The sequence below is a fragment of the Shewanella sp. 10N.286.51.B2 genome (assembly GCF_041469265.1).
Lineage (GTDB): Bacteria > Pseudomonadota > Gammaproteobacteria > Enterobacterales > Shewanellaceae > Shewanella.
In genome coordinates this window covers 1-56508 of sequence record NZ_JBFRKH010000014.1, presented here as the reverse complement: position 1 = coordinate 56508, position 56508 = coordinate 1, and the positions used below count along the sequence as shown (strand labels likewise).

Annotated in this window: 41 protein-coding genes and 2 pseudogenes; 24 read left to right on the top strand and 19 right to left on the bottom strand. The window is 43.9% G+C overall.

Annotated features, from left to right (window positions below; all coding sequences use genetic code 11):
• Nucleotides 1–14: 14 nt before the first annotated feature.
• The 6 genes from panB to sfsA all read right to left on the bottom strand — a co-directional run bounded on the left by panB (nucleotide 15) and on the right by sfsA (nucleotide 5260).
• Entirely contained in the window at nucleotides 15–809 is a 795-nt protein-coding gene (gene panB, locus AB4140_RS03760; protein WP_102435750.1) for a 3-methyl-2-oxobutanoate hydroxymethyltransferase, read from the bottom strand.
• A 66-nt stretch (nucleotides 810–875) separates the two neighbouring features.
• Nucleotides 876–1406 (bottom strand): 2-amino-4-hydroxy-6-hydroxymethyldihydropteridine diphosphokinase, encoded by a 531-nt coding sequence (gene folK / locus AB4140_RS03755; RefSeq protein ID WP_371999851.1) that lies wholly within the window; start codon nucleotides 1404–1406, stop codon nucleotides 876–878.
• Nucleotides 1407–1408: 2 nt separating this feature from the next.
• Nucleotides 1409–2746, bottom strand: a complete 1338-nt coding sequence (locus AB4140_RS03750) for a polynucleotide adenylyltransferase PcnB (protein ID WP_371999906.1) — start codon at nucleotides 2744–2746, stop codon at nucleotides 1409–1411.
• A gap of 167 nt (nucleotides 2747–2913) precedes the next feature.
• Nucleotides 2914–3792: a tRNA glutamyl-Q(34) synthetase GluQRS gene (gluQRS, locus tag AB4140_RS03745; protein WP_371999850.1), complete on the bottom strand. Its 879-nt coding sequence runs from the start codon at nucleotides 3790–3792 to the stop codon at nucleotides 2914–2916.
• Between the two features lie 201 nt (nucleotides 3793–3993).
• Nucleotides 3994–4437 carry an RNA polymerase-binding protein DksA gene (gene dksA / locus AB4140_RS03740; protein WP_102435720.1) on the bottom strand — a complete coding sequence of 148 codons (444 nt, stop codon included), beginning with the start codon at nucleotides 4435–4437 and terminating at the stop codon, nucleotides 3994–3996.
• A gap of 118 nt (nucleotides 4438–4555) precedes the next feature.
• On the bottom strand, nucleotides 4556–5260 hold the full coding sequence (sfsA, locus tag AB4140_RS03735) for a DNA/RNA nuclease SfsA (protein ID WP_371999847.1): 705 nt from the start codon (nucleotides 5258–5260) through the stop codon (nucleotides 4556–4558).
• A 143-nt stretch (nucleotides 5261–5403) separates the two neighbouring features.
• On the opposite strand from sfsA, the gene pepB reads away from it, so the two are divergent.
• A complete protein-coding gene (gene pepB / locus AB4140_RS03730; RefSeq protein ID WP_371999845.1) occupies nucleotides 5404–6678 on the top strand; it encodes an aminopeptidase PepB in 1275 nt (424 codons plus the stop codon).
• 68 nt (nucleotides 6679–6746) lie between these two features.
• Here the strand turns inward: pepB and thpR are convergent, their stop codons facing one another.
• On the bottom strand, nucleotides 6747–7298 hold the full coding sequence (gene thpR, locus AB4140_RS03725) for an RNA 2',3'-cyclic phosphodiesterase (protein ID WP_157937388.1): 552 nt from the start codon (nucleotides 7296–7298) through the stop codon (nucleotides 6747–6749).
• Between the two features lie 199 nt (nucleotides 7299–7497).
• On the opposite strand from thpR, the gene AB4140_RS03720 reads away from it, so the two are divergent.
• From AB4140_RS03720 to mrcB, 3 genes are all read left to right on the top strand, one after another.
• Complete coding sequence (locus AB4140_RS03720) at nucleotides 7498–9738, top strand: EAL domain-containing protein (RefSeq protein ID WP_371999843.1); 2241 nt, start codon at nucleotides 7498–7500, stop codon at nucleotides 9736–9738.
• 159 nt (nucleotides 9739–9897) lie between these two features.
• A complete protein-coding gene (gene hrpB / locus AB4140_RS03715) occupies nucleotides 9898–12507 on the top strand; it encodes an ATP-dependent helicase HrpB (RefSeq protein WP_371999841.1) in 2610 nt (869 codons plus the stop codon).
• A gap of 227 nt (nucleotides 12508–12734) precedes the next feature.
• Nucleotides 12735–14978: a penicillin-binding protein 1B gene (gene mrcB, locus AB4140_RS03710; RefSeq protein WP_371999904.1), complete on the top strand. Its 2244-nt coding sequence runs from the start codon at nucleotides 12735–12737 to the stop codon at nucleotides 14976–14978.
• A 164-nt stretch (nucleotides 14979–15142) separates the two neighbouring features.
• Here mrcB and AB4140_RS03705 read toward each other — a convergent pair whose 3' ends face one another.
• Nucleotides 15143–17332, bottom strand: a complete 2190-nt coding sequence (locus tag AB4140_RS03705; protein ID WP_303413357.1) for a TonB-dependent receptor domain-containing protein — start codon at nucleotides 17330–17332, stop codon at nucleotides 15143–15145.
• Nucleotides 17333–17644: 312 nt separating this feature from the next.
• On the opposite strand from AB4140_RS03705, the gene AB4140_RS03700 reads away from it, so the two are divergent.
• Together AB4140_RS03700 and AB4140_RS03695 are read left to right on the top strand one after the other, a co-directional pair.
• Nucleotides 17645–18343, top strand: a complete 699-nt coding sequence (locus AB4140_RS03700) for a DUF3581 domain-containing protein (RefSeq protein WP_102435732.1) — start codon at nucleotides 17645–17647, stop codon at nucleotides 18341–18343.
• A 130-nt stretch (nucleotides 18344–18473) separates the two neighbouring features.
• Nucleotides 18474–18860, top strand: a complete 387-nt coding sequence (locus AB4140_RS03695; RefSeq protein ID WP_076543163.1) for an RNA polymerase subunit sigma — start codon at nucleotides 18474–18476, stop codon at nucleotides 18858–18860.
• 90 nt (nucleotides 18861–18950) lie between these two features.
• On the opposite strand, the gene AB4140_RS03690 is transcribed toward AB4140_RS03695, so the two are convergent.
• The gene (locus AB4140_RS03690; protein ID WP_371999839.1) at nucleotides 18951–19667 is read right to left on the bottom strand and encodes an MliC family protein; all 717 of its coding nucleotides are present in this window, start codon (nucleotides 19665–19667) and stop codon (nucleotides 18951–18953) included.
• Nucleotides 19668–19779: 112 nt separating this feature from the next.
• Entirely contained in the window at nucleotides 19780–19965 is a 186-nt protein-coding gene (locus AB4140_RS03685) for a cytoplasmic protein (RefSeq protein WP_076543161.1), read from the bottom strand.
• A gap of 269 nt (nucleotides 19966–20234) precedes the next feature.
• On the opposite strand from AB4140_RS03685, the gene AB4140_RS03680 reads away from it, so the two are divergent.
• Nucleotides 20235–20678, top strand: a complete 444-nt coding sequence (locus tag AB4140_RS03680) for a MarR family winged helix-turn-helix transcriptional regulator (protein WP_102435736.1) — start codon at nucleotides 20235–20237, stop codon at nucleotides 20676–20678.
• Nucleotides 20679–20919: 241 nt separating this feature from the next.
• The gene (gene chrA / locus AB4140_RS03675; RefSeq protein WP_303501830.1) at nucleotides 20920–22071 is read left to right on the top strand and encodes a chromate efflux transporter; all 1152 of its coding nucleotides are present in this window, start codon (nucleotides 20920–20922) and stop codon (nucleotides 22069–22071) included.
• A 102-nt stretch (nucleotides 22072–22173) separates the two neighbouring features.
• Here the strand turns inward: chrA and fdhF are convergent, their stop codons facing one another.
• Nucleotides 22174–26406, bottom strand: a complete 4233-nt coding sequence (fdhF, locus tag AB4140_RS03670) for a formate dehydrogenase subunit alpha (RefSeq protein WP_371999836.1) — start codon at nucleotides 26404–26406, stop codon at nucleotides 22174–22176.
• Nucleotides 26407–27031: 625 nt separating this feature from the next.
• Here fdhF and prfB point away from each other — a divergent pair.
• Together prfB and lysS are read left to right on the top strand one after the other, a co-directional pair.
• A protein-coding gene (gene prfB, locus AB4140_RS03665; protein ID WP_198589352.1) for a peptide chain release factor 2 occupies nucleotides 27032–28130 on the top strand; the annotation gives its coding sequence in 2 pieces (ribosomal slippage) (nucleotides 27032–27106 and nucleotides 27108–28130; 1098 coding nt in all).
• 12 nt (nucleotides 28131–28142) lie between these two features.
• Complete coding sequence (lysS, locus tag AB4140_RS03660; RefSeq protein WP_102435746.1) at nucleotides 28143–29645, top strand: lysine--tRNA ligase; 1503 nt, start codon at nucleotides 28143–28145, stop codon at nucleotides 29643–29645.
• Between the two features lie 909 nt (nucleotides 29646–30554).
• Here the strand turns inward: lysS and AB4140_RS03655 are convergent.
• Complete coding sequence (locus AB4140_RS03655) at nucleotides 30555–31616, bottom strand: sorbosone dehydrogenase family protein (RefSeq protein ID WP_371999902.1); 1062 nt, start codon at nucleotides 31614–31616, stop codon at nucleotides 30555–30557.
• 346 nt (nucleotides 31617–31962) lie between these two features.
• Between AB4140_RS03655 and pyrC the strand changes: the two genes are divergently transcribed.
• The gene (pyrC, locus tag AB4140_RS03650) at nucleotides 31963–33000 is read left to right on the top strand and encodes a dihydroorotase (protein ID WP_102440253.1); all 1038 of its coding nucleotides are present in this window, start codon (nucleotides 31963–31965) and stop codon (nucleotides 32998–33000) included.
• A gap of 66 nt (nucleotides 33001–33066) precedes the next feature.
• Here pyrC and AB4140_RS03645 read toward each other — a convergent pair whose 3' ends face one another.
• The 3 genes from AB4140_RS03645 to rluF all read right to left on the bottom strand — a co-directional run bounded on the left by AB4140_RS03645 (nucleotide 33067) and on the right by rluF (nucleotide 39048).
• On the bottom strand, nucleotides 33067–34902 hold the full coding sequence (locus AB4140_RS03645; protein ID WP_303501820.1) for a hypothetical protein: 1836 nt from the start codon (nucleotides 34900–34902) through the stop codon (nucleotides 33067–33069).
• 403 nt (nucleotides 34903–35305) lie between these two features.
• Entirely contained in the window at nucleotides 35306–37537 is a 2232-nt protein-coding gene (locus AB4140_RS03640; RefSeq protein ID WP_303413374.1) for a putative Ig domain-containing protein, read from the bottom strand.
• Nucleotides 37538–38103: 566 nt separating this feature from the next.
• Complete coding sequence (gene rluF, locus AB4140_RS03635) at nucleotides 38104–39048, bottom strand: 23S rRNA pseudouridine(2604) synthase RluF (protein ID WP_371999833.1); 945 nt, start codon at nucleotides 39046–39048, stop codon at nucleotides 38104–38106.
• Nucleotides 39049–39194: 146 nt separating this feature from the next.
• On the opposite strand from rluF, the gene AB4140_RS03630 reads away from it, so the two are divergent.
• The gene (locus AB4140_RS03630) at nucleotides 39195–39665 is read left to right on the top strand and encodes a GNAT family N-acetyltransferase (protein WP_102475929.1); all 471 of its coding nucleotides are present in this window, start codon (nucleotides 39195–39197) and stop codon (nucleotides 39663–39665) included.
• Between the two features lie 196 nt (nucleotides 39666–39861).
• Complete coding sequence (locus AB4140_RS03625) at nucleotides 39862–40296, top strand: hypothetical protein (RefSeq protein ID WP_241901105.1); 435 nt, start codon at nucleotides 39862–39864, stop codon at nucleotides 40294–40296.
• 98 nt (nucleotides 40297–40394) lie between these two features.
• Here the strand turns inward: AB4140_RS03625 and AB4140_RS03620 are convergent, their stop codons facing one another.
• Nucleotides 40395–40937 (bottom strand): DUF4287 domain-containing protein, encoded by a 543-nt coding sequence (locus AB4140_RS03620; protein ID WP_102520656.1) that lies wholly within the window; start codon nucleotides 40935–40937, stop codon nucleotides 40395–40397.
• A 257-nt stretch (nucleotides 40938–41194) separates the two neighbouring features.
• Between AB4140_RS03620 and AB4140_RS03615 the strand changes: the two genes are divergently transcribed.
• On the top strand, nucleotides 41195–41338 hold the full coding sequence (locus AB4140_RS03615; RefSeq protein ID WP_157936457.1) for a hypothetical protein: 144 nt from the start codon (nucleotides 41195–41197) through the stop codon (nucleotides 41336–41338).
• 124 nt (nucleotides 41339–41462) lie between these two features.
• Nucleotides 41463–42472 (top strand): annotated as a pseudogene (locus AB4140_RS03610) (DUF4382 domain-containing protein).
• Between the two features lie 440 nt (nucleotides 42473–42912).
• On the opposite strand, the gene AB4140_RS03605 reads toward AB4140_RS03610, so the two are convergent.
• The 3 genes from AB4140_RS03605 to AB4140_RS03595 form a co-directional block, all read right to left on the bottom strand.
• Nucleotides 42913–43674 carry a hypothetical protein gene (locus AB4140_RS03605; RefSeq protein ID WP_371999830.1) on the bottom strand — a complete coding sequence of 254 codons (762 nt, stop codon included), beginning with the start codon at nucleotides 43672–43674 and terminating at the stop codon, nucleotides 42913–42915.
• A gap of 134 nt (nucleotides 43675–43808) precedes the next feature.
• Nucleotides 43809–45719: an alkaline phosphatase gene (locus AB4140_RS03600; RefSeq protein WP_102531093.1), complete on the bottom strand. Its 1911-nt coding sequence runs from the start codon at nucleotides 45717–45719 to the stop codon at nucleotides 43809–43811.
• Between the two features lie 12 nt (nucleotides 45720–45731).
• On the bottom strand, nucleotides 45732–47315 hold the full coding sequence (locus tag AB4140_RS03595; protein ID WP_371999828.1) for an alkaline phosphatase: 1584 nt from the start codon (nucleotides 47313–47315) through the stop codon (nucleotides 45732–45734).
• A gap of 278 nt (nucleotides 47316–47593) precedes the next feature.
• Between AB4140_RS03595 and AB4140_RS03590 the strand changes: the two genes are divergently transcribed.
• The 9 genes and pseudogenes from AB4140_RS03590 to AB4140_RS03550 form a co-directional block, all read left to right on the top strand.
• On the top strand, nucleotides 47594–48826 hold the full coding sequence (locus tag AB4140_RS03590; protein WP_371999826.1) for a DEAD/DEAH box helicase: 1233 nt from the start codon (nucleotides 47594–47596) through the stop codon (nucleotides 48824–48826).
• Nucleotides 48827–48873: 47 nt separating this feature from the next.
• Nucleotides 48874–49257, top strand: coding sequence for a VOC family protein (locus tag AB4140_RS03585; RefSeq protein ID WP_371999824.1), 384 nt, complete (start codon nucleotides 48874–48876; stop codon nucleotides 49255–49257).
• 128 nt (nucleotides 49258–49385) lie between these two features.
• Nucleotides 49386–50219, top strand: coding sequence for an ion transporter (locus tag AB4140_RS03580; protein WP_102520662.1), 834 nt, complete (start codon nucleotides 49386–49388; stop codon nucleotides 50217–50219).
• Nucleotides 50220–50383: 164 nt separating this feature from the next.
• A complete protein-coding gene (gene mpl / locus AB4140_RS03575; protein WP_371999822.1) occupies nucleotides 50384–51772 on the top strand; it encodes a UDP-N-acetylmuramate:L-alanyl-gamma-D-glutamyl-meso-diaminopimelate ligase in 1389 nt (462 codons plus the stop codon).
• Between the two features lie 88 nt (nucleotides 51773–51860).
• Complete coding sequence (locus AB4140_RS03570; protein WP_102475935.1) at nucleotides 51861–52532, top strand: flavin prenyltransferase UbiX; 672 nt, start codon at nucleotides 51861–51863, stop codon at nucleotides 52530–52532.
• Nucleotides 52533–52539: 7 nt separating this feature from the next.
• Nucleotides 52540–53070, top strand: a complete 531-nt coding sequence (gene hpt, locus AB4140_RS03565) for a hypoxanthine phosphoribosyltransferase (protein WP_102440266.1) — start codon at nucleotides 52540–52542, stop codon at nucleotides 53068–53070.
• A 162-nt stretch (nucleotides 53071–53232) separates the two neighbouring features.
• On the top strand, nucleotides 53233–54168 hold the full coding sequence (locus AB4140_RS03560) for an ABC transporter ATP-binding protein (RefSeq protein ID WP_102520663.1): 936 nt from the start codon (nucleotides 53233–53235) through the stop codon (nucleotides 54166–54168).
• Nucleotides 54168–54938, top strand: a complete 771-nt coding sequence (locus AB4140_RS03555) for an ABC transporter permease (protein ID WP_371999820.1) — start codon at nucleotides 54168–54170, stop codon at nucleotides 54936–54938. The genes AB4140_RS03560 and AB4140_RS03555 overlap by 1 nt, the downstream gene beginning before the upstream one ends.
• Nucleotides 54939–55774: 836 nt before the next feature.
• A pseudogene (locus AB4140_RS03550) lies at nucleotides 55775–56508 on the top strand (hypothetical protein); the annotation flags it as partial.

Sequence of the window (56508 nt, the reverse complement as noted above, 5' to 3'; positions counted from 1 at the left end):
TAATTGGTTCACTATTAATTAAATGAGTGTTCATCAGCAGGGAAACTGCCATTGGCAACTTCTTCGATATAGGCTCTTATTGCCGCACGTATTTCGCCAGTTTGCTTGAGGTAGTTTTTAGAAAACTTTGGAATGTAACCACTGGAGATCCCCAGTACATCATGCATGACCAAAATTTGGCCATCAGTATCAGGACCTGCACCAATACCAATTACCGGTATGGTAAGCGCTTCAGAGATTTTTTTCGCGAGTGCAGTTGGAATGCATTCAACTACTAATAATTGCGCGCCAGCGGCTTCTAAAGCTTTGGCATCATCAATCATACGTTGGGCTTTATCTTCTTCTCGGCCCTGAATTTTAAAGCCACCAAATACGTGTACTGATTGCGGAGTTAACCCAAGGTGAGCACAGACAGGAATACCGCGTTCAGTGAGCATTTTAACGCTTTCAAGTAGCCATTCACCACCTTCCATTTTTACCATGGTTGCACCTGCTTGCATTAGGGTGCTGGCATTGCGCATGGTTTGTTCCGGTGTGGCGTAACTCATAAAAGGCATATCTGCGATAAGTAGGGCGCGTTTACAACCGCGGCTGACGCTGGCGGTGTGATAAGCAATGTCATCAACGGTCACAGGTAAGGTGTCATTGTGGCCTTGGAGCACCATGCCTAAGGAGTCGCCAACAAGAAGCACATCGACACCTTCGCTATCAAATGCGCCGGCAAAGCTGGCATCATAAGCGGTAAGGGCGGTAAATTTTTTACCTTCTTGTTTGAATTTTATCAGGGTTGAGCTAGTGACTTTTGACATAATAAACTCTGCAAAGAAATCATATTCAAATAATGGAAATACACTCTGAGCTACCATTACAATGGGTTAAATTTGAATTAACTCAGCTCGCATTTCAGTGGTAATAAGGTGTTGTAATTTAGTGTTACATGGTAGCACTAAATCGGCAGCAATATCTGCCAGTGGTATTAGCACAAAACTGCGTTGTTTCATGCCGTAATGGGGGACTGTTAATCTCGGTAAATCAATCATTAGCTCGCCATATAATAAAATATCGAGATCTAATGTTCTTGGTCCCCAGCGTACATATCTCACTCTACCTTGCTCATTTTCAATGGCCTGAAGGGCATCAAGTAAGGCTATAGGACTCAGAGTCGTGCTAAAGCTAACCACTGCGTTGACATAGTCAGGTTGCTTTACCTCGCCCATTGGTCGTGAGCGATAATAATGAGAGACCTTTATATGATGATCTTGCCCTAAGCTTTTTATTGCAGTAACTGCATTATCTAGCTGCTGTTCAGGGTTTTCAAGGTTAGCGCCAAGGGCAACAAATACCCTTGTTGCCTTTTCAGCGGCTTTGGTCGCCCTAGTGTGAACCTTAAGTGGTTTATGACTCATTGTTATTCTTGAGTATTAGCAGGCTTTGGAGCTGACTTAGGCTTATTAGGGCGTCTACGTTTACGCTGCTGGGCGTTACGATTTCTGCTTGGGCCATTCTTGTTACCGCTTTTGGCGATATCAGTACGTTGTTGCTCATCGGCTTCAACAAATGACTGCCACCAATTGGCAATTTTACCAATATTGCCCGCTTCGGCTTCGCCGCGCAGTAATAATAAATCATAAGCAGCGCGGAATTTAGGGTGCTCTAATAATTTGAAGGCACGGGTGCCTTGGCTACGTTCTAGACGCAATTGTAGCTGCCAAATATCTTTTGCTGGAGTACTGAAGCGGCGTGGAATGCTAATGGTGCGACATTGCTGCTCCATCACATCACCCATAGCGGCAACATGAGCATCGTAATGACTTAAGCCACTTTCTAAGGCAATATCATCAGCACGTTGCTTGAGTGGATACCACAATAATGCCGCATAAAAGAAGGCGGGCGTTACCGGTTTATCTTGGCTGACGCGTAAGTCGGTACTGGCCATGACTGCCGTTAGCATTTTAGCGGTATTGCCACTGGGTTGCTCTTTGATTAACGCAGAAATTTGCGGAAATAGCGGCGCAAATAAACCAAAATCTTGCATCATGTTGTAGTTAGCTTCTGCTTTGCCAGCAAAAAATAACTTTAGCACTTCTTCGTACATACGCGCTGCAGGGATATCTTTTAATAATGGCGCTAATTCTTTTATTGGCGCAGCCGTTACCGGCTCAATGGTCATATCCAGTTTGGTAGCAAAGCGCACCGCACGTAACATCCGCACCGGATCTTCACGGTAACGAGTTTCAGGATCGCCAATCAGCTTGATGACTCTAGCATCGATATCATGAATACCACCGCCGTAGCTGTGGATAGAGTAGTCGCTAATGTCGTAATACAGGGCGTTAATAGTAAAGTCGCGACGTTCAGCGTCTTCATCTATTTCACCGTAGACATTGTCACGAAGTAGACGACCTTCAGCATTGGATTTGGAAATTTTGTCATCATTTTCATTGTGATGACCACGGAAGGTGGCGACTTCGATAACATCACGGCCAAAAACAATGTGTGCCAATCTAAATCTGCGGCCCACTAAGCGTGAGTTTCTAAAGAGCTTTTTAATTTCTTCAGGGGTCGCATTGGTGACCACATCAAAATCTTTCGGCTCCATACCTAATAGAATGTCACGAACACCACCGCCAACTAGGTACGCTTTATAGCCAGATTTACTGAGTCTATAGAGTACTTTTAACGCATTTTCACTTATTTGGCGTCGAGAAATAGTATGGGCATCTCTGGTGACAATGTCCAAACGCAGGCCGTCATCTTGGCTTTGTGGCTCAATGACAGGAGTGGTTTTATTGTCTTCAAACAGCTGTTTGCAGAATTGACTTATACGGCGAAAAATAATACACCTCGAACGACATTATTAAATGGTTAAAAATCTGGCGGCTATGATATACCAAATGTTACTGAATGAGTATATCACTGCTCAATCAGAATCTCAGATAGTTGTGGAATTTGGCTAATCGCAAATTGCTCTGCGGCCTGTTTTAGCATGACATCGACATCATCAATATCAACTTGTTGTTGCCCAAGAAAGCGCAATGCGGCATTGATGCTGGCTTGGGGACGTTTTCGATCAATGGCATTAGCATAATTTTGCTTTGATAATTTAAACCCTGGCTTGGTGCAGGCTAAAGGTAGATGCAGCCAATTGGGGGAGTTAAAGCCCAAAATATTATTCATGCTTATTTGGCGGCAGCTGGTTTCCAGTAGATCGCAGCCTCTGACTATTTCAGTGATCTGTTGAAAGGCATCATCTAACACCACAGCTAATTGATAGGCGTAAAGGCCATCACTGCGTTTGATGATAAAGTCTTCAGCCGCAAAGCTGTGCTTTACCGTGACACTTCCCATCACTAAATCAGTAAAATGTTCAACCTGGGCGCTATTTCTGATACGAACGGCGCCTTGGGTTAATCGAGGGCGTAGCTGACCACAGCGGCTGTCATAAACGCCGCCCATTTGTTGAATTCTTTTTCGAGTGCAATGGCAAAAATAGCTAAGATCTTCTTTTAAGAGCTGCTCAATATGCTGCTGATAGATATCAAGCCGATGGCTTTGAAATAGCTCAGTATCATCCCAATGCAGGCCATAAGCCTCTAAGGTGGTCAATATATCACTGCTTGCACCAGCCACTTCTCTTGGTGGATCTATATCTTCAATCCTGACGAGCCATTTACCCTGTTGCTGTTTTGCCCGCAGGTAACTGCCAAGGGCTGCAATAAGGGAGCCAAAATGTAACGGGCCAGATGGGGACGGAGCAAAGCGACCAATATAAGCGGATGAGTTCAGCGACATAGCTTTTGCCTCGATTTATTGGTGTCGACATAAAAGGTTACTGCTTTTATGCCATAGCCGATAAACAAGTTCTGTTAATCCTAAAAGTAAAAATCAAAAAATACAAAAGGCGAGAATAATCTCGCCTTTTGGTATCAATACTGCCCCGCCTCATAAATAGCAAGCTAGCAGTTTTGCTGTGTGACAAATGTATGGGCTATATTAGCCAGCCATTTGTCTTTCTTTTATTTCTGCAAGCGTCTTACAATCGATACATTGATCAGCTGTTGGACGTGCTTCTAAACGGCGAATACCGATTTCAACACCACATGAATCACAGAAACCGAAATCGTCTTCTTCAATTTTTTGTAGTGTTTTTTCAATTTTCTTGATCAGCTTACGTTCTCTGTCGCGTGCTCGAAGCTCTAAGCTAAATTCTTCTTCTTGAGCTGCACGGTCAACAGGATCTGGAAAATTAGCAGCTTCATCTTGCATATGGTTCAAGGTGCGATCAACTTCTTCGCGTAACTGATTACGCCAAGCGTCTAAGATGATCTTAAAATGAGAGCGTTGCTCTTCACCCATATACTCCTCGCCAGCTTTCTCCTGGTAAGGTTCTACACCTGCGATAGCGAGTACGCCAAGTTTTTTGGTGCCTTCAGGCATAACGCATCTCCTGTAATAATTAGTGATTTTATGTGCGTCTAAAATTTATGGCCGCTATCTATAGCAGAAACACCACAGCGTGGCAAATTATTTGATTAGTAAGTTATACTTTTTTGAACTAAACAATGACTTTGCACCTATGGGTTATCTTACTTGATAGCGCTGAAAGTTCGGTTTGATATGCTAGCACTTCAACACCACTGTTAACTGATTGTTTCAATAATTGAGCATATTGTGGGTCGATATGCGCTGCAGCTTGAACAAGGTTAATGCCATTGTGCTGTACTACAAACAGTAACACCGCTCTGTAACCTAGACTAGCCATATGTATTAACTCACGCAAATGCTTTTGTCCACGAGTGGTAACTGAGTCAGGAAAATAGCCTACTGTTTGCTCTAATAATGTACAGCTCTTTACTTCAACGTAACATGGTGGCTTGGTTTCATCACTGAGTAAGATGTCTATACGACTATTTTCTTCGCCATACTTAACTTCTCTTTTTAGTGTTTCATACCCGCCAAGCTCAGTGATCACCCCATTAATAATCGCTTCTTCAGCTAATGCATTAGCGCGGCCGGTATTTATACCTATTAAGTGGTTTTCTGGAGTAGCGCTGAGTTCCCAAGTGTTGGGGTACTTTCTTTTTGGGTTATCCGAAGTGGAGAACCAAACGGTTTCACCTGGAAATAAACAGTTTTTCATCGAACCGGTATTAGGGCAGTGAATGGTTATCTCACTGCCATCATCAAGTTGCACGTCGGCCAGAAAACGCTTGTAGCGCCTCAGTAAAGTGCCTTGTTGTAAGGGAGGGCTAAAGTCCATTAAAAAAGAATGCTCCTAAAATTATTTGTTAACAATTATTTTTACTAAATGCCCGAGAATTAGTCACGTTCATTTAAATATTTACAGTACAATTAGCTTATTGGCTACCTAAGTTACAACGCAAGCATAACAAGGAAATTACAATGGAAATAATGACCATTACCCTAACACAAGAAGCGCCACAGAGCCTTTGGGGTAAAGCAGATGTGAGCTTTCAAGGCCATCAAGCGTTGATCCATTTATCTGCAGCAGATGAATTACGTCAAGTACAAATGGCGGCTAGAAAAATTCGTAGTCAGGGTATTAGCAAGGTGCAGCTTGACGGTGAGTTATGGAGCCTTGATTCGCAATGGGCTTTTTCTCAAGGTTTTACCACGGCCAAAGGCCCATTTGAAGTACTCTGGTGTGGTGACGTGAGCACTCAAGCCACTTTATCTCATCGCTTTGAAGCGGCAAGTTTCGCGCGCAAATTAGTTAACGAAACCCCTGAAGAATTGTCTCCGGTTATTCTTGCCGAGCACGCAGCAAACTGGCTCAAAGACATTGGTGGCGACAAGGTCAGTTTTGATATTTTTGAAGGCCAAGAATTACTCGAAAAACAATGGATTGGTTTACATGCGGTTGGCCGTGGCAGTGAGCGTCCGCCAGCGATGCTAGTGCTTGATTTTAATCCACTCGCAGCCGATGCCAAAGTATCCACCGCTCTTGTGGGCAAGGGCATTACCTTTGACTCTGGCGGTTACAGCATTAAGCCTTCAGAAGGCATGCTGGATATGAAATGCGATATGGGCGGCGCGGCAACAGTGACAGCAGCGCTGGGTCTAGCCATGAAAGCCGGTCTGAATAAGCGGGTTAAATTGTTTCTGTGTTGCGCCGAAAACCTCATCAGTGGCCATGCTTACAAGTTAGGTGACATCTTAACTTATAAAAATGGCGTTACCGTTGAAGTGGTTAACACCGATGCTGAAGGGCGTTTAGTGTTAGCTGACGGGCTGCAAGCAGCATCAGATACTGGAGCAGAATTAATTATTGATGCGGCAACACTGACAGGTGCGGCGATTATGGCTGTGGGCAATAATTACAATGCGATATTTTCACCGCAAATGGAAACCTTGCAATTAGCACAACAAAAAGCGGCCACTGTTGCTGAAAATGTCTGGCCACTGCCATTGGATACTTGGCATAAAGATATGTGCCCTTCACCTTATGCAGATACCGCCAATAGCCGCGCAATGAAAGGCGGCGGTGCAGGCGGCGCGTCAAATGCAGCAGGCTTCTTATGGCGCTTTGTGAGCCCAGAAGTTAACTGGTTGCACATGGATTTAGCTGGTGCATATGCATCATCGGCTACGCCATTATGGAGCGCTGGCGCAACAGCTCATGGAGTATTGACCATCGCGGCAATGTTAGAGCGATAAAGCCTATAACTCTTCAGGTTTTAGCTATAGATTCGAGAAACGAAAGCTGCCTAGGCAGCTTTTTTTCGTTATGGCTGTAAAGGCCACTGTTGCAGTGGTTTATATATAAGCCCTTGAGTACTGCTAATGGATTCATAGAGGGTTAAATGGCGGGCTTTTGTGTTTATAGCTTCAGTGAGTGCAGGTAACTTATCTATAAGGGCTGCAGGCTCTGACACAGCTCTAAATAAGCTGATATGGGGTCTAAATTCATGCTGAGTTTGATAAAGGTTTAAGTGTGATGTCATTAATTTTAAGCTGTGGGCAATATGCGCCAACGCTTTTTCGGCATCACCCTGAATGCACAAGACTTTCGCTTTAGGCCAGTAAGCAAGTTGTTGCAGTGGTTGTTCAAAAGCGCTGAAATGCTGCTCGGTGATATACCGATCAATCTGCAGCATCTGATCAGAACTAATTTTGCCTAAAAATGCAGCGGTTAGATGTAAATTCTCCCGCTTAACGGCGCTAACCTGTATACTCAGATGCGGCATTAATTGCTGCTGATATTGGCTCAATTGAGTGCGGTTTGACTCTGATAATGCAATGGCAATAAAACAACGTTTATGGTGATTTTTAGTCATGGGTCTCCTTAACGCCATTGATCCTTATCTGTTGTTAGCATTATTTTTTATTATTATGACGTTTATCGTCAAAGACATGTTAGCTTAATCGACGGCAACAGTTTACGGTTAGGTAAATTAACAGCAAGACCAGTGAAGCTCCGTTTAGAGGGATACTGTATAATGACAGCAAAAATGCTGCGAATGAATGAGTCATTGAATGAGCAATAGTGAACTGAAATCAGTATGGGCTAGCCCGCAGTCTGCTGAATTAAATCACTACCTGTGCTGTGATAAGGTTATGGCTGAGATTGATGCATTGCAACTGCAATTAGGCGTCGATGAAATCGTGGTTTTACTATCCCAAACAACTGAAAGTCTAACCAGTGGTAAAGTTTACCATGTCAAGGCGTTGCAAGCTTATCAGCATCAAGATCAATTTCAACAGCATCTTCAGCGCCAACCTAATAACGCACTAATAGGCCAATCACTCGCTGCCTTGCCTGATTTATGTGAACAATTACTCGCACAAGATAGTGCTGATATCAATGCCACAACAAGTCTTTTGCAGCGTCAAATAACTGATTTTGTTCAGTCACGGTCCGAGGTGTTTTCACTCTCTTTGAGTGAAGCGGTGCAAATAGGCAATACCAGGTTGATTTTTTTACCACTAAAATATCAATTAAATTGGCAACTTGAGGCCTCGGATGGTGTCAATTGTCCTATGACAAAGCTTAACGAGGCTAGCCTAAAGCTGGCATCTGAAGCTGAGCTGGCTCGCGTATCGCAATTATTAACAAACAAAGAAGCCCAATACCTTGAGCTTTTTCAGCAACTGCCGGTAGCCTGTTCGCTCATTGATAAGGACAACTGTATTAGCAGTCAAAATCAAGTGGCTAGCCAAATTTTTCCGTCAATCAGTAATCAAAGTTTATATTCATTAATCAATGCAGATGACCACATATTGTTGGATGATTGCCTACACATTGTCAGAGATGGAGCACTGCATCAGTCATGGTGTGAAGTTCCACTGGTTAAAGCGGGTGTGACTCACTGGTATAAACTTAGCTTTTGCCGCGCATTAGACATAGAGCAGCAATTATTGATGATGATTGAAGATGTGTCAGAACGCTATCGTTTAGCCGATGAGCTGTCATTTCAATCCAACTATGATCCGCTCACAGGTCTGCCGAATCGGTTACAGTTTGAGGCAATGCTTGAAGAATTAATTGAGCATAAAGATCGCTTGCCTGTGTGTGTTGCCTTTATGGATCTTGATCAATTTCAAGTGGTTAATGATATCAGTGGTCATCAAGCTGGGGATGAATTGTTACGTCAGGTGTCTAAGCGTCTGAGCTACTTACTGCGTCATGGCGATGTCGTTGCCCGTTTAGGCGGCGATGAATTTGGCATTTTAATGTTCCAAGCGGATAAAGAGTCAGCCGAGCAAGTGGGCAACCGCATTTGCCAGCAATTATCCGAACATGAATTTATTTGGGGCGAAGTCAGCCATAATATTGGCGTTAGTATGGGTATGACTCAACTGGATGCGAAGTCAGAAGACATTTACCGCATTATGAGTCAGGCAGATGCGGCGTGTCGTATCGCCAAAGAAGATGGCCGTAATCGCTGGCATTTTTACAGTAAAAACGATCCCCAAGTACATCATTTATATAATCAAATGCTGGCCTCCGTTGATATCGTCTCGGCACTGGCGCTTAATCAGTTTGAATTATTTTATCAACTCATAGAACCGCTAAATTCTGACGAGCGTGGCATTCACATGGAAATCTTATTGCGCATGGTGCAAGAGGATGGCCGTTTTGTATCACCAGGGGTGTTTTTACCTGCAGCAGAGCGCTATAACCTAGCATCAAAAATTGATAGCTGGGTTATCGACAACCTTTTAAAGTGGGGCGCACGCAATAGCGAAATTTGGTCGCAATTATCAATGGTGTCGCTAAATTTGTCAGCGCTGTCATTATCCGATAGCAAGTTTATGGACTGGTTAGAAATACGCTTGATGGTTGAGCCTGAACTGGTGTCTAAGTTGTGTTTTGAAATCACCGAAACCGCCGCTATTAGTCAACTCGAACAGGCCACCACCTTGATTGAGCTATTAAAACCTTTAGGTTGCAAGCTGGCTTTGGACGATTTCGGATCGGGCTTTTCAAGTTTTGCTTATTTGAAATGCTTAGATGTGGACTATGTCAAAATTGACGGTCAGTTTGTGGTTAATGTCTGTGACGACCGCAGTGATAAAGCCATTGTCTCGGCTATTTGCCAGCTGGGTAAAGATATGGACTTTGAAGTGATAGGCGAATTTGTTGAAAGCGCTGACATTGGGCGGCAATTAAAACAGCTTGGTGTTAGCTATGGCCAAGGCTACGCGATTGGAAAACCTACCCGCTTGCAGGATTTATCCTCAGGGATCAGAACGCCGTGGTTAATCGATTTATAGGCGATTAGCTTTTTCGTTTCAGTCGTTAATTGTCAATGTGTGCATGCTTCGATTTGCATATGCTTTAATCTGCCCCCGCTTCGATCTGCATAGAGCCGTAGCATCAATAATCGTTTATGAGTAAACTGAAGCCAGATTTTCGCCGTTAAAGTATCTCCTTTGAGCTCATTACCTATTCAAGCCTTATTTGCGCCATTACAACAGGCGCTGGGCGATCATTCGCAAATTATCCTCGAAGCGCCCACGGGTGCCGGTAAATCCACCGCACTACCTCTGGCAATGCTGCAGTGGCCGCAAATTAGCGGCAAAATCCTCATGCTGGAACCAAGGCGGGTTGCTGCTCGCAGTGTGGCGCAATTTATTGCTAAATCCCTAGGGGAAAAAGTCGGTGAGCGAGTGGGCTATCGGGTCAGAGGTGAGAGCCGAGTCGGGGCTAATACCCGCTTAGAAATTGTCACAGAGGGTATTTTAACGCGGATGATCCAGCAAGACCCAGAGCTTGAAGGCATAGAGGTCATTATTTTCGATGAAATCCATGAGCGTCATTTACCCACAGATCTGGGTTTAGCGCTGGCGCTAGAAGTGCAAGACTCGCTGCGCGAAGATCTTAAAATTATTGCCATGTCGGCAACCCTATCGGGCTTACCCTTAAGCCAATTAATGCCTGACGCTGCCACATTAGTAAGCCAAGGTCGAAGCTTTGATGTTGAAACGCTTTACCGACCGGTAATGGGGCAAGTGCAGTGGCTAAGTCATTTAAGCCAAGTGGTTATCGACAGTGTCAGCAGTAGCAACACAGTCCCAAGCGACTACCAACATGGCTCGGTGTTGGTGTTTTTACCCGGCAAAGGGGAAATTAATCAACTGCAGCGATTATTAAGTCAGCGACTAGACCCAAATGAATTTTTACTGTGTCCCTTATACGGTGATTTATCTCCTGCTGAGCAAGATAAAGCCATTTCTCCCGCCCCTAGTGGCAAACGTAAAATCGTCATTGCCACTAATGTTGCTGAGTCGAGCTTAACCATCGATGGCATCACTATTGTGATAGACAGTGGGTATAAGCGTGAGGCAAGCTTTAACCCACGCACAGGTGTTAGTCGATTATCGTTAAGGCGTATAAGCCAAGCCTCGAGTATTCAGCGTGCAGGCCGTGCAGGGCGCTTACAAAAAGGCTGCTGCGTGAGATTGTGGGGCCAAGAAGAACAAAGTCGAATGATGGTGGCTGATGCGCCTGAAATCACCCAAAGCGAGCTGACGTCAATGGCGTTTGATTGTGCCTATTGGGGCGTGAGTGATATTGAGTCCTTACCGCTATTAACCAAGCCGCCAGCGATTCATCAACAGGTGGCGTGGCAATTACTCGCCAAGCTTGAGCTGGTGGATGAGCAACATAAAATCACCGCTCAAGGCCAAGCGGCCTATGAGCTAGGTTGTCACCCGCGTTTAGCGCACATGTTGCTGACTTCGCAAGCCCTTGCTAAATCCCAGCAACAGGCCGACTTAGTGTTACTGGCATGTTTACTTGCTGCGATACTCGAAGCACGAGGCTTACCTAAAAAAGGCGCTGATATCAGTCAGTACCTGGGTTTAGCGACCCAAGGACAAATGGCAACCCAAGTCAATAAATGGCAGCGGGCGCTATCTGCTAAAGGCGATATCAAGCAAGTGGCTCGCGACGCCGCCAGTCGTGATATTAGTTTATTATTGGCGCTGGCATACCCCGACAGAATTGCCAAAGCCCGCGGTAAACTAGGTTTTGCCCTCAGTAACGGCACAGGGGTTACTATTGATGCTGAAGATGCTATGGCTAATCAAGCTTGGTTAGTGGTGGCCGATTTTCAAGAAACCCAAGGCCGCAATGCAGGACGAGTCTATCTTGCTGCGGCAATCAACCCTGAGCACTTCCAGCAAGAGCTTAAATTTTTAACCCATGAGGTTAAAATTTGTCAGTGGGATGAAATCAAAGGGCGCTTTTTTGCTGAAAAGCAAACCCGAGTGGGTGAGGTTATTATACAGCGCGCTCAAGAAACTCAGGTAGATAATAAATTAATCCAGCAAGCGTTATTGAGTCACATCCGCGCGAAAGGCTTAACTGTGCTGGATTTGGGCGAAAGTTTTTTGCAATTACAATATCGACTGAAGTTAGCCCAGCAATTTGCGCCGCAACATGATTGGCCAAACCTTGATGATGCCAGCTTGCTAGCAAGCTTAGAGCGGTGGTTAGCGCCATATTTAGCTGAGGTGAATTCCATTGCCAAATTACAAAAACTTGATACCTTTGGCCATGTGAAAAATCTGCTGACATGGCAGCAACAGCAAACATTGAATGAATTGCTTCCCACTCATTGGCAAATGGCTACCGGCACCCGAGCACCGATTGAGTATCAAGTGGTCGCTGCTCAGGCCGTAGAAAGTGAAGCCGATGGCAGCGATAGTGATAAGCAAAGCATGGAAAATGATGCCGCCGACAGCAATAAGGCCGTCAGCGGTAGAGCGCTATTAAAAGTACGCCTGCAAGAGGCTTTAGGTTTATCACAAAGTCCGCTATTACTTCATGGTAAGCTCACTGTCACCATGGAATTATTGTCGCCAGCCCAGCGACCTATTGCTGTAACCGCAGATTTAGCCAGTTTTTGGCAAGGCCCATATATTGAAGTAAAAAAAGAAATGCGTGGCCGTTATCCCCGCCATTTATGGCCTGACGATCCGGTTAATACAACCGCCACTAAATTTACTAAAAAGAAGACGCCAGGCTTAAATTGCTAATGGCGATAAAGAATTAAAAAAAGATGACAGAAACGACAAAGATGATGGCTCCTCAAGCGCCTAAAAAAAATGTAGCGAAAAAGCCTGCAGAAAAGCAATCGGTTCCTAAAACAGCAGCGCCTAAAACGCCAGCGACCAAAACTGCTGCGACGAAAAAAAACGCCAGCAAAAAAGCGGCGACTAAAAAGCCTAGAGTAAAAAGGGTCGTTGCTAAAGCTAAGCCGTCAATGTGGAAAAAACTGTGGTCAATCGGCTGGAAACTCGGCTTGATTGGCATCGTGGTGGTGAGCTCTTACGGCATCTATTTAGATCAAATTATTGCCCGTAAATTTGAAGGGCAAAAATTTCACTTACCCGCACAAGTGTTTAGCCGTTCAATGGCCATTTATCCCGGCGCAGCCATAAACCATCCGCAGCTAATGGCGGAGCTAAAACTGCTTGGCTATCGTAAAGTGGCCAACCCTCGTCAAGTGGGCGAGTTTTCAGCATCCAGTAGTAAAATTGAGCTTTGGCGTCGACCATTTTTACACCCAGAAGGCGATCAAGCAGCTCAGCGGGTGATGATTTCATTTGACTCTCAAGGGGTCAACTCAGTGCAGCGCATGAGTGATAAGCGTCAATTAGCAGTATTTCATTTAGAGCCAGTATTGCTGGATCGCATTTTGGCTTCTGGCGCTGAAGACCGATTATTTGTGCCTACCACAGAAATGCCCCAAGCTATTGTCGATGCCCTGATTTTGGTCGAAGATCGCAGTTTTTATCAGCATCATGGGGTTAATCCATTTGCCATTCTCCGCGCCGCTATCGTCAATGTGACCGCCGGGCGCACAGTTCAAGGTGGTTCAACCTTAACTCAGCAATTAGCCAAAAACTTCTTTTTAACCAGTGAGCGCTCAATTGTGCGTAAAATCCGTGAAGCCTTAATGGCAATCATCATTGATTTTCGATACAGCAAAGAAGAGATACTCGAGGCTTATTTAAATGAAGTGTATATGGGGCAAGACAAGGCGCGTGGCGTTCATGGTATGGGCTTGGCGTCGCAGTTTTACTTCGGCCGTCCTATCGCGGAGCTAACAGTATCCCAACAAGCCTTTTTAATTGCCGCCATTAAAGGGCCATCATACTACAACCCTTGGCGCTCACCTGAGCGGGCGCAAAATCGCCGCGACTTGGTGCTGCGATTACTGATGGAAGATGATCGCTTAACCGTTGAGCAATACAAAGCGGCGGTAGAATCACCACTCGGGCTGCGTGATTTTAATAAATCAGTACATCAAAAACTGCCAGCTTTCTTTGCGGTGGTAAAACAAGAGTTACGAACGCGTTATGGTGATAGCTTACTGCAGCAATCAGGGGTCAAGGTATACACCACCTTAGATCCTATGGCTCAAGATGCCGCCGAAAAAGCAGTCGTTAGCACCATGAAGTCACTGGATGAACGCACTAAAAACGTGCAAGTAGGGATGGTGGTAACTGACAAATACACCGATGGCATTGCCGCCATGGTAGGGGATAGAGTGCCAAGCTTTGACGGCTTTAACCGCGCAGTGGAAATTCGCCGCCCGATTGGCTCGTTAGTGAAACCATTTGTGTATGCCACTGCATTGCAACAAGGCAGTAAATATAATTTGGCGACCCCAATAGCTGACAAACCGATCACCTTACAAAATGGTCAAGGTAAAACCTGGTCGCCACAAAATGTGGATCGAAAATTCCGTCAACAGGTGCCATTATTAGATGCATTTAAAAACTCAATGAATGTACCAACGGTGAATATTGGTATTGAATTAGGCGTTGATAATGTCGCTAAAACCATGGCTAATGCGGGTTGGTCCGATGCTATACCTCGCTATCCATCAATGTTGTTAGGGGCCATTAATGGCTCACCTTATATGGTGGCGCAGGCTTATCAAACCATTGCCAATAATGGCCGTTATCGACCATTAACATCAATAACTGCGGTGCTTGATACTAATAATCAACCATTGAAGGTAACGCGTGAAAGTGCCGTTCAAGGAATGGATCCTGCAACCGATTTCTTGGTGCAATATGCGATGAATCAAGTGGTCAAAACCGGCACTGCTAAACGCTTGGGTCAAGCATTCCCTAATGTAGCTCTAGCGGGTAAAACCGGCACCAGTAATGATAGTCGTGACTCTTGGTTTGCAGGCTTTGATGAGCGTAACGTGGCAGCTATTTGGGTTGGTCAAGACGATAACAGTAAAACGGGTTTATATGGCTCAAGCGGCGCAATGGCAGTGTACCAAGCATTTTTAAAGCAGCGTCCGCCGTTAGGTTTAAGAATGACGCCGGCAGATGGCATAACCCAAGGTTATTTTGATAAAGACACTGGCGTGGCAAAACAAGCCGATTGTGACAATGTGATGGCGCTGCCTGCCACACGTGACAGCTACAAGCCTGCTGCAAACTGTGGTGAGCCCTTGTCTTGGTGGCAAAAAATCATCAATTAACACTCAGCTGAGTCAGCTTTATAATCTTAATGATTAATTAGGCAGAATAAAAAATGGCTACTCGTTTGAGTAGCCATTTTTATTGTGTCGGTATTTAGCGAGCTTACCTTTGGCTTAAGTTTATATCGCTTAACTAAAGCTTAGCTAAATCTTAACCTAAGCGATTAAAACTTATAGTGATAACCGAGTGTTGCCGTTTGCGGCTTACCAGCAAAGATAGAACCATGAATGCGGGTGGTCATATAGGTTTCATCCAATAAGTTATCAACGGTTAAGTAGACTTCAGATGCATCATTAATGAAGTAACGAGCCGATAAATCCACAACGGTTTTATTGGCAATTAATTCTTCTGCAGGGATACCACCTTGATCGGCGACGGTGCGCATATCAGAGGTATAACGACCTGCAATAGTGACTTGCCATGCTTGTGCTTGAACGCCTGCAGATAAGAACAGTTGGTTATCAGGTAAATAAGGCAGTTCATCACCTTTTTCAACGTCGCCCCATGACTCAAAGTCAGAGATGAATGCGTTTTGGAATTCAGCATTGCTGAAGGTGTAAGCCATTTTTACCGGGAAACTAATCTCGCCTGTTTGATTAAATTCATAACCTAAACTTAGTTCAATGCCACTGACTTCAACTTCACCAGCATTGTATTGATTACCGATATTGTCATCATCACAACCTTGAGCCGCGGTGCAGTTACCATGCATATTGCTGTAATCACTGTAAAAGGCGATAGCTTCAGAGTTTAATGCACCAGTGTTGTAACGAACACCTGCTTCATAGTTCCAGCTTTTTTCTTCTTTACCGTCATCATTACCGGGGGCGCTAGGGGCAAAACCTTGCTGAATGCCTGCGAGCACAATTAAGTTATCGGTTATTTGGTAAGTTGCTGCAACTGAAGGTAAAACCACATCAAAGCTGTTGCTGATATCTTTATCTGGTGCGCCTTCACGGCCGACGTTAGTTTTACCCCAATCACGACGCTGGGTGGTGACATCTTCATAACGTAGACCGGCAGTAATGGCTAAATCACCGAAGGTCATCTTATCTTGAACATAAAAAGCAAACGCTTCAGCACTATCAATACGGTTTGAATCAGAACCAGGAGTGCCGCTATTAGTCAGCGACATCACTTGGTTAGCGCCTAACTCATAGGTATCAACCCACTGGAAGCGATCCATTTCATCTTCATGGTAACGAGCGCCAATGGCTAAGTCATGGTCGCCCACTAGCCAATTTAGCTCAGTTTGAATACCTTGGGATAGGTAGTCACGGTTATTGGCTTTCACTTCAACATCAATCGCAGCTGCTGAAGCAGGATCGCGATCAAAATCAGCCGCAGCTTCAATACCACCGCTACTTAAACTTTGACCCGCCACTTTATTGGTTTTATACCAGTTGCGGTGGAAGTTGTTGTAATAAGCCGTGGTCGCAAGTGATACAGTCGAGCTAAAGTCGATGATATGGTTTAACTGAATTTGCTTGTGATCAGTGCTCATTTCATCTTTTTGAGAGGCAGAGTAACGCATATAAGGTGAAGCGTTATAATCATCTTCAGTTAAACCCATGTAAGTTTCGTTAGACACTTCATCTGAGTACTTTAATTTTAATTCAAGGCGTTGCTGATACTTGGCATCGTCGCTACTATCAATACTGATTTTCGCTAAGGCATCGTTTTTCACAAAACCAGTATCACCACCAACACCATTAATGTCGCGAAAGCCATCAGCTTGATAACGGTAAATTTCTGCTACCGCGCCAACGCGTTCGCCTTGACCGCCTGCATGGGCATGTACTTTAGCAAAGCCGTCTTGTCCTGCGGCCACATCAATACCGCCAGCCAGTTCTTCCACTGGGATTTGACGAGAAAGCATATTGATAATACCACCAGTGGTGCGAGGGCCGTATTTAAGGGTCGAGCCGCCTTTCATGATCTCAACGGTTTGCATTCTACCAGAGGTTGGAAAGTAGTAAGCCGCAGGAGAAGCATAAGGCGCAGGCGCCGCTAATACTCCGTCTTCCATAATGGTGATTTTTTCAGAACGATTTTGACCCGTGCCACGCATACCAATATTTGGACGTAAGCCATAACCATCTTCTTCTTGCAGATACACCCCAGGCACAGACGCTAGGGTGCGCATAATGTCGGTGTATTTGAAGTTTTCAATTTCAGCGTCACCGATAACATGAGCACTACCGGGAACATTATTAACCGGATTGGCACTGCCAAAAATTGAGATTTGCTCCATGGTGGCATTGGTTGCAGGATCTGTATCGGCAGCAGATGCTGAAAAAGCGCTGAATAGGGCAGTGGCTAAAAGACTAATTCGAAGGCTGTGTTGAGTCATGTAAATCTCCAAAGGCGAATTGCAAATATAATAAAAATGGTAATTGTTATCATTTGTATCCGTATTGTGATGGAGTTTACTTAATTAATTACTAAAATCAACATTTGAGTTAATAATGTTAACTCAAATGTTGGAGTTGGATTAGTATGATGTGGTTCGCTTCACAAATAGTGAGGTAAGAGCATAGTGCTGCAGTCGTGACAGCGATTAAGTCATCGGCTGAGTTTATGTGAATTTTTGCTGTAAACTCGATTCACAATAAACCCAACTCAATAAGAGATGGATATCTTTAACGAATAAGAATGGATGTATATGTTTTTGTCACCTTATTACGCTAAGCAAGACCAAAGTGTGTTTATTTCTGCTTTGCAAGCGAGCAATTTCGCCAAGCACGTCGCTGAAGACTTTAATCCTATTCATAATGTTGGCGCTAAACGCTTCTGTGTTCCTGGTGACTTACTGTTTGCTTTAGTGCTCACAGAGTTCGGCTTGAGCAAAAAAATGAAGTTTAAGTTTGCTGGCATGGTCGGTGATGGCGTTGAGTTAATTCTGGATCAGCAAGCCGGTGAACAATTTAGTATTTGTGACAACAAAGGCAAAGAATACCTGCATATCGAACGTGAAGGGGCGCTTTGTCAATGTGATGTACAAAAAGCGGCATTCATCAAAAGTTATGTGGCGTTTTCTGGGCTTAATTTTATTCATGTACTCGTGCCGATGATGAAACAGTACGGCATGATGATTAACCCAGCCAGACCTTTGGTTATTTATGAAAGTATGTCTTTTCAATTAGATACTTTCGATTTCACTGATATGAGCCTTGAATTGGTTGAGCAGGATATGCAAATCAATGGCAAACGCGGTGATGTGACCTTGCAGTTTGCCTTAAAAAGCGCAGGTAAAGTCATAGGCTCAGGTATCAAAACCCTAGTGTTAAGCGGTTTACGCGAATACGATGAGCTGCAAGCGCAGCAAATGTGTCATAGCTATGAAAGCAGTAAATTAGCTTAACTTCTGAAAGTTAAGTTTTAGTTAGCCAGTAGTAAATTAGCATTATTCCATTTTAAAAATGCGATATTCCGTTTTTACATTATGCTTTAGGTAGGATACGTCCATAAGTTGATTATCGCTTGAGGTTTATATGAAAAAATTATTACTGGTTTCGCTTTCTTTTTTAGCATTTTCAGCTAGCGCGAATATTATTTATGATAAAACGGGCGTGAATGAAAAAGATTTTGTTTTCGATCAATATCAATGCCAAGAAATGTCACAGCAAGTTCATAAAAATACTGAATCTCGTGGTGCCATTAGTAGTGGCCTTAAAGGTGCGGCAGTAGGCGCAGCGGGCAGTGCCATTGCTGGTGGTAGTGGTTCACATGGTGCTAAAACCGGCGCTGGTATTGGTGTTGCTGTAGGCTTGCTAGGTGGCGCGAAAGATAGAAGAGCCAATGAAGCCAATTACGAAGCAGAGAAAGAAACAGTAGTGCGTAACTGCATGGCAAATCGCGGCTACAGCATTTTAAACTAATCTAAACCGCTAGCGCTTAGTACTTAGCGCTTAGCGTTAGTAAACAATAAACCATGCTTTTTAGCATGGTTTTTTTATTGGACTTTTACCCTATTTTACTCGGCAATCTATATCCGCTTGCCCAAATTGGCTTAGCACGGCTTGTTGCTGGTGAGTCCAGAAACTAACATTCTGCCCTTGGTATTTCGCCCCAGATGCACTTAGCGTCAGTAATGTTAATAGCGGATTTTGCTGCGCTACCGTGACAGCTCTTGAATCTGCAATTGGATCAGCAGTTGGAGCTAAGCTTAGGTTCAATATTGCTGCAGGTATCGCAGTTTGGTTATAAAAATAAACCCTAATACTCATCAGATTGTTGTTCGATGGGGGATCACATTGATATTGTACCGCCTTAGGTACGTCAAATACCGCAGCGGCGATCTGTAATTCGGTTAGCCGTGAAGTATAGGCGTAAATCACGCACTGTTTAATATCGTCAGCCTTCCAACACTCATTACGGCCTTTTATCCAGCCTCGCTGAAAAGCTTTAAGTTGCGCTAATGCATCTACATCTAAATCAGCATCTGCGCCTAGCTGGGAAATTGACTTTTTGAACACTTGATAGAGCTGTATATCAAGCTGTGCCAATTGACTATCTTGGCAAATAAGCTGCTCCACTTCGCCACTTGCTTGCTGGCAATCAAAAGCAGGCGCTAACTTATCAGCTTCAGTGGCTTGAGTATTAGCTAATACCTCATGATCACTCAGTGCAATGGCCTGAGTGCTCGCGCAGTAACTCAGCAATAACAGTAATGCTCTTATAGCCATGATAGACAATCCTATTTTTAAAGGTGCTTAAAAATAAATCATAACCTATCTGGCTAATTTAGCTTAATCGAGCATGAGCTTAATCCAACAGCTCAACTCAGCAGTAACAGCTTTAGGCTTTGATATTAATGTTATGGCCTGAGTTACCAACCGGTGGTGGCAGCGCGGCTTCAATTAATTGAAGGGCCATTTCACCTTCAATTTTTTGCTGATCTTTTGCAATTACAGCAACTTTGAGGCTACTACCTGAATCGATATTGGTCGGCATTGATGATGGAGCATTGATGGAAAGTGCCATAATATTATTACTCTAATTAGCGAAACCTAAATGGGTTAATGATTTATCGGCCAAAATAAGGAAAGGTAGATAATATTTTTGTATTAATCTGTATCAGCGCAGTAATGGCTAATGGTCTATCAGTATATTGTATTGTGCGCAATTTAAGTGTGATAAACTGATAATCGCTTTGGCTATGCAGTAGTTGTGATTAAGCTGCACATCAAATACTGAGCGCCATAGATATTAGAATTTTGCGAGAAAGTAAGCCTGTGACTAGGATTTAAGGAATGATTATGAGTGAAAAGTTTGATGCATTGGCATTAGAAAACCAAGTATGTTTTGCGCTTTATAGTGCCACCAATGCGGTCGTGCGCGCTTATCGGCCACTACTTGATGAACTATCACTAACCTATCCGCAATATTTAGTGATGATGGTGCTGTGGAAAGAGCCCGGGATTAGCGTTAAAACCTTAGGTGAAAAATTACATTTGGACTCAGGCACCTTAACACCGTTACTAAAAAGACTGGAAACAAAGCAACTGGTTATCCGAGATCGCAGTAAAGAAGACGAGCGGGTTAGGGTATTACAGTTAACGCCCCAAGGACTGGCTTTAAAACGGCAAGCGAGCCAAATTCCACAATTGATGCGCTGTAAAGTCGGTGGCAGCGCAGATGAATTACAGCAATTAAAGTTACTCAGCGAGAAAGTGTTAGCGCAATTACAAGCCTAACTAGACTCAATGAGCTATCGAGCCTATTGTCATCAAACTGTGCGGTCAGAAAAAGTACGCTGTCATAAAAACGACACCAAAGCGTCATATAATTAATCTAGTGACGGGGTTGATAGCAAGCTGGTATTAATGATCTCGTATCAAACTCTTATTATTTAAAACTAATTATTTAAACCTCATTATTTAAACTTAAGCCAGTGATGCTATCGCCAGCTTATCTCTAAACGGAATTGGACAGCTTATGTGGCAAATATTTACCCGCTTTTTAGCCTTAGGTTTAGTCAGTTTTGGCGGCCCCGCAGCGCATATTGGTTATTTTAGGCAGACCTTTGTTAGCGAGCTTAATTGGCTCGATGAAAAACGCTATGGCAGCTTTGTGGCGTTAAGTCAGTTTATGCCAGGGCCGGGTTCGAGTCAGGTTGGCTTTGCTATTGGTTATCATCGCGGCGGCTTAGCAGGCGCAATAGCCGCATTTTTGGGTTTTACCTTACCGTCTTTTATGTTGCTGTTCTTACTCGCCATAACCAGTGCCAAGTGGCTTGAAGCCGATGCGGTTGTCGGCATAATCCACGGCTTAAAACTGCTGGCAGTAGTGGTCGTTGCTGATGCGACATTGGGAATGTTTAGCCAATTTTGTCAGCGCAAAACCGCCCGGGTTATTATGTTGCTTACCGCAGCTTGCTTGATGTTACTCCCCTCAATGCTGACCCAAATTATCGTATTATTGCTGGCGGCGATAATGGGCGTGGTATTGCTCACCAAAGGCGAAAATATTACCCCAGAAAATAGCCCCATTAAGCTTAACTATGGCTGGTTAGCATTATTTATCATTGGCATAGTGTCGACGTTTTACTTTATTAATCAAACTGGCACCCTAGGCCAAGTATTTGCACAATTTTATCAGGTGGGCAGCTTAGTGTTTGGCGGCGGTCATGTGGTGCTGCCACTGCTGGAAGCCAATGTCGGTGAGCTGGTAAGCCCAGATCGATTTCTAACCGGTTATGCACTAGCGCAGGCGATTCCTGGGCCTATGTTCACCTTGGCGACCTTTTTAGGGGCCGATTTATGGTTGGAGCAACCCATTTTAGGCGCTATTGTGGCGACCATTGCCATTTTTTTTCCAGGGTTTTTACTGATGCTGGTGGGGTTAAAAAGCTGGCATGCTATCAGTGAGCGACCGGTTATATCAGGTGCTATTGCTGGAGTGAATGCCGCAGTGGTGGGGTTATTGTTTGCCGCACTTTATTCGCCAGTGTTTACCTCAGCGGTGCTATTACCTATTGATATGGCATTGGTGTTATTAGGCTTTGGCGTGCTGAAAATCTTTAAGCCCAACATTGTTTTGTTAGTAGCAGGGTTTGCCGCTACAGGGGCTTTGTTAGCCGTGCTTTAACTAAATACGATATCGCGATAAAAAAAGGCAAGCTTGGTGATATACCTAAGCTTGCCTTTTTTATCAGTTTTTACGTCAGTTTTACTTCAGTTAAGCGTGAAATTACACCGCTGTGGCTAACTCCGCTTTAACGGCGCAGACTTTAAACTCAGGTATTTTGGCCACCGGATCGACTGCGTTATTGGTTAACTTATTCGCCGCCGCTTCAGCAAAGTGGAACGGTAAGAATAAAACGCCCGCTTGCGCTCGCTTAGTGACAAAGGCGGCAATTTCAATTTCGCCGCGGCGTGAACTCAGTTTTAAATTATCGCCATTACTCACCCCAAGACGCTCAGCATCAAACACCGACATCATCACTCTTGGGGTACCTAAAGTATCTAAACCGCTGGTTTTTCGGCTTAAGGTACCGGTGTGAAACTGCTCTAATAAGCGACCTGTAGACAATACCAATGGATACTCATCACAGGTAGATTCGGCTGGGGCGCGATAGCTCACGGCGGTGAATATACCTTTGCCTTTAATGGGCTGCTCCTGATGCAGCACGGGCGTTCCCGTATGTTGCTCATCACGGCAAGGCCACTGCAGCCCTTTACTTGGCGTGCCATGTTTATCAGCACTTAAACGATCCCAAGTGATCCCTTGATATTGCGGGGTCACTTGATTGATCTCGTTAGTGATCGCTTGCTCGTTAGCGTAGTGCCAGTTAGCGCCCAGTTTATTGGCAATATCTTGAATGATTTGCCAGTCAGCGCGGGCTTGTCCCGGCGGGGTTAATACTGCTTCTAGGCGCTGCACTCGGCGCTCTGTATTGGTAAAGTGGCCCTGTTTTTCAGCAAATGATGCCGCAGGTAGCACCACATCTGCATACTTGGCGGTTTCAGTTAAGAAGATATCTTGCACCACTAAAAACGGCAGCTTCTCCAAAGCTTCAAGCACATGGGCTTGATCTGGGTCGCTCAGCACAGGGTTTTCGCCCATAACGTATAAGGCTTTAACTTTATCTTCGGTAATGGCATGCATCACTTCAGTGGCCGTTAAGCCCTCGGTGGCTGACAGCGGCGTTTGCCACTGCTGCTCAAATTTCTCACGCACCACAGGGTTATCAACCCGCTGATAGCCAGTGTAGTAATTTGGCAGCGCGCCCATATCACACGCACCTTGAACATTACTTTGGCCACGCAGTGGATTAATGCCTGCACCCACTTTACCTAAATTGCCACAGAGCATTTGCAGGTTAGAGATAGCAGTGACATTGTCATGGCCTGAGGTGTGCTGGGTTATGCCCATAGCGTAGTAGACTGCGGTTTTCTCAGCAGTGCCAATATAACGCGCCATTTGGGTAATATCCTCAGCGCTAACCCCACAAATCTTGGTGGCATTTTGCAACTGATATTCAGGCTTAAGCACTTCTTGCATCACTGCATCAAAGCCTTGGGTATGGGCGTTGATATAGTCTTTGTCATGCCAATCATGACGAATGATCTCAGCCATAATCGCATTGAGCAGCACCACATCAGAGCCGGGCTTTTGCGCTACGTATAAACAGGCATCATCAGCAATGGAGACACGTTTTGGGTCGGCAATGATCAAGCGGGCGCCATGGGAGCGAATCGCTTGTTTAATTCTTGAGGCAATTATCGGGTGCGCATTGCAGGTATCTGAGCCTAAGATAAAGATTAAGTCAGACTCTTTGATCCCCGGAATATCATTGGTCATTGCGCCGCTACCCAAACTGAGTTGCAGGGCTGACACAGTACTGGCATGACACAAACGGGCACAATGGTCGATATTATTGGTGCCTAATACGCTGCGAACAAACTTTTGAATGAGGTAGTTATCTTCATTGGTGGCTTTGGCTGAGGCTAAAGTGGCAATGGCATCAGCGCCTGCTTCAGCTTTAACCTTGGCAAAATTATCGGCGATGGTATCTAGCGCTTCATCCCAACTGCAGGGGATCAGCTCGCCCATTTTACGAATAAGCGGCGTGGTTAAGCGTTGCTCGCTTTGAATAAAGTCAAACCCAAAACGGCCCTTAACGCACAACATGCCATCGTTAACATCAGAGTGTTTACTGCCTTCAACATGGCAAATTTTGCCTGTGGTCGGTGACACGCTGACTTCGATACGACAACCCACACCACAGTATGTACAAATGGTCGAGGTGGTCGTTAACTGCTCTTCATCGCCTTGGCGTTTATCACGGGCATCAACCAGCGCGCCAGTTGGGCACACTTGCACGCAGTTACCACATTGCACACAATCACTATCGGCCATGCTGGCACTAAAGCCAACCCGAGGTGCTTGGCGCTCATCGGTTAATTGATTCGGTAATGCTTGGAAGCTGTCTTTAGTGAACTTAATGGCATTGTGACCACTTTGCTGACCACAAATATCGACGCATTTGCCGCAGCTAATACAGCGGTTGGCATCAAACTGAATAAACGGGCTGGTTTTATCCACCGCAAATTGGCGCGCATTGGTGCTGTCTAATTGCTCCGCTTGCACATGATACTCAGTGGCATAATCACGTAATTTACAATCGGTATTGGCCTGACAAGCACACTCTAAACAGCGGGCGGCTTCTTGCATTGCTTCATCGGGCGCATAGCCTAACTCCACTTCATTGAAATTTAGCTGACGCTCAATGGCGCTAAGCTCAGCCATTTTGTAGCGAGGTTTTGCTGCAATGCTGGGGTATAATTCGGCTGATAATTCAGCGGTTTTAGGCGCTTTCGTTGCATTAAATGGTTTTGGGGTTAAGTCGCAATTGAGCCCCTCGTGTAGCAATTTATTAATGGCTACAGCGGCTTTACGGCCATCACCAATGGCCGCTACTGCTGTCGCTGGGCCGCGGCGAGAGTCACCAATTACAAACAGTTTATCAACCCCTGCAGACATAGTGTGCTCACAGCCGATAAAAGTATTCCAGCGAGTTAGCGCCAGTTCACCTGTGGTGAGGTGACTGGCTGGATCTTCCATAAAGCTCATATCTGGGGTTTGCGACACCGCAGCAATGACAGTATCAAAGGCTTCAATAAAGCTTTCGCCAGTGGCTTTTGGTGAGCGCCGCCCTGATGCATCAGGTTCGCCCAAGGCCATTTTCGCCAGTTCAATGGCGCTGACTTGGCCGTCTTCATTAGCGATATTGTTAAGCGGATTAGTTAAAAAGTGAAACTTAACCCCTTCAACTTCAGCTTCATGAATTTCATAAGGCTCAGCGGGCATATCAGCACGGGTACGGCGATAAATTAAGGTGACATCATGGCCTGCGCGCACGGCGGTGCGGGCGCAATCAATGGCAGTATTACCGCCGCCAATCACCGCGACTTTATGACCGATTTGATAGCTTTGCTCGGTGCAGTAATCACGTAAGTAATCGACCCCTAAGTAACAGCCTGTTAAATCACTGCCCGGGTAGTTCATCGCCACTGCTTTTTGGGCGCCAATGGCTAAACACACAGCATCGTAATCATCGGTAAGTTGTTTTAGATGAACATCTTCACCAAGGCGGGTATTAGTGACAATGTCTAGGCCATTTTGGCTAAGTAACTCAATTTCTTTATCAAGAATATCTTTAGGTAAGCGATACTCAGGAATGCCATAGCGCAGCCAGCCACCCGCTTTGGGCATAGACTCAAAAATGCGCACCTGATGGCCTTGGTTTGATAAAAAGTAACCGGCGCTTAAACCAGCAGGGCCACTACCAATAATGGCGACTTTTTTACCAGTAGCTGGCAGCTTTTCAATTTGATAGCTGTGCTCATCGGCAAGGTCTAAATCGGCGGCGTGGCGCTTTAATTGTCTAATAGCCACTGGCTCATCAACCAAGCCTCGGCGACATTCGGCTTCACAAAAGGCCGGGCAAACACGGCCAATAGACAGCGGCAAAGGTAAGGTTTGCTTAATGACTTTTACCGCTTCGGTGTGATTACCTTGGGCGATATGAAACAGGTAACTTTGAATATCCACCCCTGCAGGGCAGGCTTGCTGACAGGGCGCTTCACAGTCAGCAAAGTGATCAGACAAAATAGTGTTTAACGCTGCTTGGCGTAACTTGCTTAACTCAGCGGTTTGAGTGGTAATGTGCATGTCACTGGCAACAGGGGTTTCACAGGCTTTTACTTTGCGGCAGCTGCCATCGTGATTTTTGATATCAACCACACAAAGATTACAGGCTTGTTTGCCATGACTGTGTTTACCATCGCTGTGCTGGGTATTGCCGTTTGCAGGATCGCATAAGCTAGGAATGTTTATCCCGCCATCGCGAGCGGCTTGAAGAATATTTTTATCGGCACTGACAGTTAACGCAATGCCATCTATTTTGAGAGTAATCATCACTAGGCCTTGTAGGGGTTATTACAGGCTAAATTTTCGCCCTTTATTAGCTCTACAAAATATACCTATTTTTAGATGAACAGAATCAAGCTGAGTAAGTGGAATAAGCTTTTGTAACCGCCATCACGCTTGGGTGTGGTTTTGTGACTTAATCTGTTTTGCTCTAGCTTTAAGTGGGATTAGGTCGCAAATTTGGGGTTAAATTGATCTTGGTGCTATTGGTAGTTGATCGCTGCCATATTCGAGTGCTGATAAAAGTTTAAAGCTAAGGGGAGTAACGTGCAGATTTGAAAGAGATTGTTGTAGATGTGCTGAATAAAAGGCCCGATTATGTCGCAGGTTAACGTTTTTTTAGCAATTAATTCTAAGCCGGTTACATTACCAGTCAGCGGCTTGATGAACCATTTTTAGCTATGGTAATGCCATGGGTTTGGGCTATTTGCTGACATTTTTAGCCAATAACACAGCTTGTGGTTCAGCTTGCTGATGGGCGGTTTTTTCCTGGTTATCAACAATTCCACTAATGTTTGTTAATAATCGCCTCTGAGCGCTAGGTTTAGTCGCAGTCATGGGGTAAAATGCGCGGTTAATTGTATTGTTTACCGCTAAATTAAGTAGAAAATTCATGTTTGAAGTAAATCCAGTTAAATTCAAAATCAAGGAACTCGCTGACCGCACCGAACTTCTTCGGGGGTATCTTTGACTACGCTGCCAAAAGTGAGCGTTTAGAAGAAGTCAGTAGAGAGCTCGAAAGTGCGGAAGTTTGGAATGATCCAGATAATGCCCAAGCCCTAGGTAAAGAGCGCAGCGCCTTAGAAGCCGTCGTGAAAACGATCGACGATATGGATAGCGGCCTTGAAGATATTGAAGGACTGGTTGAACTTGCCATCGAAGAAGATGATGAAGAAACCTTTAACGATGCCAGCACAGAATTAGATGATCTTGAGAAACGTTTGGAAGAACTTGAATTCCGCCGTATGTTCTCGGGCCCACATGATGCTGCAGACTGCTACTTAGACATTCAATCAGGTTCTGGTGGTACCGAGGCACAAGATTGGGCCAATATGGTACTGCGTATGTATTTACGTTGGGGTGAAGCCCACGATTACAAACCTGAACTAATGGAAGTCACCGACGGCGATGTCGCTGGTATTAAAGGCGCAACCATCAAGTTTAATGGTGAATATGCCTTTGGTTCGCTGCGTACAGAAACCGGTGTTCACCGTTTAGTGCGTAAGTCACCGTTTGATTCGTCAGGTAAGCGTCATACTTCTTTCTGTTCGGTATTCGTTTACCCAGAAATTGACGATTCAATTGAGATTGATATCAATCCATCTGATTTACGTATTGATACCTACCGCGCCTCAGGTGCAGGTGGTCAGCACGTCAACAAAACCGAATCAGCAATACGTATTACCCATTTACCCACTAATACTGTGGTGCAGTGTCAAAATGACCGTTCGCAACATAAGAACCGTGACGCTGCAATGAAACAATTAAAAGCGAAACTGTACGAGTTAGAAATGCTCAAACAGAACGCTGATAAGCAAGCCGCGGAAGATGCCAAATCAGATATTGGTTGGGGCAGCCAAATCCGTTCATACGTGCTTGATGATGCCCGTATTAAAGATTTACGTACCGGTGTTGAAAACCGAAATACCCAAAGCGTCTTAGATGGCGACTTGGACAAGTTTATTGAAGCTAGCCTTAAATCTGGCCTTTAACGAGAGAAGAAGATGACTGAACAAACCCAAGACGAAAACAAGTTAATTGCAGAACGTCGCGCGAAACTAGATCACATCCGCGAAAACTGCCCTGCAAATGGTCACCCAAATAACTTCGATCGCAAACACAAAGCTGCCGATATTCAAGCTGAATATGGTCACTTCACTAAAGAAGAGCTTGAAGGCATGGACGTTAACCGTTCAATTGCTGGGCGTATTATGGCTAAACGTGGCCCATTCTTGGTAATCCAAGATGTATCTGGTCGCATTCAAGCCTACGCGGGTAAAGATGTTCAAAAAGATCTTAAAGCCACATTCCAAGGTTTAGACATTGGTGACATCATCGGTGTGACCGGTAAGTTACACCTTTCTGGTAAAGGCGATTTATATGTGAACATGGAGCAGTACCAATTGCTCACTAAAGCATTGCGTCCACTGCCTGAAAAGTTCCACGGTTTATCAGACCAAGAAACGCGTTACCGTCAACGTTACGTTGACTTAATCGTTAACGAAGAGTCACGTAATGCATTTATTATGCGTTCTAAAGTGGTTTCAGCTATCCGTAACTTCATGATCAAAAAAGAGTTCATGGAAGTTGAAACCCCAATGATGCACAGCATTCCTGGTGGCGCTAGCGCGCGTCCTTTTGAAACGCACCACAATGCACTTGATATGGCGATGTACTTGCGTATCGCACCAGAGCTATACCTTAAGCGTCTAGTGGTTGGTGGTTTTGAGCGAGTATTTGAAGTTAACCGTAACTTCCGTAACGAAGGCTTATCGCCTCGTCATAACCCAGAATTCACTATGATGGAATTCTATATGGCGTACGCTGATTACAAAGATCTAATGGATCTTACTGAAGAAATGCTAAGTTCGATCGCTACTGAGCTTTGTGGTTCTACCAAGCTACCATACGGTGAGCATACCGTTGATTTTGGTGGCCCATATGCACGTTTAAGCATGTTAGACGCTATCAAAAAATACAACCCTGACAACGCAACCATTCAGTCTATGACTTACGAAGAAGTTAAAGACGTTGAGTTCATGCGTGACTTGGCTAAGAGCCTTGGCATGACAATCGAGAAGTTCTGGACTTGTGGTCAACTACTTGAAGAAATCTTTGGTGAAACCGCTGAGCCTCAGTTAATGCAACCTACGTTCATTACTGGTTACCCAGCTGACATTTCACCACTTGCACGTCGTAACGACGACAACCATTTCATCACCGACCGTTTCGAGTTCTTCATTGGCGGCCGTGAAGTGGCTAACGGTTTCTCTGAGCTTAACGATGCACAAGATCAAGACAATCGCTTTAAAGCACAAGTTGATGCTAAAGATGCCGGTGACGATGAAGCGATGTTCTACGATGCCGATTATATTCGCGCACTAGAGCACGGTTTACCACCAACTGCAGGTCAAGGTATTGGTATCGATCGTTTAGTGATGTTATTCACTAACACACACACTATTCGTGACGTGATCTTGTTCCCAGCGATGCGCCCACAAGGGTAATTGTTGGTTAAGCCGTTGGCTTAATAATCACTATTAAAAAACCAGTCTACTTGGAAAAGTGGCTGGTTTTTTTGTGGGTGACTTTGCTAGGTTATTATCAATAAAAGTCATTTTATTAGGTTAGTTAATAAGTAGATCAAAGTCGTGGCGCTTCGCCCACACCCGACGAAAGGGAAACAACAGCATTTCCCTTCTCGACATCCCTTGCCGCTCCGACGAAGTGTTGACCCTCATGCTATAGAGCGAATTTGCTATCGCCTCAGATTCGCCATCGCTTGTACACGGATGTACTGATGTCACGATGGCAGGGATGCCAAGGAGTGACCATGGCTCAACTGAGGCTATGTCGGCGTCGATGGGCAGGAAGCCTGAATGCTGTGAAGTGCATGGATGCACGAGAGCAGCCTGCCTCCATCACGCAAATTAGCTCAACGCATTCGGACACTTCCAACGGAGATTATTGTGCCTGCAGGTTCGTTTGGCTTAACTAGGTTAAAATTAGAAACAATATAGCTTTTGGTGTTTTTGCTCTTATCTGAATGTTCAATTTGAATTGAGGTAAGCAAAAAAATTACGTGAGTCCAGACATGGATGTCTGGCTAGCTTTCGAGGGGAAGGGACGCCCCATCGAATGCGTTAGTGATTTTTGAAGATTACCGAAGCAGCCTACAAACGAAGTTAAAAGCTGGATGATTCTCCGTTGGAAATTTTGCTGTTTAAATTTCGCCGGAGCGGCGAGGGTGATGCAAGAGGGAGTTGCCGTCCACTCCCTTTTGCTCGGGTGTGGGTGGAAAACCCACGACGTTAATCCAAACGAAGTTTGGAAATACAGTGACTCAAATTAATCGAAATCAATAGAGCCATCCATGACGTTAATCCAAACGAAGTTTGGAAACAAAATGAACCAGATTAGTTTTCAGAATAACTAATCCGATAAACCGCATTAGCGGCATCATCTGATACCAGCAGCGAACCATCTGCCATGGTGAGCACCGCTACGGGTCTGCCCCAACTTTGTTCACCTTGCAGCCAGCCTGTGGCAAAGGGTTGGTAATCACTTACTTTATTGCCGTCCAAGGTCACTTGCATGATGCGATAGCCGACCTTGCTGCTGCGATTCCATGAACCATGTTGGGCGATAAAAATACGGCCTTTATATTCAGCAGGAAACTGCTCGCCTTGGTAAAACTCCATCCCTAATGCTGCCACATGGGCGCCGAGATTTAGTGCTGGTGGCGTATTAAGTTTGGCTTTTTCAGCATCAAAAAACTCTGGGTCGTTATTGTCAGCGTTATGCACATAAGGGAAACCAAAGTGCTGGCCAATTTCAGTGACATGGTTAAGCTCATCATCCGGTAAATCATCGCCCATCATGTCGCGGCCATTATCGGTAAACCATAACTCACCGGTTTCAGGGTGAAAGTCAAAACCGACACTGTTACGCACACCTTTGGCGACGATAGTGGTTTGTTTAGTCTCTACATCGAGCTTTAAAATCGATGCAAAAGGCAGTTCGCTTTCGCAGACATTACAGGGCGCACCCACTGGGATATATAATTTGCCATCTGGGCCAAATTTGATGAACTTCCAGCCGTGATGCGCTTTATTGGGCAACTTATCGTAAACCAGCTCAGGTTTTGGCACATTAGGTAAGTGTTTTTCGATATCACTATAGCGCCAGATTTTATCCACTTCAGCCACATACAAACTGCCATCATGAAAAGCGATGCCTGATGGCATAAATAAGTCCTTGGCTAATACAATTTGTTTGTCAGCTTTCATGTCATTATTGCTATCAATTAGCGCATAGAGGTTGCCCGCGCGGCGGCTACCGACAAACAAGGTGCCGTTATCGCCTAACGCCATTTGACGGGCGTTTTCGACATTATCGGCATACACCTCGATAGTAAAATTGGGTGGTAGCTTAATCTTTTCTATCGGCAGCGCATTTACGCTAAGGGATACCAGCATCGCTGATGATATGGCCGCAGTGTGTTTTAGCTGCTGCCCTAAGAATAGGGGAATGGATTTGATCACAAACATGTCCTTGTTAGTTTTTTATTGATTATGCCGTGGCGACTAATGCTGAGTGGTTATCATACTTGCTAATGCACTTGAGTTGAAACGACAGCTTAACCTCAGTTGGATGTGCTGCTTGTTGGGGCTATTTCCCCGTTTTGCGCGGCAATTTATCATTGTAATTGCCGCTATATTTTTTGCTGTAGCAAAGTCAGCGTTTAAGTTTAGCACCTATCAAAAAAAGCCCTTTTCAGGCACAATAGCGCCAAATTATTGCTATTGATATTAAGGGCTCACAATGACGCAACTGACAATTACTACGCCGGACGATTGGCACTTACATTTCCGTGATGGAGATATGCTAGCTGAAACCGTACCTGCCACTGCGCGTTTATTCCAACGTGCGATTGTGATGCCTAACCTAGTACCGCCTGTTACCGATGCAGCTATGGTGTCAGCTTACCGTGAGCGCATTTTAGCGGCGCGTCCTGCTGGTAGCAGTTTTGAGCCGTTAATGACCTTGTTTTTAACCAATAACACCAGCGCTCAAGACATTATTGATGCCAAAGCGGCGGGCGTAGTGGCAGCGAAATTATATCCAGCTGGCGCAACCACTAACTCTGATGCTGCAGTAAAAGCATTAGATGCATTATTTCCTATCTTTGAAGTGATGGCCGAACAAGGCATGTTATTGCTAGTTCATGGTGAAGTGACTGAATCACACATTGATATTTTTGACCGCGAAAAAATCTTTATCGATCGTTATATGGCGCGCATTGTTGAAGCTATGCCAAATCTTAAAGTGGTGTTTGAGCATATTACCACTAAAGATGCGGCTGAGTTTGTCGCGAGCGCCCCAAACAATATTGCCGCAACCATTACCCCGCAGCATTTATTGCTAAACCGTAATGACTTATTAGTTGGCGGCGTACGCCCACATAACTTCTGCTTACCAGTACTTAAGCGCAATATTCATCAGCAAGCATTGCAAGCGGCTGTTGCAACGGGTTCAAGTAAGTTCTTTTTAGGTACAGATTCTGCGCCCCATGAAAAGCACCGTAAAGAATCAGCCTGTGGTTGTGCGGGTTGTTACAGCGCATGGTCTGCACTAGAGCTTTATGCCCAAGTATTTGATGACTTAGGTGCGTTAGATAAGTTAGAAGGTTTTGCCAGCTTACATGGTGCCGACTTTTATGGCTTGCCGCGCAATACTGGTACAGTGACATTAGTTAAAGAACAGTGGGTTGTTCCTGAGCAAATTATCTTGCCAAATCAGAATCCAATCGTGCCATTCTTTGCCGGCGAAACGGTTAACTGGAAAGTGAAAACCGCTTAATGCTTTTTTTCTTTTTCAATAAAAAAAACCAGCAGAAATGCTGGTTTTTTTATGTCACATATTATTTTATAGGTCAGTTAAATGTTGCAGCAGTCGATCTGTGAAACTACTACTGTTTTCAAATGTGATTGATAGTCCTGAATCAGTCACATTCTCAGGAGTGGCTGACATGATTTCAACTTCATTCAATGTGTTGCTGTCTAGCAAGTAGTGGCTAGTAAATGTGTACATTTCTTGTTCTGAGACCACCGTTTTTTGCTCAAGTGATATTAAATCGGCGCCGTTTGGTGCTTCTGATTTAGTCCATTGGTACTCTTCGCTAATATTTCCTGCACCATCATGAATAGCAATAGTCTGCTCATCTTCATCTATGAGGGTGTAATCTGGATAATCACTTTCAAAGAAGGTTTCGGCTATGTTTGTAGTTGTGAGTTGTTGTGGAGATGAGCTTTCAGGTAACTCATAAGATTCACCGCCATCTTGATTTCGGCACATGACATCAGCTTGCAGCGACATCTGCATTTTATAAACTGCACTTGGCCATTCAACATCATCTAAGTTTAATAAACTAGGGCTCGCAGCTAATAGGGTTTGCCACTTGGTGTCTTCAGTTAAGAGTTTTTCAAAGTTAATTGTTAAAGCTACTTCAGTGCCTTCGTAGTAGGTGTGGTAATTATTACCTTCAACATAGGGTTCTGGAGGGGTGTAGTTGTCCGGTACTTCACTTGCTGATAACCAAGTTTGAGTTGTTGAGTTCCAGCATTCTGTTGCTTGACCATCTTCATCGGTATCAGGATTAAATCGAAAAAGAACGCCATTGCCATAGACCCCAATTAGATTTTTATGGGTATCTTCGTGAAGTAGAGTAAATACGAAATCATCATTGATTACGGGAGTGACGACAAAGGTATTAACAAATCCTGACTCATTAATAATGTTGTTAAAAATAACAGCCCAATCAGCTTGAGATAACAAGCTACTATCAATAGGGGCTTCAACATAGCCTAATGCAATTAGTGAGTTATTAATATTTGTACGTGCGGCGTCAGAATCAAGGCTAATAAATTCATCTAAAGATAAGTTACTATTTCTCCATAGTGTTGTGACTGCTTCAATCGTATTAGCTAAGACTTTTTCATTTACGAGAATATCTGTCACTTGGCCTGAAATTAATCGCTCAATGTAGGGTAAAAATGCTTCAACTACTAAGATGCGTTCGGATATTGAAGTTGCAGCATCAATATTAAAAACAGTGTCTACATCTTGTTGGTACAAGGTGGCAAGTAAGCTTTTTAATTCTCGTGTTAACGTACTCACTTCTTGTTGGGATAACTGTGCTTTAATCATTGCTAAAATTCGAGTTAACTCGGTATGAGTGGCACTGTTTATCGCTCCATTATGCTCTGAAGTCGCGAGCAGTTGTCCTTCACCTTGTGAATTAACCACAGTGTTTATTGCTAGAGGTGGTTGCTGCTCTGTTATCGCTAATGGATCAACGTTAGCTAAAGCTGTTGCTGAAGATGCGGCGGTCCAGTTAGCGAGTAAGTAGTAATTTGGTGTTTCAACTTCGCTGGTCCAATCTATTTGGTAGTTACCATCAGTGTCTGTTGTCGAGGTAGGTTCGCCGCTATCGCAACTTAAGTTTTGATTTAAATCAACACAAACATTAGCACCAACAAGCGCTCCTTGATAAACCGCTAATCCAGATACTTGGTGATCGTATTCTGTCGCTGCTGGCGGTGTTGTCGTCTCAGGTGGTGTAGTGGTAGCTGGAGGGGTTGTGGTTTCCGGAGGTGTAATTTCTTCGCTCTTATCGCTGTCTGAAGAACCACCACAACCAGTTAAAATTAATGTAAGTGCTGACGCAACAATTGTTTTGCGCCAATGACGATTAAAATCCATTTAAAAACTCCATATCCATTTGTGACTATCTTTTTTGATAGCTTGTAGTGATCGCTTGTTGTAATCATTGCAGGTGTTTGTTCAATCTGATTGCGAGTGCAACCTGCTAGATTAACTCGCATTGAGATCATGGCGGTTATTATTTTTTTTACAATTATCCAAAGGGGTGTATTTAGGCTTTACCCCATCCTTTTTGATGTGTTTTAAGCGTGTTTATCAGCTAACGTTTTACAGAGAAAGGTGTTAATTAAAAATCCAATAGTCATCATTATTGACAGGCCAGATGTTGGTATTACTTAAATTAACTTAGCAATTTAGAAGCACATTGCAAAAACCTAGTGATACCGAATAAAAAAGGCATTGAGTGAATACTCAATGCCTTTTATTTTAAACGCTAATAGAATTATTGATTTTCTTCAGCGTAGTACTTGCTGTTAATTAAGCCTTTAACAATAGAGTTAAACTTCTTCATTGGCATAAGTGAGTTGGTACGCAGTGCTGAGCTCTGAGCTGCTGCTTCAACTTCTTCTGGAATTTCAATAGAAGGTGAATCAACCCATTCGTTATGCGCCGTCAGTACCAGTTCACCATCAGTCATTTTTTCAATACTGGCTACATGCCACCATCGGGTAATATTTTCAGTTGGCGGTGTGAATAAATGTTGCTCATTCTCAAAGATAACTTCTACTCGAGTGCTGGCAGGATCGATTTCAGGGCTACCAGAAAAATTGTACACATAATAATCGTAGGTGCCTTCTACAGGGAATTCTGGAATAGAGATAACTTCAGGGCCAAAACTAGTTACATCATCAACGTCTAAGTCGATGATAGTTTCTTCGATTACTACGCTCGGATTGTAGAAATAGACATGATTTTGATTGCCATCGACATCAGTTATATAAAGGTGAGAATCTAAATCCCGTGGCGCCTCGCCCCAGTTTAAGGTTATTTTAGTTAACGCCTCTGATAACACTAGACATGAAGCTAATGTTAAATCCGAATCGGTAGAGTCGATAATTGAAGTGCGACTTTGAAACCCAATGGTAGCGCCAAGTAGGATAGTTGAATTCATTCTAACCGGTAGGCTAAATGTTCCGTCATCTTCAGAATAAGTCAGTGAACGACCTAAATAATCACGACCATCAGATATAACTCTGGCACCAGCTAATCGATTTCCTTCGGCATCTTCAACACAACCATTTATCATGACGGTTTCATAGATTCTATCGGCATTCCAGGTGGTAAAGTGGCTAACATTTCCAGCGTAGTATTGTGCACCATTGTCGGTGATGAGCGTAGCTTCACCTTCTTCAATCCATAAGCCTGATACTTCATCAAAATAGTAAAGCGGGATAGTCGCTGGAGGATTAAATCCTACAACAGGGATCTGAATTTCAGCGGTTTTTCCCTCAGCCAACTGTAATGGATTACCTGATTCATCTTCGAAGCTAACAGTAATTGCACCAAATGATTCAATTGGTGCAATTTCACCCGTTTCTGTGGTTGTTAACATATCGCCAGGCATCATTTCAATATCAATGGCGGGGTTGATGACGGTAAGCTCTGCAACAACCGCAGTTGCCGCTAGGTTTCCATCGGCATCCACTAAGCTGTTTTCAGGCAAACTTACTAATAAACTACCTTCAACAGTTAATTCAGTTGCTTGCGTGACGTCAAAGTTAACGGTTGTGTGTACAGGCTGCAGTAATAAATTATGAACTTGAGCAACTTCATTATTTGAAATGCTCAACGCCGCCTCTGAATAACCTGTCGCATCAGCGGTAAAGGTCATTCGTTCAGTTAGCTGAGTATCTTGTACGCTCGCAGAGAAAGCGCCAGATTCATTAGACTCGATACTTTGGATGATTTCATTACCATTTGAAACAGCAATTTGGCTATTTGAAATAGCTTCACCGTTGAAATAGTTAATTGTCATACCATTTAAAGTGATAAAAAACTGCTCTTCAAGTGTAAAGTTAACGATAGCTGGCGCAGCGCTATCTTCACCGCCGTCAGCAATTTGTATCGAAATATCAGTTTTGGTGGTTTCGGTGACAGTAGAGTCGTAGCTGATTAAGCCTGATGCAGAAATCGATAATTCAGCTGGACCGGTAATCATTTCAAAGCTAATGTCATTCTCAATATCGACATCATCAACGTCAGTGACAATAAGTTGATAAGAGAATGCTGAGCCGGCAATGACTGTTTGCTCGTCCACAGATGTAACTGTAGGAGCATCATTAACTGGTGTGACAATAATTTCAAAACTTTGCCCTGAAGCTACAGCATTATCCTCGCCACCATCAGTCACAATTACAGACATTAGCCCGGAGGTTAATATGCCTTCAGTCGGAGTCCAAGTAATAAGTCCTGTGTCAGAGACATTCATACCTTCTGGAGGGTTGGTTAATGAAAAGCCTAAATCAGTGCCGTTATTAGCATCATCAGGATCTGTTACAGTAACTTGGTAACGATATTCAGTATCTTCTGTCGCAGTGATTAGCGCACTTGATGAAATAGAAGGTGCAACATTCTTCTGTGTTGCTTCATCTGAATCAGAAGAACCACAACCCGTTAAAGCTATTGTAAGTGCAGACGCAATAATTGTTTTGCACCAATTACGATTTAAATCCATTTAAAAACTCCATATCCATGTATTAACTATCTGTAGTGATAGCTTGATGATTTTCACTTTATTGCGAGCTTAAATAAACTCGCGCTGCGATCATGGCGGTTATTATTATTTTTGACAATTATCACAAAGGGTGTGCTTGGCTTATCTACACATACTTTAGGATGTGGTATGAGTTTGTTCTCGTTCGATAGGGGCTGCTTTATTAGCGTTAGAGAGCATCTAAGCTAGAAAAATAAATTATCGGTTAGGAAGGATTTTACTTTGATGAGTGTGGGTTTAAATTAAGTGACTTTTAGTCATTTACCATTAAATTTTGCAGCAACCTGATTAAATTACCTTGGGTGTTTCATAGTTCTTGGTATTTTTTGTTTTATTATTGCGCTAGTACAACCATCTCTAGGCTTGTTTCAGAGTTGCTATATCTACCAGCGAATGTATTGCTACGGTTAGCTTGCAGCTGAGCTGCAAACAATAAAAAGCGCCAATATTCTTATATTGGCGCTTTTTATTTCTAGTGCGAGAGTTAAAACGAGTAAGGCGAATGACGCAATTTCAACTCGGCTTAATTAACGCGCGCGATTTGGCTTACGACCGCCGCTTGGCTTACCTTTGCCGCCTTTAGCTTTAGCTTTAGCTTGAGATTTAGTTTGGCCTTTACCGCCACCTTTTGCTTGTCCTTTATGCTTGGTGCTGCGGTTGTGCTGCATAAAGTGCTCTGGGCCTTCAATTTTTTCACGAGCTACGGTTTTAACTTTAGGCTGAGACTTTTTCTTTGGGGCTTTTTTGTCTTCTGATGATGAGTCTTTAATCATCTCAAACAATACATCTAGCTCTTGCTTATCTAAATCACGCCATTCACCGATTGGCAGACCTTTGAGGCTGACATTCATGATTTGCTGACGTTCAAGCTTGGTGACTTCAAAGCCAAAATGTTCACACATTCTACGAATTTGGCGGTTAAGACCTTGAACTAATACGATTTTAAAAGCGTACGGTGATACTTGTTCAACCTTACACTTTTTCGTGACTACCCCTAATATCGGTACCCCAGCGCCCATGCCTTTGATAAAGCTATCGGTAATGGGTTTATTCACCGTGACCACGTATTCTTTATCGTGGTTATTACCCGCGCGGAGGATTTTATTAACTAAGTCACCATTATTGGTTAAAAAGATTAAACCTTGGGAGTCTTTATCTAAACGACCAATAGGGAATATGCGGGTTGAGTGATTGACGAAATCGACGATGTTATCGCGTTCGGTGCCTTCGGTGGTACTGACAATGCCCACGGGTTTATTAAGGGCGATAAAGACTAAATCTTCAGCATCTCTTGGCTCAATATCTTGACCGTTTACTTTTACTTTATCACCAAAGCTAACTTGGTCGCCGACCTGTGCACGCTTACCGTTAATAAACACGTTGCCTTGCTCAATAAAACGGTCGGCATCACGTCTTGAACATATGCCACTTTCACTGATGTATTTATTAAGGCGCATTGATGAATCGGTCACTATGGTTTTCCTGTGAGTAGAGATTAATCTGAAGAAAGGTTAGGTTTAAGCCAGACAGTTTATCAATTTTTGGCAATTTTGCATAAGCATACTCATAAAAGAGCGCGTCGAAATGCAATTAATGGAATGAAAGATGAGAGGGAAGCATGCACTTACAGCTTAGGAATGTATTAGCCACCGATTTAGAACATTTATATCAGTTTCAAGCCGATCCACAGGCTAATGAGATGGCCGATTTTCCGGCGAGAGACCGTAATGCCTTTTTTGAACATTGGCAGAGCAATATTTTGAGTCATGCTGATATAACAGCCAAAGCGATAATTGTTGATAACGATATCGTTGGCAGTGTGGTTTTATGGCAAAGTGAGCAGCAATGGCTATTGGGATATTGGCTTGGGAGAGACTATTGGGGTCAGGGCATCGGTACTAATGCCTTAAGAGTCTTTTTAGCGGAGCAAACTCAAAGGCCAATATTTGCCGAAGTGACCCAAGATAATTTGGGTTCTATTAAAGTGCTTATCAGCAATGGCTTTATTCATGATGCTCAGCTTGATGATGGTCAAACTAATAAAAGCACTGACAATGAGCGAGCCTTATTGCTGTTTCGCCTTGGCTAATAATTAAGTATTAATCCAAGCATTGATTATCCAAGATCACATTGAGGGTTAACAGATAGGGCTAATATGGAGGTCTTTACAACAACCTTGGCGGTGAATAAACGCTGTTGTGAACCGCTAATAGCAGCCCTTAATCGCCGTGGCTAAATTCAGTCAGGTGATTTACCTGACTCATTCAAATAGTATGGAGGTCATTATGATTTCTAACCCTTCTTTAGTCACCCGCACCGCCGTGGGCAAGCTTATCGGTTTAGCCTTTGGGGTATTGTGCTTTTGGATAGTGCCATGGCTTGCCCCAGAAACCAGTTTATTGTTTTTGTGGGGATTACTGCTGTGGTATATCACTTTTGGCGCCATTATTGGGCTTGCTGGGGTATTTGATTATCATCCGGTGTTAAAAATAGCCATGCCTTGGTGGCTAACCGCAACCATAATGGGCGGCTGGATGAATCTGGTGTTTACCTTTGTGGCCTATGATCAAATTCAAGCCTTAATGGTGGCTATATTTGGTCTTGGCGGTGCATTACAATCACCGTTTTGGTTTGTTGCTGATGGATTAATCGCGGGTTGGATTATTGGCTATTTTGCTACCAAGTTTGGTGGTTATGGTCCAAGTACGGCGGGAAGGTAATGAAAGGCTTTTATCGAGCTTAATGGGTTGGTTTGGCTGCCTAACTGAAATTCTTAACTCATGAATTCAGTTTAAGCAGCTAACCTGTATCACTGCTATTAAACAGATTGATCGTATGCTAAAAGCAACCATTGCTTTACTTCATCATTCACATCCGCAATATCTTTTAATTGTATGCGATGGCTACACATTGCACCAAAAGGCCCAGAATCTTCAAGGCAACCTTGAGGTTGTGTGTCTTTGATTTTTAACCCTAGGTCGATACGGGTTTTGGTCGCAGGTTTAATCAGGGCAAATTGTTTTTTCCTAATGATACTCACTGTCGCTTTTTTAGGGGTTATTACTACGTCTTGGCCGAAGCCACTTACGATAGAAATCAGTAAATCGTAGATTGGCGTCAGTGCTTCTTTGCCTTGATATTGTTGGGTAACTAACTCATCAGTAGACTCATCTTTTTGTTTTGATAAGGTCACAATCGTATTGGCAAAGCCATGGGTTACTCCATGTTCGGTTTTTAAATATTTAACTGCCATTCCATGCTTTTCAATATTCTGCTGTGCAAGTATCTCAAGCCACTCTGGTAATGACTTGCCGGTTTTTTCTGGCATGTTCTCAATCATGGTTTGCAGTGCTTTATCCATTTCGGTCTCCAATCGATGGCAAACATCGTTTATGTTTGTACTTATTAAAGGTAGTCATTTGAAACCAATAATGCACTGGTTTTATTTCAATCTTCATAAGCAAGTGTATGGGAGTTATCTACAAATATTGAAAATGAATATTTAGGTAATATCCACGGTTTAAAATAAAGTTAGGCGGTTAGACACATTATCATCATGCCAGATGAGCTTGTAAGGAATAAACTGAAGTCGATATCACTCTTGCTTGCGGATTTACTATGAACCACTTCGCCATATTCGGTCTGGGCGGTGCATTGCAATCGCCATTTTGGTTTGTTGCCGATGGATTAATCGCGGGTTGGATTATTGGCTATTTTGCTACCAAGTTTGGTGGTTATGGACCAAGCACGGCAGGACATTAACATTGTCATGACCTAAGTGTTATTTGGGCGTAGGTATTGATACGACTGTGCTTTCGTCGAGCTGTGCTGTGACTTGCTATGCTACACTTCAACCTTAGGTTGTAATGATAAAGGTCGATAACCAATGAAACTTTCAAAAATAGCATTTCTTATCGCAACGGCTGGATTATTAACGGCCTGTGGCGGAAGCGATAATGATGACTCTACTCCTGTCATTGAAACTGGCACCTTTAATTTAGGGGTATCAGATAACCCTGCTGATGCAGAAAAAGTCACCATCGCATTTAAGCAGGTGGTGTTAAAAAAACTGATGCTGGCAGTATCTCATTTGACGTGTCAGAAGACGGCGAATTAAAGCAAGTCGATTTACTCGAATTTCAAGGCTCAGACGTTGAAACCTTAGTCAGCGGCCAAGAGGTTACTGTCGGTGAGTACCAAATGTGTATTTACATGGAAAACAGTGAAGTGGCCAATGAAGAAAGCTCCTATGTACAAACGATGGACGAAACCATTGCAGGGTTAACCACTAACAGCAATGGCAGTTGTGGCGGGGTTGGCGCTGAAGATGACAATACTGGTCGCTTGTTCTTTAATAAAGCATTCACCATAGCAGCGGGTAACAATAGTTTTGTGGCTGAGTTTAATTTACAAAAAGGCTTACAAGGGCCAAAAGGTAATAAAGACTACTGGACCTTAAAGCCAACATCAGTGCAATTGGTAAATAGTGCAGAAGTTGGCGCCATTAATGGTAGTGTCTCTACTGAGGTGATTGAGCAATGTGAAATGGCAGCTGGGGGCTCAGAGTTTAGCTCGGCAGTGTATTTATACCCTGAAGCCACAGCCCTTGAAAATATGGATGATTTCCGTGATAGCGAAAGTCAGTTCATCATGGTGGCGCCTATTGCAGCAGCCAGAGTTAATCCTGTTTTGGATGCAAACGATGATGTTGTAAGTTATGACTACGAGTTTGGTTTTGTGGTCGCCAATAACTACAGCTTAGGTTATACCTGCGTTGCGCAAAATGATGACCCTGAATTGCCAAATACCCCAGAAGATGATCCGGCTTTTTTCCTCCATGCCGATGAGCAAGAGGTTATTGTGATTAATGGTGAAACCACAGAGCGTAGCTTTTAATTTTAACGGCTATTTTTAACAGCTATTTTAACAGCTAACGTTAAGTTATTAATTCGTTCAAATGCGAATAAACTGAAAGTTGCCGAGTATTCTCTAGGGTCTGTTGATCTTTGCTGGTGGCATTTTGTTCGAGATAAAAACGAATTAAGCGCGGCGAGTGGAGTGCAGCCTAGCAATCTAAGCAAAATTCACTCAACAAAGCGTAATTCGTTTTTAGCCGAATCCTTCGGACAGCGTTTGTTGGCCATTTTTACTTCGTTATCGGCTTATTATGTAGAATAACTTCACTGCAAAGCCTCTGCCTTGTATAAATGGCCAACAATTCGCTGCAAAAACAACCGTGAAAGATCAACAGACCCTAGGCACACAGTAACCAATACTGTGTAGCTTAATCAGAAAGTCGGCATTTTTATTGGATTAGTTTCCACTGCCCTCAATGCTTAATGAGCATGCCCATTACCTGAAAGCGCTTTGCCTTCGGTGTCATAAAACCCAGATGCGCCGTGCTCAACAAACCCCAAAGTTACCATGTTCGTCAAAAACTCATCGCTGTGGTCATCACCAATATCGGCGTAATCGGTCATTTTGTAATGATTAAGCTGTCTGAAAAAAGCAGCGATTTTATTTGCGTCATGGCTGAGTTCAGTGAGTTGCCATTGCTCATGTGTTTGATGTTGTCCTTGGCCTTTTGTCCAACTAAAGCGGCTGATAAGTTGTAGTTCAGGTAACCAAACTAGCTCAATTTTACTGTTTGCAGAGGTTTGAGTGAGCACTTGCTGACGCTCACAGCCTTTGCCTGTTTCGGTGCTAAGTGTTAACTGTGAAATAAGCTTGTCAGAGATAAATTGATAACGATATGACCAGTCGTGTTCAGACTTGCCGTGAACCACTTCGCCTGGTTGGTATTCAATACCGCGTTGATAGCCATCAAAAAAACGGGTGGGTTTGATTTGCTTATTATTGAGCAAAAACCATGATTCAGTGATATCAGTTTGCGGGTATTGATGCGCCACGGTATTGCCTTGGCGCCATAAATTAAGGCTGCTTTTATTCTGGTGTTGGCTGACTGGACTATCAGTGGAGGTGAGTTGATAACTTGCCTGTAAGCTTGACGAGGATAAGTCGCATTGGGCGTAACTTGCAGCGGATAAAGTGATAAGCAGACTTGAAAACATGATTGATAAAGGCAGAGGTAACTTCACGGGAACTCCTATGACATTGCTGATAGTGATGCATGTCGATATAAAAAGGTTAAGGCTAAAATAATCAATTAAACCAAGGCTGCAATTAGGTTGCAGCCTTGGCTTTTAGACTCGTTCGCTTGTAAGCGAACGGTTTAGTTCGCTATTGCTGCGTTCGCTTTGTTGGTTAAGTCGGCGGCAAAGTCCATGATGTGATAAATCACACTCTGTTCATTGGTGCCGTTAACTAACATTGCCCCTGGGCCGTAAGCATAAATACCGACATCTTCACCCGCATGGGTTTCAGAGCTAGTCGGCACTAAAGACTCCTGGTGAAAACCTGTTGAAGCAGTGTCGATATCGGTTAGGTCAAAACGACCTGCAGTAATATCTTCACCGTATCCAGCATCGGCATCGGTTTCAGTGCCGAGGTTTTTATAGCCGCGACCATTGGTGTAACCCAGTGTGGTGTATGGCATGCCATCTGCCGCAGTTGATGGTTCTTCGCTACCAATGCCAACCACTTTACCTAAGATTGGATTACCGCGTTTAGGGTAACCAGCAATGGTAAATACGTGGCCATGATCGGCGGTGACAATGATTAACGTATCTGACATATCGGTCATTTCAACGGCTTTGGCAATCGCATCAGAAAATGCAATTGTGTCCGTTAGGGCGTTGTATGCACTGCCTGCGTGATGGCCGTGGTCGATACGACCAGACTCAACGGTTAAGAAGAAACCTTCATCATTGTTATCAAGGATATCAATGGCTTTAGCGGTCATTTCTGCAACCGATGGCTCGCCCGCAACATCATTAGCGCGGTCAGCTTCATACTGCATATGAGACTCGTTAAATAAGCCCATTACGCGAGTCGTGCTAGCTGCATCAATGGCATCAAAACCTGCTTGATCCATCACATAAACACCGTCTGCATAAGTGGCTTGCCATTCTGCAGTTAAGTCACGACCATCGGTGCGGTCACCTTCAATTGAACTGACGGCATCTGCTGAGTTATAAGCAGCATCTTTAGGTAAAAAGTGACGACGACCGCCGCCCATTACCACGTCGATACCATCAACATCAATACCGCTAATACGCGCTTCTAGGTTGGCTTCGAAGTTGACTAATTGGTCAGCAATATCTTTACAACCACCGGATACCGCATCTTCTGGCATGTCGGAAATATCTTCCCAGTTGCGATCAGCTGACTTTGCGTAGGTCGCCGCTGGCGTTGCATGAGTAATACGCGCCGTTGAGATAACCCCTGTAGATTTACCCGCGATTTCAGCCAGTTCTAATGCGGTAATTAACTCTGTGCCCGCAACAGTGCTACAGTCGCCGCGCTCAACATGTTCATCAACACCTAAGACACCAGCGTCAGATTTAACGCCGCTCATCATTGCAGTCATAGTGCCTGCTGAGTCAGGGGTTTGTGCATCAACGTTGTAGGTTTTAGCTAAGCCTGCAAATGGGAAGGTATCGAATGAAAGGTTATGCTCTTCACCGTTTTTACCTTGCATTTGGCCTTCTAAAATACGCGCTGCTGTCACCGTTGAAATGCCCATGCCGTCACCGACAAATAAAATCACGTTTTTAGCACTGCCACGTAATTCGTTTAAGGCGCTAGCATTAGTTGCCGCAACAGATGGTACTGATGTTTTAGCGCTGCTCGTTGTAGCCATACTTGGCGTTGTGGCAGCAAGCCAATTTTGGCGTGCTGCGGTGATTTCTTGCTGACCTGCTACAAACCAATCGTTGTTAACGCTGGTTAATATGTCGCTGGTGCTAACGGTTGAATTACCAGGAGCACAGACGTATTCAGTGGCTGTGACTTCAGTGCTTTGCAATTCACCATCGCTGTCGGTATCAATACCTGAGTCAATTTGCACGCCGCTGTTAGGACAGTTTGCATCGCCAATGGCTAAAGCTGTTTGCACGATAAGGCTCGTTGAACCATTTGAACCGTTCGAACCATCGGCACCGTTTGAACCATCATCACCGTCTGAACAAGCAGATAGACCCATTACAGCAAGGGCGACTAGGGATAGATTTAAGTTTTTCATGTTCATTCCTGCTTATTGCTGAATTAAGTCGAGAGATTGCTCAATAAGGTGAAATACCACGCTTTGCTCAACAACGCCTTGTACCAGTTGTGCGCCTGGACCTTGTGCATGCAAAGTGATGTCTTCACCTGAGTGGGTTTCTGAGCTCATTGGAATTAAGGCTTCCTGGTGGAAACCAGAAGTCGTTGTATCAATATTGGTTAAGTCTTGACGACCCGCGTTAACGTCTTCGCCGTAAGCTGCGTCAGCATCGGTTTCATCACCTAAATCGTGGAAGCCATTACCGTTGGTGTAACCTAAAGTGGTGTAAGGTAGGCCATCAGATGCTGTTGAAGGTTCAGTGCTACCGATACCAACAACTTTACCTAAGATAGGGTTGCCGCGTTTTGGGTAACCGGCAATGGTGAACACGTGACCGTGGTCAGCGGTAACCAGAATCAGTGTTTCGCTTGGGTCAGTTTTTGCGACCGCTTCTTTAACGGCATCAGACAATGCAATGGCATCGGTTAACGCGTTATAAGCGCTACCTGCGTGATGACCGTGGTCAATACGGCCTGATTCAACCATTAAGAAGAAACCGTTATCGTTATTATCTAGAATATCGATAGCTTTGCTGGTCATTTGTGCAATTGATGGCTCACCTGCTACATCATTGTCACGGTCAGCTTCATACTGCATATGAGATTCGTTAAATAACCCCATCAGCTGCTTGGTGTTTTCGGTATCAATGGCATCAAATCCTGCTTGATCCATTACATAAACACCTTCGCTGTATTTTGCTTGCCACTCAGCGGTTAAATCTCGTGAATCAGTGCGATCGCCTTCAATCTCACTCACGGCATCTGCGCTGTTAAAGCTAGCATCCTTTGGTAAAAAGTGACGACGACCGCCGCCCATAACCACGTCGATACCATCAATATCAACACCTTTAAAACGGGCTTCGACATTGGCTTCAAAATTCACTAGTTGATCGGCAATATCTTTACAGCCGCCAGTTACCGCATCTTCTGGCATGTCTGAGATATCTTCCCAGTTGCGGTCGGCAGATTTTGCATAGGTTGCAGCGGGTGTCGCGTGGGTAATGCGCGCAGTTGAGACAATACCCGTTGCTAAACCTTTAATTTCAGCAAGCTCAAGCGCTGTGACTACTTCGTTACCAGCAACGGTTGAACAGTCGCCGCGCACGATGTCTTCATCAACACCTAATACACCAGCATCACTTTTAAGACCCGACATCATTGCTGTCATGGTGCCTGCAGAATCTGGGGTTTGCGCATCAACGTTGTAGGTTTTGACTAAAGCAGTGTGCGGGAATGTTTCAAAGCTTAAGTAGCCTTCTTCACCAGGGTTTCCTGCCAATTGCCCTTGAAGAATGCGTGATGCCGTTAGGGTAGAAACGCCCATGCCATCACCGACAAAAATGATCACGTTTTTAGCTTTGAATTGATTATTGGTATTCAGTTTTGCATCGATTGCGCTTTGTGCATCAGTAAACCAAGCATTTTCAGTTTGGTATGTCGGTAGCACTTCAGCATTTAGGGCACTTGAAATGACTAAAGCAAGCACACCATATGATGCTTTCCAGGTCTTATTCATTATGTTGTCTATCCTATTGACGAGTTGGGTGGGGTAGGCTGCAATTCGTGGCTCAACCCTTGGAAACTTGAAAAGCATAGAGCGGTTATATGAACAAGGTCTTACGCAAAGTTGATGCTTTTGTGAATGAAATGTTTCGGTTTTGTGTCTCGGCAGTTGTATGCACTAATTAATAGCCTACAAATGACATCATCAAGCTGATGGTAATGACAAAACTCTTCCTATTGAGAAAATAACCAGCATGGTAAACTTTGGGGTATCTGTTTTTAGGAGTGTTTATGTCTTTTTCTTCGTTATCGCTGCAAGCTGAGTTAGTTGAGCATTTAGCCCGTTTAGGTTACGAGCAACCTACACCGATCCAGCAACAAGCAATTCCAGTGGTGCTTGCCGGAAAAGACGTATTAGCTGGGGCGCAAACGGGTACGGGTAAAACCGCAGCCTTTGCATTGCCGATAATACAAAAACTCGTTAATACATCGCCTTGTGAGCATCAAGAACGCACTCGCGCGTTAATATTGGTGCCAACACGTGAGTTGGCCCAACAAGTAAATCAAAGCATTCAAACCTATGCCGAGCACACTCAAATTAGCTCGCTAATGGTGTATGGCGGCGTGAGTATTAAAGCGCAGGCTGATGCCATTAAAGCGGGGGCAGATATTATTGTTGCTACGCCGGGCAGGTTATTAGATCACTTACGTAATCGAGTGATGACATTATCAAACGTCAGCCAGTTGGTATTTGATGAAGCCGACCGCATGTTAGACATGGGCTTTAGAGATGAAATTATCGAGGTATTAAAGCGCCTGCCAAAAGAGCGCCAAACCTTATTGTTTTCAGCAACGTTAGATGAGCGTATTTTTAAGTTCAGTAAGCGACTGCTGCAATCGCCTCAAGTGATTGAAACCAGCGAGCGCAATACGACAGCAGCCAAAATTGTTGAGCGGGTGTATAACCTTGATGCGAATAAAAAAATGCCCGCATTGTGTCACTTGATTAACAAAGAAAGTTGGCAACAAGCGTTAATCTTTAGCCGCACCAAGCAAGGGGCGGATAAAGCAGCTGCGCAAATGAAACAAGCGGGGGTTAATGCTGTGGCATTTCATGCAGATCTTTCGCAAACAATGCGTGAGAGCGTGTTAGCGCAGTTTAAATCGGGTGACATTAAAGCGCTGGTGGCCACCGATGTTGCTGCCAGAGGGCTAGATATTAATGAGCTAAACTATGTGGTGAACATTGAGCTGCCGTTTCAAAACGAAGACTACATTCACCGCATTGGTCGTACAGGCCGCGCTGGCAAAGCAGGCCAAGCCATTACTTTGTTAAGTGTTGATGATGAGCCGCAATTAATAAAACTGGAAGCCTTTTTAGATAGACGTTTACCACAGCAATGGCTGCAAGGGTTTGAGCCCGATTTAACCCAAGTTGCCCCCGTGACCCGTAAAACGAAAAAGGGATCCCTTAAGCAACAAGCCCGCCAAAAAGCCTTAGCGCAGTCTAAAAAACGCCGTTAAGCTGACTTACAGCAGTTGCTAATATCACTAACTGAATAGGAAAGGCTATGTTTAAAGGTATTCATCATGTGGCGATCATTTGTGAAGATTATCCGCGCTCAAAACACTTCTACACTGAGGTTTTAGGCTTTAAGGTGTTGGCAGAAAACTACCGTGAAGATCGCCAATCTTACAAGCTTGATTTACAGCTGGCAGATGGCAGTCAGATTGAGCTGTTTACTATTCCAAACTCGCCTATACGCCCCAGTTATCCTGAGGCTCAAGGACTGCGTCATTTAGCCTTTAAGGTCACCGATATTGATGCGGTCGTGGCGCATTTAACCTCACACAATGTCGATGTCGAGCCTATTCGAATCGATGAATACACTGGCAAGAAGTTCACTTTCTTTAGCGATCCTGATGATTTACCGCTAGAGATTTATCAAGGCTAGTTGCCAACCTAAGTATTTTATTAACTGTAATATTAGTGATAGCTGAAGCTTTTAATTCTAATTTAAGCATGGTTCAGTAGGCTCTGCTGTCCTCAAAAGTGCGCCTCATTTGGAGAAAACCATTCATTATGCAAGCAACAGGTATGCTCTCAGTACTAAAAAAAATTGACCAAAGCAAAACCTTCCAGGGATTTGTTATTTTTGTGATTATTGTGTCGGCATTATCTATTGGTGCTCACACCTATCATTTGCCTACTTGGCTTGAAAACAGCTTATATGTGTTGGATATTGCCATTACAGTGTTCTTTTTGTTTGAGCTCATTATTCGCTACATGGCCAGTGATGGTATTAAGTCCTTCTTCTCCAAGGGCTGGAATATCTTCGACACCATTATTGTGATTGGCAGTTTAGTACCATTGGGTGGCTCCACCATATTACTGGCGCGACTATTACGTATTTTCAGGGTGTTACGACTGGTGTCTATGGTGCCAGAGCTGAGAATGTTGATTAATGCGCTGCTTAAAGCCATTCCACGCATGGGTTACATTGCATTATTAATGTTTGTAATCTTCTATATTTATGGCGCGATTGGTAGCATGTTTTTTGCCCATGTGAATGACTTTTTATGGGGCGATGTGTCTATTGCGATGCTGACATTGTTCCGTATTTCTACGTTCGAGTCATGGACCTCGATCATGTACGAAACCATGGCAGTGTATCCACTAAGTTGGCTGTATTACTTGACGTTTATTTTCTTAACGACTTTTGTGTTTTTAAACATGATGGTGGGCGCAGTGCTAGATGTGATGGGTGAAGAAACTAAAATAATGCGTGAAGAGCAAGAGGTCAACGATGATAAAAACGTTGAGTCAAAAACAGCGGCAACCACGGAAGATATTCAGCAGCTGCACGATAAGATAGATAAGTTAACCGCACTGCTGCAAGCTAAAACGAATACTTAAAACTACAACCAAGGCTTAAGCAGTAATCTAAGCCAAGCTTATGGATAGCCCCTTAAAACAGGCAAGCATTTATGCTTGCCTGTTTTGTTAGCAGCGATAACTGACATTAACCCCCTATTTGCATTAGAATAGCCCCCTGATTATTTTTTAAGTAGAGCAACGGCATGCACGTACATATTCTTGGAATTTGTGGCACTTTTATGGGCGGTTTAGCGTTATTAGCCCGCGGTATGGGACACAAAGTCACCGGTAGTGATGCCAATGTGTATCCACCTATGAGCACCCAGCTTGAACAGCAAGGCATTGAGCTTATTCAAGGCTTCGACCCCGTACAGCTGGGTAAAGAAGGTGAAAATCAGCCAGATTTAGTGGTCATTGGTAATGCTATGAGCCGTGGTAATCCTTGTGTTGAAGCAGTATTAAACCGTGGCATTAAATACACCTCAGGGCCGCAGTTTTTATCAGAATATATCTTGCCAGAACGCTGGGTACTGGCGGTATCAGGCACCCATGGTAAAACCTCAACCTCCAGTATGTTGGCGTGGGTATTAGAATATTGCGGCTATGAGCCGGGCTTTTTAATTGGTGGCGTACCGCAAAACTTTGGCGTGTCAGCCCGTTTAGGTAACTCGCCTTTTTTTGTGGTTGAGGCCGATGAATATGACAGTGCCTTTTTCGATAAACGCTCTAAGTTTGTGCATTACCGCCCGCGTACTTTAGTGGTTAATAATCTTGAGTTTGATCATGCCGACATATTTGCCGATCTGGCTGCTATTCAGCGCCAATTTAATCATGTTATCCGCACGGTTCCCAGTGAAGGTAAAGTCATTTGGCCTGCTGAAGTAGAGGCGGTAAAACAAGTGATTGAATTAGGTTGTTGGAGCGAGCAAGAGCATTTTTATGCCACTGAGCATAGCGCCACAGGCTGGTATGGTAAAACCATTGCTGCAGACGGTCATGAGTTTGAAGTGAAGTTTAATGGCGAGTCCCAAGGCATATTAAACTGGGGCTTAATCGGTCAGCACAATATTGAAAATGCCATAATGGCCATCGCAGCAGCAAGGCATGTTGGCGTAGCGCCAAGTCATGCTATTGAAGCCTTGAGCCAATTTGCGCCGCCAAAACGTCGTTTAGAGCTATTAGATACCGTTAATGGCATTTCGGTTTATGATGACTTTGCGCATCATCCAACGGCCATTGAAACGACTTTACAAGGCCTGCGCGCCAAAGTGGGCGAGGGCGATTTAGCTACAGGTAAATTAATCGTGGTGCTCGAGCCGCGCTCAAACACCATGAAAAGCGGCGTACATAAAGACACTTTAGCAGCATCTATGGCCTTAGCGGATTGCGCCTTTTTGTATCAAGCGGACAATGTCGGCTGGGATTTAAAAGCCAATATGGCTAGCGCCAGTATTCCTGTTGCCGTGTTTACGGATATCGACGCCATTATTGCTCAAGTTAAAGCTCAAGCACAAAGTGGTGATACCGTAGTGATTATGAGTAATGGCGGCTTTCATGGTATCCATCAACAATTGATAAATGCCCTAAAATAACCTTTTAGATAAGGTTAGTTTAGGTTAATAGTCATCAATAAGTCGGTTTTGGCCGTATAAGCGGTAAAGCTTGATTAAAAGAGAACATATGAGTAATTCGAACCACCCGTACGCAAAAAAAGAAAAGGCCATTAGTCTCGCGTGGACTGGCGCTTCTGGTGCGCCCTATGGTTTAAAGTTACTGCAGTGCTTACTGACCGCCGATTACCAAGTGTTTTTGATGATCTCAAGTGCTGCCAGAGTGGTGCTTGCCACTGAAGAAGGTTTGCAACTGAGCGCAAACTCAGAAAAAGCCTGTCAGCAGTTATTAGCCCATTTTAAGATGGATAAAAATGCTGCTGGTGAGCTGGTGGTTTTGGGCAAAGATGAATGGTTTTCGCCACCGGCATCTGGCAGTGCGGCGCCAAAGCAAATGGTGGTTTGCCCCTGCTCAACAGGCACTTTAGCGGCGATTGCCACCGGAATGAGTAATAATTTGTTAGAAAGAGCGGCAGATGTAGTAATAAAAGAGCGCGGTCAATTAATCCTTGTTCCTCGGGAAACTCCTTTTAGTGCCATACACTTAGAGCATATGTTAAGCCTGACTCGCAACGGCGCGACCATCATGCCAGCGGCACCAGGCTTTTATCATTATCCCAAATCGATAGAAGATCTGGTAAACTTCATGGTTTCCCGAATTCTAGATCATTTGGGCATAGAGCACGGGCTGACAAATCGTTGGGGATATGCCAACGACAAGTCCGAAAAAATCGACAATTGAGAGTAATATGAAACACACAACAGAAGTGATGATTTCTGCAGAAGAAATCAGCGAAAAACTGGATATATTAGCTGAAAGGATTAATACCCATTACGCAGACAGCGAACGTTTGCTAATGGTCGGCTTATTGAAAGGGTCTGTGGTTTTTATGGCTGACTTATGTCGCCGTATCAAAGGCCATGTTGAAATCGACTTCATGTCAGTTTCAAGTTATGGCAATGCAATGACAAGCACACGTGACGTGAAGATCCTTAAAGATGTATCATCTGAGATTGCCGGACGTGACGTATTGATTGTTGAAGATTTAATTGATTCAGGTAATACCTTAAATAAAGTACGTGAGATGTTATTACTGCGTGAGCCTAAAAGCTTAGCATTATGTACATTACTCGATAAGCCTGAGCGTCGTGAAGTTAATGTACCAGTCGACTTTATTGGTTTTACCATTCCTGATGAGTTCATCGTCGGCTATGGTATTGACTACGCAGAGCAATATCGTAACTTACCTTACATTGCTAAAGTTGTACCATTAGATTAATCCAATCTGTGGTCGACCAACTCCCGCTATAGGCGGGAGTTTTGTTTTGGGCGTCAGAAAATTTTGCGTGTTAATCATTTACATTAGGTCATTAAGATCATGTAATTAAGACAGTGTAATTAACAGCACGTCATTCGCAATTCATGAACCAGAGGTATCACAATGAGCAACCCCACCAAAGCGTTGGTGATCGAAAACCTGCAAAAAACCTATAAGAGCGGTGTTCAAGCGGTTAAAGGCCTTAGCTTAACCGTAGAGCAGGGCGATTTTTTTGCGCTATTAGGCCCCAATGGTGCGGGTAAATCGACGACTATTGGCGTGATTAGCTCATTAGTGCAAAAGACATCAGGCAGCGTTAAAGTGTTCGATTATGATATCGACAACAACTTAGAGCGCGCCAAAATGTGCATTGGTTTAGTGCCGCAAGAATTTAACTTCAATCAGTTTGAAACCGTGCTGCAAATTGTAGTTAACCAAGCCGGTTACTATGGCGTGACCCGCGCAGTGGCATTGCAGCGTGCACAAAAGTATTTAAGTCAGTTAGATTTATGGGAAAAGCGTGATAGCCAAGCACGAGCGTTATCAGGCGGCATGAAGCGCCGTTTAATGATTGCTCGTGCGTTAATGCATGAGCCACAATTGTTGATCCTTGATGAACCAACAGCAGGGGTAGATATTGAGCTTCGCCGCTCGATGTGGGAGTTCTTAAAGCAAATTAACGCCCAAGGCGTGACCATTATTTTGACCACCCATTACCTTGAAGAAGCTGAAATGCTGTGTCGCAATATCGGCATTATCGATAAAGGCTTATTGGTTGAATGCACCAGCATGAAAAGCCTACTCAGTAAACTGGATGTGGAAACTTTCATTTTAGATTTACGCCGCGATATTGAAGCTGCGCCAAGCCTAAATAATATGAGTTGCCGTTTGGTCGATGGTCATACGCTGGAAGTAGATTTGGCAAAAGCCAACAATCTCAATGATTTGTTCGGCCAATTAAGCCAGTTAAATATTGAAGTGCTATCAATGCGTAACAAGGCGAATCGCCTTGAAGAGCTATTTGTCGAGTTAGTTAAAAAAACTAAGGACTCAAAATAATGAACAAGCTTTATTGGATTGCCTTTAAAAGTATTTTAATTAAAGAAACCAATCGTTTTACCCGTATTTGGGTACAAACCTTAGTGCCGCCAGCCATTACCATGACCTTGTACTTTTTGATTTTTGGTAACTTAATTGGCAACCGTATTGGTGAAATGGGCGGCGTATCGTACATGGAGTTTATCGCACCAGGTTTAATCATGATGTCGGTTATCACCAACTCCTATTCTAATGTGGCCTCGTCCTTTTTTAGTGCCAAAATGCACGGCAGTATTGAAGAGTTAATGGTGGCACCTGTGCCGCATTATGTGATGATTGCCGGTTTTGTTGGCGGCGGCATCGCCCGTGGGTTAAGTGTCGGCTTGATTGTGACCTTGGTGGCAATGTTCTTTGTTAACCTCAGCCTACATCATGTTGGCTTAGTGATTATGACGGTGTTTTTAACCTCGGTGTTATTTGCGTTAGGCGGGTTAATTAACGCGGTATTTGCTAAAAGTTTTGATGACATTAGCATTATCCCCACTTTCATTTTAACGCCACTGACTTATCTTGGTGGGGTGTTTTACTCGCTATCATTACTACCTGATTTTTGGCAAGGCGTGTCAGCGCTAAACCCTGTGGTATATATGATAAACGTGTTCCGCTACGGCTTTTTAGGCTTTGCTGATATCAGTGTGCCGTTATCAATTGCCATTATGGTAGGCTTTTGTGCCTCGCTATGGTTTGTAGCATACTACCTTATTTCACGTGGCATCGGCCTACGTAGCTAGGTTTAGTTAGCTGTTAAGCTAGCTTGGTTACATGTAGCTGAGCAAGATTGTTGAAAGGACTCTAATGAGTCCTTTTTTTGTTATTTGGCTGTCGCTTTAACTAAATCGCGACATAACTATGCTGCAATGGTAATTACTGAGAAAAACTTAATTCTTAGCTGTTAATGGAGGAATATCAGCTGATCATTTGCCATTTTAATCCTTTTCGCTTCCATTCTTAAACTTCTCTCATTCACTTAAGGCTTTACGATTGAGTCATTATTGTTTGGCATTAGCAGACTATTGTCGGGGTTAGTATTGGTTGAAGTGTAATAGTTAAATTCAGCTTTGAGCTATTTATTGTTGAAGCGCTACACATCAGTATTAATAATTCGTCATATGAATAGTTTTAAAAATACTAATAAAGGGGCTTAGCCTTTTTATATTATTCTTGGATATTACTTTTAATTTGAGTTGATATTAAATCTACTTATAGCTTCATTTAATCTAGTAACGTTATTTATTTAGCCGCTATTTGGGCAACCCCCTCGAATACTCTTCCTCTGTCAACCTGTCAACTTGGCATGTTGATTTGTTGTTTTGTTGATCTAGATCAAAAAAGTGTGTTTTTTATACACAAGCTCAAAACTATAGACTACCGTTAATTATACAGGCTAGTTTAAATCTAAAGGCATAGTTATGTTGAGTTTTAACATAGGTGTGAATAAAAACTAGGGTTTGATTGGCCTTCCGAAAATGATTCAAAAAATTTATTAAATGAACAAGAGAACTGCCCAGTTCTCTTGGGGATTCCGTGCTTTTAAATTCAATTAATTATTTTATAAATAGGCCTTTTTATGTCAAATGATAACCTGTCTAATAATCCTGAAAATGATGCTCTTAATGATGCTGTTGAACAAGTAAACACAGAAGACTCGACGGTTTCATCATCTAAGGCTGAGAATAATCAATCAACAGTCACCAATACTGTTGCGACTGCGACATCATCGGTAGACATACAAACGGCAGAAGAAAGCTTGGCTCCTTCAGGCGGCTCAGAATCATCAACAGATGACTCTCAAACTGATGATGCAGAGGCCGCCAATGCCGAGGCTTCTTCTGCAGCCCCTAGTTCAACAGATTCTCAATCATCAGCTGTTGAAAGCTCAACCTCAGATGCTGATACGGAAGCAGCTAGTAGCTCTGCGGCCGAAGGGGCAGCTAATGCAGCCCCTGAAGAGGCTGTATCTTCAGGCGCCCAAAGTATCGGTGGGGCTGAAGGTGCTTCAACTAGTTCAGGTGCGCCATCTTCGTCAGCAACTGCGTCTGCAGCAACACCATCAAGTGCAAATAGCGAAACTGAAATATCTGATGGCGCCTCATCAACAGATGCAAGCACTGCGACCAACAGTGAGACTTTTGAGGTAAATGTTTCAAGTGATAACAATGCTGATGGTCAGATAGACGCTGATGATCTACCTACCACAGATACGACTACTGACTCGATGAGTTTTAATGTCGATGTGACCGCGGTAAATGATGCTGCCGAGGTAGAAGACCAAGCTTTCTCAATGAATGAAGACGGCGTAAT

Excerpts from the sequence above, each read along its gene's own strand:
- panB (WP_102435750.1), bottom strand. The coding sequence starts at position 809 with ATGTCAAAAGTCACTAGCTCAACCCTGATAAAATTCAAACAAGAAGGT.
- folK (WP_371999851.1), bottom strand. The coding sequence starts at position 1,406 with ATGAGTCATAAACCACTTAAGGTTCACACTAGGGCGACCAAAGCCGCT.
- gluQRS (WP_371999850.1), bottom strand. The coding sequence starts at position 3,792 with ATGTCGCTGAACTCATCCGCTTATATTGGTCGCTTTGCTCCGTCCCCA.
- dksA (WP_102435720.1), bottom strand. The coding sequence starts at position 4,437 with ATGCCTGAAGGCACCAAAAAACTTGGCGTACTCGCTATCGCAGGTGTA.
- sfsA (WP_371999847.1), bottom strand. The coding sequence starts at position 5,260 with ATGGACTTTAGCCCTCCCTTACAACAAGGCACTTTACTGAGGCGCTAC.
- pepB (WP_371999845.1), top strand. The coding sequence starts at position 5,404 with ATGGAAATAATGACCATTACCCTAACACAAGAAGCGCCACAGAGCCTT.
- thpR (WP_157937388.1), bottom strand. The coding sequence starts at position 7,298 with ATGACTAAAAATCACCATAAACGTTGTTTTATTGCCATTGCATTATCA.
- AB4140_RS03720 (WP_371999843.1), top strand. The coding sequence starts at position 7,498 with ATGAGCAATAGTGAACTGAAATCAGTATGGGCTAGCCCGCAGTCTGCT.
- mrcB (WP_371999904.1), top strand. The coding sequence starts at position 12,735 with ATGTGGAAAAAACTGTGGTCAATCGGCTGGAAACTCGGCTTGATTGGC.
- AB4140_RS03705 (WP_303413357.1), bottom strand. The coding sequence starts at position 17,332 with ATGACTCAACACAGCCTTCGAATTAGTCTTTTAGCCACTGCCCTATTC.
- AB4140_RS03700 (WP_102435732.1), top strand. The coding sequence starts at position 17,645 with ATGTTTTTGTCACCTTATTACGCTAAGCAAGACCAAAGTGTGTTTATT.
- AB4140_RS03695 (WP_076543163.1), top strand. The coding sequence starts at position 18,474 with ATGAAAAAATTATTACTGGTTTCGCTTTCTTTTTTAGCATTTTCAGCT.
- AB4140_RS03690 (WP_371999839.1), bottom strand. The coding sequence starts at position 19,667 with ATGGCTATAAGAGCATTACTGTTATTGCTGAGTTACTGCGCGAGCACT.
- AB4140_RS03685 (WP_076543161.1), bottom strand. The coding sequence starts at position 19,965 with ATGGCACTTTCCATCAATGCTCCATCATCAATGCCGACCAATATCGAT.
- AB4140_RS03680 (WP_102435736.1), top strand. The coding sequence starts at position 20,235 with ATGATTATGAGTGAAAAGTTTGATGCATTGGCATTAGAAAACCAAGTA.
- chrA (WP_303501830.1), top strand. The coding sequence starts at position 20,920 with ATGTGGCAAATATTTACCCGCTTTTTAGCCTTAGGTTTAGTCAGTTTT.
- fdhF (WP_371999836.1), bottom strand. The coding sequence starts at position 26,406 with ATGATTACTCTCAAAATAGATGGCATTGCGTTAACTGTCAGTGCCGAT.
- lysS (WP_102435746.1), top strand. The coding sequence starts at position 28,143 with ATGACTGAACAAACCCAAGACGAAAACAAGTTAATTGCAGAACGTCGC.
- AB4140_RS03655 (WP_371999902.1), bottom strand. The coding sequence starts at position 31,616 with ATGCTGGTATCCCTTAGCGTAAATGCGCTGCCGATAGAAAAGATTAAG.
- pyrC (WP_102440253.1), top strand. The coding sequence starts at position 31,963 with ATGACGCAACTGACAATTACTACGCCGGACGATTGGCACTTACATTTC.
- AB4140_RS03645 (WP_303501820.1), bottom strand. The coding sequence starts at position 34,902 with ATGGATTTTAATCGTCATTGGCGCAAAACAATTGTTGCGTCAGCACTT.
- AB4140_RS03640 (WP_303413374.1), bottom strand. The coding sequence starts at position 37,537 with ATGGATTTAAATCGTAATTGGTGCAAAACAATTATTGCGTCTGCACTT.
- AB4140_RS03630 (WP_102475929.1), top strand. The coding sequence starts at position 39,195 with ATGCACTTACAGCTTAGGAATGTATTAGCCACCGATTTAGAACATTTA.
- AB4140_RS03625 (WP_241901105.1), top strand. The coding sequence starts at position 39,862 with ATGATTTCTAACCCTTCTTTAGTCACCCGCACCGCCGTGGGCAAGCTT.
- AB4140_RS03620 (WP_102520656.1), bottom strand. The coding sequence starts at position 40,937 with ATGGATAAAGCACTGCAAACCATGATTGAGAACATGCCAGAAAAAACC.
- AB4140_RS03615 (WP_157936457.1), top strand. The coding sequence starts at position 41,195 with ATGAACCACTTCGCCATATTCGGTCTGGGCGGTGCATTGCAATCGCCA.
- AB4140_RS03600 (WP_102531093.1), bottom strand. The coding sequence starts at position 45,719 with ATGAAAAACTTAAATCTATCCCTAGTCGCCCTTGCTGTAATGGGTCTA.
- AB4140_RS03595 (WP_371999828.1), bottom strand. The coding sequence starts at position 47,315 with ATGAATAAGACCTGGAAAGCATCATATGGTGTGCTTGCTTTAGTCATT.
- AB4140_RS03590 (WP_371999826.1), top strand. The coding sequence starts at position 47,594 with ATGTCTTTTTCTTCGTTATCGCTGCAAGCTGAGTTAGTTGAGCATTTA.
- AB4140_RS03585 (WP_371999824.1), top strand. The coding sequence starts at position 48,874 with ATGTTTAAAGGTATTCATCATGTGGCGATCATTTGTGAAGATTATCCG.
- AB4140_RS03580 (WP_102520662.1), top strand. The coding sequence starts at position 49,386 with ATGCAAGCAACAGGTATGCTCTCAGTACTAAAAAAAATTGACCAAAGC.
- mpl (WP_371999822.1), top strand. The coding sequence starts at position 50,384 with ATGCACGTACATATTCTTGGAATTTGTGGCACTTTTATGGGCGGTTTA.
- AB4140_RS03570 (WP_102475935.1), top strand. The coding sequence starts at position 51,861 with ATGAGTAATTCGAACCACCCGTACGCAAAAAAAGAAAAGGCCATTAGT.
- hpt (WP_102440266.1), top strand. The coding sequence starts at position 52,540 with ATGAAACACACAACAGAAGTGATGATTTCTGCAGAAGAAATCAGCGAA.
- AB4140_RS03560 (WP_102520663.1), top strand. The coding sequence starts at position 53,233 with ATGAGCAACCCCACCAAAGCGTTGGTGATCGAAAACCTGCAAAAAACC.
- AB4140_RS03555 (WP_371999820.1), top strand. The coding sequence starts at position 54,168 with ATGAACAAGCTTTATTGGATTGCCTTTAAAAGTATTTTAATTAAAGAA.